Source organism: Endozoicomonas sp. ALB091, from assembly GCF_049310265.1.
GTDB lineage: Bacteria > Pseudomonadota > Gammaproteobacteria > Pseudomonadales > Endozoicomonadaceae > Endozoicomonas.
Genome location: NZ_JBLYNQ010000003.1, coordinates 519,042 through 576,522, shown reverse-complemented (window position 1 = coordinate 576,522; position 57,481 = coordinate 519,042). Strand labels below are relative to the sequence as shown.

At 46.0% G+C, this 57,481-nt stretch carries 53 protein-coding genes, 1 tRNA gene and 1 pseudogene (2 of these 55 only partly in view); 23 read left to right on the top strand and 32 right to left on the bottom strand.

Going from position 1 to position 57,481, the window contains the following annotated elements:
* From prfB to ACO6UX_RS05535, 3 genes are all read left to right on the top strand, one after another.
* Positions 1-894 (top strand): peptide chain release factor 2 gene (prfB, locus tag ACO6UX_RS05545; RefSeq protein ID WP_422445613.1) (it extends 205 nt beyond the left edge of the window). Within the gene, positions 1-894 belong to an annotated coding region that runs on past the window's edge; the region does not span the whole gene.
* Positions 895-909: 15 nt separating this feature from the next.
* Entirely contained in the window at positions 910-2,430 is a 1,521-nt protein-coding gene (gene lysS, locus ACO6UX_RS05540) for a lysine--tRNA ligase (RefSeq protein WP_422445611.1), read from the top strand.
* 452 nt (positions 2,431-2,882) lie between these two features.
* Complete coding sequence (locus tag ACO6UX_RS05535; protein WP_241693334.1) at positions 2,883-3,605, top strand: TetR/AcrR family transcriptional regulator; 723 nt, start codon at positions 2,883-2,885, stop codon at positions 3,603-3,605.
* Between the two features lie 316 nt (positions 3,606-3,921).
* Here ACO6UX_RS05535 and ACO6UX_RS05530 read toward each other — a convergent pair whose 3' ends face one another.
* Positions 3,922-4,920 (bottom strand): Ppx/GppA phosphatase family protein, encoded by a 999-nt coding sequence (locus tag ACO6UX_RS05530; protein ID WP_422445609.1) that lies wholly within the window; start codon positions 4,918-4,920, stop codon positions 3,922-3,924.
* A gap of 144 nt (positions 4,921-5,064) precedes the next feature.
* On the opposite strand from ACO6UX_RS05530, the gene ung reads away from it, so the two are divergent.
* Both ung and ACO6UX_RS05520 read left to right on the top strand, forming a co-directional pair.
* Positions 5,065-5,751 (top strand): uracil-DNA glycosylase, encoded by a 687-nt coding sequence (ung, locus tag ACO6UX_RS05525; RefSeq protein ID WP_422445607.1) that lies wholly within the window; start codon positions 5,065-5,067, stop codon positions 5,749-5,751.
* A gap of 114 nt (positions 5,752-5,865) precedes the next feature.
* Positions 5,866-5,942 (top strand) — tRNA-Arg (locus ACO6UX_RS05520).
* Between the two features lie 91 nt (positions 5,943-6,033).
* On the opposite strand, the gene ACO6UX_RS05515 is transcribed toward ACO6UX_RS05520, so the two are convergent.
* The 9 genes from ACO6UX_RS05515 to ACO6UX_RS05475 form a co-directional block, all read right to left on the bottom strand.
* On the bottom strand, positions 6,034-7,059 hold the full coding sequence (locus ACO6UX_RS05515; protein ID WP_422445605.1) for a hypothetical protein: 1,026 nt from the start codon (positions 7,057-7,059) through the stop codon (positions 6,034-6,036).
* A 308-nt stretch (positions 7,060-7,367) separates the two neighbouring features.
* Positions 7,368-8,177 (bottom strand): hypothetical protein, encoded by an 810-nt coding sequence (locus ACO6UX_RS05510; protein WP_422445603.1) that lies wholly within the window; start codon positions 8,175-8,177, stop codon positions 7,368-7,370.
* Positions 8,178-8,307: 130 nt separating this feature from the next.
* Positions 8,308-8,802 carry a hypothetical protein gene (locus ACO6UX_RS05505; RefSeq protein ID WP_422445601.1) on the bottom strand — a complete coding sequence of 165 codons (495 nt, stop codon included), beginning with the start codon at positions 8,800-8,802 and terminating at the stop codon, positions 8,308-8,310.
* 152 nt (positions 8,803-8,954) lie between these two features.
* Positions 8,955-9,806 carry a hypothetical protein gene (locus ACO6UX_RS05500; RefSeq protein ID WP_422445599.1) on the bottom strand — a complete coding sequence of 284 codons (852 nt, stop codon included), beginning with the start codon at positions 9,804-9,806 and terminating at the stop codon, positions 8,955-8,957.
* A gap of 172 nt (positions 9,807-9,978) precedes the next feature.
* Positions 9,979-10,593: a hypothetical protein gene (locus tag ACO6UX_RS05495; RefSeq protein WP_422445597.1), complete on the bottom strand. Its 615-nt coding sequence runs from the start codon at positions 10,591-10,593 to the stop codon at positions 9,979-9,981.
* Between the two features lie 225 nt (positions 10,594-10,818).
* Entirely contained in the window at positions 10,819-11,844 is a 1,026-nt protein-coding gene (locus ACO6UX_RS05490; RefSeq protein WP_422445595.1) for a hypothetical protein, read from the bottom strand.
* Positions 11,845-11,965: 121 nt separating this feature from the next.
* Positions 11,966-12,475 (bottom strand): C2H2-type zinc finger protein, encoded by a 510-nt coding sequence (locus ACO6UX_RS05485; RefSeq protein WP_422445593.1) that lies wholly within the window; start codon positions 12,473-12,475, stop codon positions 11,966-11,968.
* A 446-nt stretch (positions 12,476-12,921) separates the two neighbouring features.
* Positions 12,922-13,815: a hypothetical protein gene (locus ACO6UX_RS05480; RefSeq protein ID WP_422445591.1), complete on the bottom strand. Its 894-nt coding sequence runs from the start codon at positions 13,813-13,815 to the stop codon at positions 12,922-12,924.
* A gap of 14 nt (positions 13,816-13,829) precedes the next feature.
* Positions 13,830-14,147, bottom strand: coding sequence for a hypothetical protein (locus tag ACO6UX_RS05475; protein WP_422445589.1), 318 nt, complete (start codon positions 14,145-14,147; stop codon positions 13,830-13,832).
* A gap of 124 nt (positions 14,148-14,271) precedes the next feature.
* Here ACO6UX_RS05475 and ACO6UX_RS05470 point away from each other — a divergent pair, with 124 nt between their 5' ends.
* Positions 14,272-14,727 (top strand): hypothetical protein, encoded by a 456-nt coding sequence (locus tag ACO6UX_RS05470; protein WP_422445587.1) that lies wholly within the window; start codon positions 14,272-14,274, stop codon positions 14,725-14,727.
* 419 nt (positions 14,728-15,146) lie between these two features.
* Here the strand turns inward: ACO6UX_RS05470 and ACO6UX_RS05465 are convergent, their stop codons facing one another.
* The gene (locus ACO6UX_RS05465; protein ID WP_422445585.1) at positions 15,147-17,258 is read right to left on the bottom strand and encodes a hypothetical protein; all 2,112 of its coding nucleotides are present in this window, start codon (positions 17,256-17,258) and stop codon (positions 15,147-15,149) included.
* Positions 17,259-17,476: 218 nt separating this feature from the next.
* On the opposite strand from ACO6UX_RS05465, the gene ACO6UX_RS05460 reads away from it, so the two are divergent.
* Positions 17,477-17,734 (top strand): hypothetical protein, encoded by a 258-nt coding sequence (locus ACO6UX_RS05460; RefSeq protein ID WP_422445583.1) that lies wholly within the window; start codon positions 17,477-17,479, stop codon positions 17,732-17,734.
* Here the strand turns inward: ACO6UX_RS05460 and ACO6UX_RS05455 are convergent.
* From ACO6UX_RS05455 to ACO6UX_RS05440, 4 genes are all read right to left on the bottom strand, one after another.
* Complete coding sequence (locus ACO6UX_RS05455; protein ID WP_422445581.1) at positions 17,706-18,098, bottom strand: DUF2237 family protein; 393 nt, start codon at positions 18,096-18,098, stop codon at positions 17,706-17,708. The genes ACO6UX_RS05460 and ACO6UX_RS05455 overlap by 29 nt on opposite strands.
* Before the next feature lie 135 nt (positions 18,099-18,233).
* On the bottom strand, positions 18,234-18,395 hold the full coding sequence (locus tag ACO6UX_RS05450; RefSeq protein WP_422445579.1) for a hypothetical protein: 162 nt from the start codon (positions 18,393-18,395) through the stop codon (positions 18,234-18,236).
* Positions 18,396-18,465: 70 nt separating this feature from the next.
* Entirely contained in the window at positions 18,466-19,116 is a 651-nt protein-coding gene (locus tag ACO6UX_RS05445; protein ID WP_422445577.1) for a hypothetical protein, read from the bottom strand.
* A gap of 1,013 nt (positions 19,117-20,129) precedes the next feature.
* Positions 20,130-21,173, bottom strand: a complete 1,044-nt coding sequence (locus ACO6UX_RS05440; protein WP_422445575.1) for a hypothetical protein — start codon at positions 21,171-21,173, stop codon at positions 20,130-20,132.
* Between the two features lie 325 nt (positions 21,174-21,498).
* Here ACO6UX_RS05440 and ACO6UX_RS05435 point away from each other — a divergent pair, with 325 nt between their 5' ends.
* Complete coding sequence (locus ACO6UX_RS05435; protein ID WP_422445573.1) at positions 21,499-22,029, top strand: hypothetical protein; 531 nt, start codon at positions 21,499-21,501, stop codon at positions 22,027-22,029.
* 237 nt (positions 22,030-22,266) lie between these two features.
* Here ACO6UX_RS05435 and ACO6UX_RS05430 read toward each other — a convergent pair whose 3' ends face one another.
* The gene (locus tag ACO6UX_RS05430) at positions 22,267-22,866 is read right to left on the bottom strand and encodes a hypothetical protein (protein WP_422445571.1); all 600 of its coding nucleotides are present in this window, start codon (positions 22,864-22,866) and stop codon (positions 22,267-22,269) included.
* 331 nt (positions 22,867-23,197) lie between these two features.
* Between ACO6UX_RS05430 and tnpA the strand changes: the two genes are divergently transcribed.
* Genes tnpA through tnpC form a run of 5 tightly spaced genes read left to right on the top strand, consistent with a single transcriptional unit; the run spans position 23,198 to position 27,198 of the window.
* Positions 23,198-23,497: an IS66 family insertion sequence element accessory protein TnpA gene (gene tnpA, locus ACO6UX_RS05425; RefSeq protein ID WP_422444696.1), complete on the top strand. Its 300-nt coding sequence runs from the start codon at positions 23,198-23,200 to the stop codon at positions 23,495-23,497.
* A gap of 2 nt (positions 23,498-23,499) precedes the next feature.
* Positions 23,500-23,871 carry an IS66 family insertion sequence element accessory protein TnpB gene (tnpB, locus tag ACO6UX_RS05420; protein WP_101745387.1) on the top strand — a complete coding sequence of 124 codons (372 nt, stop codon included), beginning with the start codon at positions 23,500-23,502 and terminating at the stop codon, positions 23,869-23,871.
* Between the two features lie 18 nt (positions 23,872-23,889).
* Positions 23,890-24,825: an IS66 family transposase gene (locus tag ACO6UX_RS05415; RefSeq protein WP_422445569.1), complete on the top strand. Its 936-nt coding sequence runs from the start codon at positions 23,890-23,892 to the stop codon at positions 24,823-24,825.
* Positions 24,792-26,426, top strand: coding sequence for an IS1634 family transposase (locus tag ACO6UX_RS05410; RefSeq protein WP_422445567.1), 1,635 nt, complete (start codon positions 24,792-24,794; stop codon positions 26,424-26,426). Before ACO6UX_RS05415 ends, ACO6UX_RS05410 begins: the two co-directional genes overlap by 34 nt.
* Positions 26,401-27,198: an IS66 family transposase gene (gene tnpC, locus ACO6UX_RS05405; protein ID WP_422446151.1), complete on the top strand. Its 798-nt coding sequence runs from the start codon at positions 26,401-26,403 to the stop codon at positions 27,196-27,198. Before ACO6UX_RS05410 ends, tnpC begins: the two co-directional genes overlap by 26 nt.
* Positions 27,199-27,757: 559 nt before the next feature.
* Here the strand turns inward: tnpC and ACO6UX_RS05400 are convergent.
* The 5 genes and pseudogenes from ACO6UX_RS05400 to ACO6UX_RS05380 all read right to left on the bottom strand — a co-directional run bounded on the left by ACO6UX_RS05400 (position 27,758) and on the right by ACO6UX_RS05380 (position 33,001).
* Positions 27,758-28,498, bottom strand: a complete 741-nt coding sequence (locus tag ACO6UX_RS05400) for a hypothetical protein (RefSeq protein ID WP_422445565.1) — start codon at positions 28,496-28,498, stop codon at positions 27,758-27,760.
* 777 nt (positions 28,499-29,275) lie between these two features.
* The gene (locus ACO6UX_RS05395) at positions 29,276-29,986 is read right to left on the bottom strand and encodes a hypothetical protein (RefSeq protein ID WP_422445563.1); all 711 of its coding nucleotides are present in this window, start codon (positions 29,984-29,986) and stop codon (positions 29,276-29,278) included.
* Positions 29,987-30,480: 494 nt separating this feature from the next.
* Entirely contained in the window at positions 30,481-31,692 is a 1,212-nt protein-coding gene (locus ACO6UX_RS05390; RefSeq protein WP_422445561.1) for a hypothetical protein, read from the bottom strand.
* Positions 31,693-31,909: 217 nt separating this feature from the next.
* Positions 31,910-32,316: pseudogene (locus ACO6UX_RS05385) on the bottom strand (hypothetical protein); the annotation flags it as partial.
* 208 nt (positions 32,317-32,524) lie between these two features.
* The gene (locus ACO6UX_RS05380; RefSeq protein WP_422445559.1) at positions 32,525-33,001 is read right to left on the bottom strand and encodes a hypothetical protein; all 477 of its coding nucleotides are present in this window, start codon (positions 32,999-33,001) and stop codon (positions 32,525-32,527) included.
* 589 nt (positions 33,002-33,590) lie between these two features.
* Between ACO6UX_RS05380 and ACO6UX_RS05375 the strand changes: the two genes are divergently transcribed.
* Positions 33,591-33,740, top strand: a complete 150-nt coding sequence (locus tag ACO6UX_RS05375; protein WP_422445557.1) for a hypothetical protein — start codon at positions 33,591-33,593, stop codon at positions 33,738-33,740.
* Positions 33,741-34,311: 571 nt separating this feature from the next.
* Here the strand turns inward: ACO6UX_RS05375 and ACO6UX_RS05370 are convergent.
* Together ACO6UX_RS05370 and ACO6UX_RS05365 are read right to left on the bottom strand one after the other, a co-directional pair.
* Positions 34,312-35,241: a hypothetical protein gene (locus ACO6UX_RS05370; protein WP_422445555.1), complete on the bottom strand. Its 930-nt coding sequence runs from the start codon at positions 35,239-35,241 to the stop codon at positions 34,312-34,314.
* Between the two features lie 155 nt (positions 35,242-35,396).
* Entirely contained in the window at positions 35,397-36,542 is a 1,146-nt protein-coding gene (locus tag ACO6UX_RS05365) for a hypothetical protein (RefSeq protein WP_422445553.1), read from the bottom strand.
* 135 nt (positions 36,543-36,677) lie between these two features.
* Here ACO6UX_RS05365 and ACO6UX_RS05360 point away from each other — a divergent pair, with 135 nt between their 5' ends.
* Positions 36,678-36,863, top strand: coding sequence for a hypothetical protein (locus tag ACO6UX_RS05360; RefSeq protein WP_422445551.1), 186 nt, complete (start codon positions 36,678-36,680; stop codon positions 36,861-36,863).
* 448 nt (positions 36,864-37,311) lie between these two features.
* Complete coding sequence (locus ACO6UX_RS05355) at positions 37,312-37,638, top strand: hypothetical protein (protein WP_422445549.1); 327 nt, start codon at positions 37,312-37,314, stop codon at positions 37,636-37,638.
* On the opposite strand, the gene ACO6UX_RS05350 is transcribed toward ACO6UX_RS05355, so the two are convergent.
* Positions 37,610-38,698 (bottom strand): hypothetical protein, encoded by a 1,089-nt coding sequence (locus ACO6UX_RS05350; RefSeq protein ID WP_422445547.1) that lies wholly within the window; start codon positions 38,696-38,698, stop codon positions 37,610-37,612. The genes ACO6UX_RS05355 and ACO6UX_RS05350 overlap by 29 nt on opposite strands.
* Before the next feature lie 111 nt (positions 38,699-38,809).
* Here ACO6UX_RS05350 and ACO6UX_RS05345 point away from each other — a divergent pair, with 111 nt between their 5' ends.
* The 5 genes from ACO6UX_RS05345 to ACO6UX_RS05325 all read left to right on the top strand — a co-directional run bounded on the left by ACO6UX_RS05345 (position 38,810) and on the right by ACO6UX_RS05325 (position 43,879).
* The gene (locus tag ACO6UX_RS05345) at positions 38,810-42,349 is read left to right on the top strand and encodes a hypothetical protein (RefSeq protein WP_422445545.1); all 3,540 of its coding nucleotides are present in this window, start codon (positions 38,810-38,812) and stop codon (positions 42,347-42,349) included.
* Positions 42,349-42,597, top strand: coding sequence for a hypothetical protein (locus tag ACO6UX_RS05340; RefSeq protein WP_422445543.1), 249 nt, complete (start codon positions 42,349-42,351; stop codon positions 42,595-42,597). The genes ACO6UX_RS05345 and ACO6UX_RS05340 overlap by 1 nt, the downstream gene beginning before the upstream one ends.
* Positions 42,598-42,712: 115 nt before the next feature.
* Positions 42,713-42,955, top strand: a complete 243-nt coding sequence (locus ACO6UX_RS05335; protein WP_422445541.1) for a hypothetical protein — start codon at positions 42,713-42,715, stop codon at positions 42,953-42,955.
* A 245-nt stretch (positions 42,956-43,200) separates the two neighbouring features.
* Positions 43,201-43,773: a hypothetical protein gene (locus ACO6UX_RS05330; protein WP_422445539.1), complete on the top strand. Its 573-nt coding sequence runs from the start codon at positions 43,201-43,203 to the stop codon at positions 43,771-43,773.
* Positions 43,751-43,879, top strand: coding sequence for a hypothetical protein (locus tag ACO6UX_RS05325; protein ID WP_422445537.1), 129 nt, complete (start codon positions 43,751-43,753; stop codon positions 43,877-43,879). Before ACO6UX_RS05330 ends, ACO6UX_RS05325 begins: the two co-directional genes overlap by 23 nt.
* Before the next feature lie 262 nt (positions 43,880-44,141).
* Here ACO6UX_RS05325 and ACO6UX_RS05320 read toward each other — a convergent pair whose 3' ends face one another.
* The 8 genes from ACO6UX_RS05320 to ACO6UX_RS05285 all read right to left on the bottom strand — a co-directional run bounded on the left by ACO6UX_RS05320 (position 44,142) and on the right by ACO6UX_RS05285 (position 55,763).
* Positions 44,142-45,965, bottom strand: a complete 1,824-nt coding sequence (locus tag ACO6UX_RS05320) for a hypothetical protein (RefSeq protein WP_422445535.1) — start codon at positions 45,963-45,965, stop codon at positions 44,142-44,144.
* Positions 45,966-46,063: 98 nt separating this feature from the next.
* Positions 46,064-46,894, bottom strand: a complete 831-nt coding sequence (locus tag ACO6UX_RS05315) for a hypothetical protein (RefSeq protein WP_422445533.1) — start codon at positions 46,892-46,894, stop codon at positions 46,064-46,066.
* A gap of 202 nt (positions 46,895-47,096) precedes the next feature.
* On the bottom strand, positions 47,097-47,810 hold the full coding sequence (locus ACO6UX_RS05310; protein WP_422445531.1) for a M48 family metallopeptidase: 714 nt from the start codon (positions 47,808-47,810) through the stop codon (positions 47,097-47,099).
* Between the two features lie 9 nt (positions 47,811-47,819).
* On the bottom strand, positions 47,820-50,888 hold the full coding sequence (locus ACO6UX_RS05305) for a type I restriction endonuclease subunit R (protein WP_422445529.1): 3,069 nt from the start codon (positions 50,886-50,888) through the stop codon (positions 47,820-47,822).
* Between the two features lie 81 nt (positions 50,889-50,969).
* Positions 50,970-52,214, bottom strand: coding sequence for a restriction endonuclease subunit S (locus ACO6UX_RS05300; protein WP_422445527.1), 1,245 nt, complete (start codon positions 52,212-52,214; stop codon positions 50,970-50,972).
* Complete coding sequence (locus ACO6UX_RS05295; RefSeq protein WP_422445525.1) at positions 52,205-54,913, bottom strand: type I restriction-modification system subunit M; 2,709 nt, start codon at positions 54,911-54,913, stop codon at positions 52,205-52,207. The genes ACO6UX_RS05300 and ACO6UX_RS05295 overlap by 10 nt, the downstream gene beginning before the upstream one ends.
* A 237-nt stretch (positions 54,914-55,150) precedes the next feature.
* Positions 55,151-55,399 (bottom strand): LexA family protein, encoded by a 249-nt coding sequence (locus tag ACO6UX_RS05290; RefSeq protein WP_422445523.1) that lies wholly within the window; start codon positions 55,397-55,399, stop codon positions 55,151-55,153.
* A gap of 16 nt (positions 55,400-55,415) precedes the next feature.
* Positions 55,416-55,763 carry a hypothetical protein gene (locus ACO6UX_RS05285; protein ID WP_422445521.1) on the bottom strand — a complete coding sequence of 116 codons (348 nt, stop codon included), beginning with the start codon at positions 55,761-55,763 and terminating at the stop codon, positions 55,416-55,418.
* 419 nt (positions 55,764-56,182) lie between these two features.
* Between ACO6UX_RS05285 and ACO6UX_RS05280 the strand changes: the two genes are divergently transcribed.
* Together ACO6UX_RS05280 and ACO6UX_RS05275 are read left to right on the top strand one after the other, a co-directional pair.
* Positions 56,183-57,133: a hypothetical protein gene (locus tag ACO6UX_RS05280; protein ID WP_422445519.1), complete on the top strand. Its 951-nt coding sequence runs from the start codon at positions 56,183-56,185 to the stop codon at positions 57,131-57,133.
* Positions 57,134-57,173: 40 nt separating this feature from the next.
* Positions 57,174-57,481 carry the 5' end (the start) of a hypothetical protein gene (locus tag ACO6UX_RS05275; protein WP_422445517.1) on the top strand. The gene runs 1,096 nt beyond the window's last position, so 308 of the gene's 1,404 nt are visible here — the first part of the coding sequence; the start codon lies at positions 57,174-57,176; the stop codon falls past the right edge of the window.

Here is a 57,481-nt window from a genome sequence, read left to right as displayed (position 1 = left end):
ACCATTGAAGAGCTGACCAGTGGCCTGGGGGATTCTGAAGAACTGCTGGAAATGTCGGTAGAAGAAGAAGACGAAGAAGGTGTCCAGGGCGTTGTGGATGAGCTTGATGAGCTGGCCCGGAAACTGGAAGTACTTGAATTTCGTCGTATGTTCTCCGGTGAAATGGATCCTAACAGCGCCTTTCTGGATATTCAGGCCGGTTCCGGCGGTACTGAGGCCCAGGACTGGGCCAATATGCTGCTGAGAATGTACCTGCGCTGGGGTGAGGCCAACGGTTTCAAAACGGACATCATTGAAGTCTCTGCCGGTGAAGTGGCAGGGATCAAATCGGCAACGGTTCAGTTTAACGGGGATTATGCGTTTGGCTGGCTGAGAACGGAAATCGGCGTTCATCGCCTGGTGCGTAAATCCCCGTTTGATTCCGGTAATCGTCGCCATACCTCCTTTGCTTCCGTCTTCGTTTCTCCTGAGATTGATGACAATATTGATATTGAAATCAATCCGGCGGATCTGCGTATTGATACCTACCGTTCCAGTGGTGCCGGTGGACAGCACGTCAACACCACCGATTCCGCCGTGCGTATTACCCACGGGCCAACGGGAATTGTTGTACAGTGTCAGAATCAGCGTTCCCAGCACCAGAATAAAGACAAGGCCATGCAGCAGCTGAAGGCCAAGCTTTATGAGATGGAGATGCAAAAGAGAACGGCGGAGTCTCAGGCGATGGAAGATTCCAAGTCGGACATCGGCTGGGGTAGTCAGATTCGCTCCTATGTACTGGATGACTCCCGTATTAAGGATCTTCGTACCGGGGTAGAAACCCGGAATACCCAGTCTGTGCTGGATGGTGACCTGAACAAGTTCATTGAGGCGAGCCTGAAAAAAGGCCTGTAACTGGAAGAATATTTTATGTCTGAAGAACATTTTTTGTCGCAACAGGCGCAGGCAGAAAAGGCTGCTGAAGCCCATGAAGAGAACCGCCTGGTTACCCTGCGCCGGGAGAAACTGGCGGCCATTCGCGCAAAAGGGGTGGCATTTCCCAATAAATTCCGTCGTGATTCGCTGGCTGGCGATCTTCAGGATCAGTTCAAGGATCATGACAAGGCTGCCCTGGAAGGCCTGAACCACCCTGTTAAAGTGGCTGGCCGTATCATGTTGAACCGTGGCGCGTTCATGGAACTGCAGGATATGTCTGGCCGTATCCAGCTCTATGTGAACCGCAAACAGCTGCCGAAAGAGACCCTGGATGCCATCAAGACCTGGGACCTGGGGGATATTATCGGTGTAGAAGGTGCTGTCCAGCGCTCTGGCAAAGGCGACCTTTACGTTGATATGAGTGCTGTCCAGCTGCTGACCAAGTCTCTGCGCCCACTGCCTGAAAAGCACAAAGGCCTCACCGATACCGAGCAGCGATACCGTCAGCGCTATGTTGACCTGATTACCAGTGAACACTCCCGGGAAACCTTCCGGATCCGTTCCAGAATCATTCAGGGTATCCGTAACTACTTCCTGGGTCAGGACTTCATGGAAGTGGAGACGCCGATGCTACAGGTGATTCCCGGTGGTGCCACGGCCAGACCGTTTGTGACCCATCACAACGCGCTGGATATCGATATGTACCTCCGTATCGCTCCGGAACTGTACCTGAAGCGTGTGGTCGTTGGTGGTTTTGAACGGGTATTTGAGATTAACCGGAACTTCCGCAATGAAGGGCTGTCTACTAGACATAACCCGGAATTTACAATGATCGAGTTCTATCAGGCTTACGCGGATTATACCGACATGATGGATCACACTGAAGCCATGCTGAAACAGCTGGCTCAGGACGTTCTGGGTAAAACTGAGTTCGAGTACCAGGGGCAGATGATCGATTTTGGCAAGCCGTTTGCGCGGATGTCGGTATTTGAATCTATCTTGCATTTCAACCCGGATCTTGATGCCGCTGATATTGACAACCTGGAGTCAGCCACACAGGTTGCCGGTAAACTGGGCATTGATGTGAAGCCGATCTGGGGGCTTGGCAAGGTTCAGATGGAAATCTTTGATGAAACGGTGGAACATCACTTGCTTAACCCTACCTTCATCACGGATTACCCGACCGAAGTGTCGCCTCTGTCCCGTAAAAATGACGACAACCCATTTGTTACTGAGCGCTTTGAGTTCTTTGTGGGGGGTCGGGAAATCGCTAATGGCTTCTCTGAGTTGAATGACTCAGAAGACCAGGCTGAGCGCTTCAGACAACAGGTAGCAGAAAAGGATGCCGGGGACGATGAGGCAATGCATTACGATGCAGACTATATCAATGCTCTTGAATACGGTCTGCCACCCACTGCCGGAGAAGGTATTGGTATTGACCGGCTGGTAATGCTGTTTACGGATGCGCCGTCCATCAGGGATGTGTTGTTGTTCCCTCACATGCGTCCTCAGTAGATATTGACGCGGGAGTAATTGTGCTTAAGTTTGTACTTGTCAAATATGTGAATCGACGATGCAGGTATCATTTGCATTGGTTATATGAACCTGCCGTTTGGTTACCGTATTAGTAATTACCTGCTTAACTCAGTTATTTTCTGAGTCGCTGATAGTTCAGGATTGACGACATGAGCAGGCCAAGCCTGCTCATGTAGTATCCGGGAGCCTGAAGTTGAGTCGATGCGCTTTGCTGGTGAAGCCAGGAGTTTGCCATACGCCCGGTCTGATCGGTCTATAAGGATATGGGGAGTACTCCAGGTATGGCGGTCTGATAACCCTGAATAGTGGCAGGGCCGGTTTTCATACGTATGGTTGATTTCTGTACTAAGATGCTTGTTCAAGCGACGGTACTGGACGAACGCTATAAAACAATCAGGCAACTGTAAGGCAGTCTTAATATGGTCTCAACAATGGATTCCTCATCAGAAGGCATGAAAAGCTCTGGTAAGCACGACAGTGATATGAAACTGAAATACCAGGGGCGAAAAACCAGTCGTGCCAATAGTGAACAGCGTCGTCGTACAATTCTTGAGGCGGCATTAAGAATCGTTGTCAGAGATGGAGTCAGGGGTGTCCGTCATCGTGCTGTTGCCAAGGAAGCCAATGTTCCTCTTTCTGCAACCACCTATTATTTCAAAGACATTACGGATCTGATCACTGACACCTTCACTCTGTTTGTGGAGATGGGGGCCCAGAAGTTCAAGGCGTACTGGGAAGAGTCTGACAGTATGCTGAAAATGGCCATGAAAGAGCTTGTGCCATCGGACCAGGCCAGTCGTCAGGTATTTGCTGACCGGATCAGTGATCTTGCTATTGAGTATGTTCTGATTCAGCTGGCAGAGCATCGTGACTACCTGATCGCAGAGCGTGCTTTCCAGCAGGAATGCCTGCGAAACGAAAACCTGAGGCCCATTGCCTTCAGTCACCAGAAGTTCTTTCTCGACAGTCTCAAAACATTCTTTGCAAAAATCGGCTCTAACCATCCTGATATTGATGCTGAACTATTTGGCAGTATTATCATTCATGTTGAGTACCAGGGATTAATTGCAGGTTTTGAAGACGAAACAACAGTGGACAGGCTCCGGGTAATGCTCAAGCGTCAAATAGAGTTGATGCTGGGTGTATACAGTTAGGAATTGCCTTTTTATAAGTTCCCGATTTCCGTTCACCCTGAGTGCTGAGCTTGTCGAAGTATCGAAGGGTCGTGCCACCGAACTTCGATACTTCGACAAGCTCAGCACTCAGTCCGAACGGAGTCAGGCAATGAAAATAGGGAAGTTATTTCCAGACAACTCCTCTTCTTCCACCGTGGAAAAGCCTGCAGAACCATTTGAACTCTCATGATTCTTCAGGCTTTCACTAATTTTTCAATGCATGGAAGGGAAATGCACAATCGACGAAGAGTAAAAGAAAAAATTTTCTTTTACTATTACTCCATTGAAACATTTATTAATGCCAGAGAATTGGAAATTCGAGCATTCCGACAGTGCTGTTATGATCGGAGATAAACATCTGCGTAATGTCCAGCTCTTCCATGAAACCAAATACCAGAATTGCACTTGAAAGACTGGCTTCATTGGTGCCGATGGATGAGGCCTGATCCAGGATATATCGCTCCAGTTTGCCTTTGTCCAAAGACATTTGGTGCATGGTGATATCTTCTGCGAAGCCTTCCTGAAATACCGGGCCGATACCGGTGATTTTAACCTGATCTTTCTTCAGTTCATTGCGAATAATGACCGGCGTTCTCCGGGCAAGATATCGTGCGAAGGTGATACCTGCTTCGAGTTCTTCAGTTGATATGGGGGATAATGACCCCGGCAAATCAGTTGGTTTGTTCTGGACAACTTCCTTCAGGTATTCCATAAAAGAAACAGAACCAAAATCACCTTTGTGGGCAAATGGGCCAGCTTCAGGATCGGAGATAATCAACTGAAAACTCTCCTTCCCGATATCCCAGACGACGGGTGATTCAGAATGATCAGTCGCCGTTAAAGCAGAGAAAAAATCCATTCGATCTTCTTCTTCAGGGGAGAGAATGCGAATATCGATACCGGTTGTACGCCGTATCTTTTGCACCAGCTCTTCGGCGTTATGAGCCTCCCTGAAAATATCAGTAGCAACGGCTCTTACTTGCACTGCCTTGAAATGTTCCTGCCGGGTTCGCAGTTTTTGAAAGAGTCTCTGAGCCTTTTTTAGCATAAAGTTGCTGAAAAAACCGTTGTCACTGGCTGACAGGTCATCGTAGAAACCCGCTTCCAGAGAGCCGTAATCAAGGTGCCGGTAAACTTTGTCGGTCTTGTTGTTGACGTCGGCGATGGCGAAGTGAATAGAATTGGCATTGATTTCGATGGCCATCCTGCGTTCGAGCATTGCCAGGGACTGGCAGCTAAAAAGAAGGGCTGCAACCGCAGAGATTCTGATCGATGCTTTATTAAAAGTTTGCATTGTATTGAAGGCGATCCGTAACGAAGACTGAGTTGTTATTAGTAAATGTGTTGCTGTGCTAAAGTGCGTTGGCTGGCAAAGAGTGTAGTTGGCTCTTATGCGGTTGGAGGTAATTTATTTGTCAATGTTATTTGAGGTAGGGTGATGCCAGACATCAAATTGGAGCCTTCCTGGAAAGCCATGCTTCAGGATGAATTTACCAAAGAGTATATGCAGACCCTGCGCACCTTTCTGCAACATGAAAAGGCTCAGGGCAAAATGATTTACCCCAGGGGGGCAGAATACTTCCGGGCCCTGGACCTGACACCGTTTGCGCGGGTCAAAGTGGTGATTCTTGGGCAGGACCCTTATCACGGACCGGGTCAGGCTCATGGGTTAAGTTTTTCGGTACGTCCCGACGTCGCCATTCCTCCTTCACTGGTTAATATGTATAAAGAGTTGGAGTCAGATCTGGGCATTCCGCCGGCCAATCATGGATTTCTGGAACACTGGGCCCATCAGGGAGTGTTACTGCTCAACAGTGTGTTGACAGTCGAACATAAGCAGCCTGCTTCTCATCAGGGCAGGGGATGGGAGACATTCACTGACCAGATTGTTGCCGCGTTAAATGAGCAGCGAGAGCATATTGTTTTTATTTTGTGGGGCAGCTACGCACAGAAAAAAGGGCGGTTTATTGATACCGGTAAACACCTGGTTCTGACATCTGTTCACCCATCGCCACTATCAGCTTATCGAGGCTTTTTTGGCAGCCGACCTTTTTCCAGGAGCAATGATTATCTGGTCAGTCATGGAATACAGCCTATAGACTGGCGACTGCCAGCCCTGAATTGACCGGTGATATTTTGTTCCATGAGTACTGTACATAAGGCAATGGTTTATGTATGATCCACGCCACTGAATGCAGACGGTTGTTTCAACACAGTTTGCAATCGTTTCAGTCTATACGCGCTCGTAGCTCAGCTGGATAGAGTACCTGGCTACGAACCAGGCGGTCGGAGGTTCGAATCCTCCCGAGCGCGCCATCAAAAAGAATGATTCACCAGATTTTACAGCTGAATTGGCTTATTGAAGATGCTGTTCTCCTGCTCAAACTCAATCTTTCAAAGCGCTCATTCATACGCCAGGTAAGCATGGTAGATTGCTAATCTCTCTTTGGTGCTTTGCGTGATCGAAAATATTCTCGTTGCGGCGTCTAATGCGCTCCCTTTGCAGCATTCTTTTACGCTCTAAGTAAACGGGATCCTTACTATGCTTCCTTTGGTACTCCCTGCTTTTCTCCCTTTTATACTCTACGTAAGCGGGATCCTTACTACGCTTCCTGTGGTACTCCCTGCTTTTCTCCCTTTTATACTCTACGTAAGCGGGATCTTTGAGACGCTCCCTCTGGTAGTTCCTGCTTTTCTCCCTGTTACGCTCTGCTATAGCAGGATCTCGGAGACGTTTCCTTTGGTTGATCCTGCTTCTCACCCTGTCAAGCTCTGCTTTAGCGGGATCTCTGCGACGCTTCCTTTGGTACTCCCTGTTTCTCTTCCTTAAATATTCTGCATATACGGGATCTTTGCGACGCCTCCTTTGGTACTCCCTGTTTCTCTTTAAATGCTCTGCATAATAAGCGGGATCTTTGTAACGCATCCTTTGGGAGTTCCTGATTCTCTGCCTTTGACATGCATTGTAGGCGGGGTCATTGCGAAACTTCCTTTGACCCTCAACTATTGCAGCGTTACCGTCAGCGAACCCCTCTGATTTGGGTATTTGGCTATAACTTGTCGTTTGATTTAGATTTTGTGGGCTAAAAGGTGCGGTAGAAAGATTGATTATCTGATCATCTGGATGCCAATGGCACGTAGGTATTGGATTTCTGGTTTCTGGCTCACTCACCGATAAGAATGCCTGCTGAATAAAAGGGGCACCTGGCACTGGTGTTAGCCTGGACTTAACAAGTTCATTATCAGAATCCCAGGGTACATAGTAATCAAGGTCTGATTGTTGTATGTCAGGGAGTTCATTGCCGAAAGTCGCGGCTGAATCGGTAAAAATCAGATGATCAATATCATATTCAAGCAGGGAATGAAAAGAACCAGGATTATTTTGGCAAAAATCCGAATGATTATGGTAAGCAGGTAAAGATAATTCCAGCACATGAACAGACATACCATGATATGAAGGCTGCTGATCGTTATCAACAGGTGGAATCAGTTGCTCTATTGAATATAATGAGCAGGAACGAGTATCTGAACAGGAAGGCTCGAATGAGGGTAAGTTATTAAAGAGATTCATTGAATTATAAAATTGTCGAATTAAAGGCTGAGGCAATTATTTTATAAAAAAGTTCCTTCCTGAAAAAAAAACTGGTCAATATTCACCTCACAAAACCGAATTTTTATCCTCAATTTTCTGTCGTCCTCGCTACGGGGGCACCTAGCCAGAGTACGGTGAAAAACACCTGCTTACTTTTCGTTTGTTGATCGTCCACTCAAGATAGGTTGGGTTTGAACCCGATTGTTGATATTTGTTCTTTCATTAAACTGCAGAGGATGGGGTAGCAATGAAGAAAGTTCTGCTTGTTTTGCATTAGCTGCCTCTTTTCCTTTTTCCCTTGCTACTTTTTCACTAAAGCCTTTTCTTATAGCTTTTTTGTAGGCCATTAAATTTGCACTATATATGGCATTTTTCACCTTGCCTTTGACGGATGAATAATATTTGGCTTTGGCCCTGTATGCGACCATCTTGCCCTGGTCGGACGTTCGGTATCTGGCTCTGGTCTCCTTGCCTTTGTCTGATGCCTCGTATCTGGATTTGGTCTTCTTACCTTTATCAGACGCTTCGTATCTGGCTCTGGACTTCTTACCTTTATCAGATACTTCGTATCTGGCTTGGTTCTTCTTGGCTTTATCGTATCGTTTATCATTAACCATGATGCTTTTATACGACATTGATAAGGTGTCTCCGAGAGTGTTGGCTTGAGATAAATGACTCACTACAGGTTGATCTTCGTTTGCAGGGTTGTTAATGATTGCTATTGACCTATTTCCAAGCATTGGATTATCAGATGATTTATGAAAAATCACCGTTAGACACTGAGAGTCATATTTGTTCGTTGTATCAATACGCATCGAACATAGAATATTAGCTGCTTCGATCACTTCACGGGAGAAAGCCTGAACCGATACTCCAGATAAAGAATCAGTATTATCTTTAAAATAAGGGAAGAGCTCAGAAGTAATATTTGATTGAGTAGAGAAATCAGAAATTTTCATTGAATTATTGAATTGTTAAGTTTCATAGTAAGATTGCTCTTTCTTATAAAAGTTCATCTCTGAATTTTAAGCCAGACTGGTTTATTTGCCTTAACTCTCCTGGATTGTTCATAAGCTTTCCTGTATGTCTTCAGATCAGCTTTCCGTTTCTCGGTCTTCGAGTAAGCTCGATGGTAATACTTACGTTTCTCGGACTGTTCAAGAGAACTGCAGGAAGAAATACATTTCTCTGGTTCGTTGTAAGTCTTTCGCTTTTCAGGCCATGGGTAAATCCTATCATGATAGATGGGTAAAGATTGATCGTTGTGATTAGATTATCGTTCTGTGTTTTAATTCCGACAGGTAAGTGAATTGGATGATCATCTTTCATATAGTTGTTTGCGATGCCTATCGACCTGTTGTTAAGCCGGAGATTGGAAAATGGATTATCAAAAAGCACCATTGTCTGAAGGTGACTTTTAGTCGTTTCGTCAGTATGAATAATGCATTGAATATTGTCTACATCAACAACTTCACGGGAGAAGGCCTGACACGACGTGGCAGATTGAGAATAAATCGTAGTTTGGAAATAATTAAAGCGGTCAGAAGCCACATTAAAGTTAGCAGGATAGGCAGGAATATTCATTGAATTATTGAATTTTAACTTAAGACCTCTATTTGCTTATAAAAGTTCCTCCCCAAGGCATACCAATCAATATTTAAGTTAATAACAATGAAAAGCTTTTTATGACTATTTGATCAAGTTATAAAATAAATGGAAAGAAAATAGAGCTCGAATCAAGCTTGGTTTTTCATTACTCGATACGAATCCAGGATAATGGCGGCAGCTTCCTTTCCGGCAATTCTTGCCTTTTCCCGATCACCATCGACTCCGTTTAAAACTGAATTGTAAGCCTTCCGGTAAGCCTTCATGTAAGCCCTTCCTCTCTCGGACTTTGCCCAGTTGTTTTTGGAAGACTTTCGTTTCCTGGAATGAGAGTAAGACTTTTTGGAAGCCTTCCCTTTGTAAGACTCACGGTATGTTTTCTTATAAGCCCTGGTATTTCTGGACTGTGCGTAACCTTTCCAGTGAGCCTTCATTTTCATGGACTGCTTGTGAGCTTCTGCGGGTGTCAGGGGCAGGGGTTCCTCAGAACTGTACGATTCATGTGTCTTACTCTCAACGGTTGCAGTTATAACTTGCTCTTGTGTGTCTTTATGCAACAGATCAGGGGGAGTGTCTGGGCGTGATGACGGATTAGACAAACATGCCAATGGATTTTCCGGAGGTAATTGATGGGCTGTTTGTTCTGCGTTTGTTAATGTTGGATCTGTGCATGGATGGTCACAAGAAAAAATTTCGTCAGGTGGCTTCGGTGAATAAAGATCCGGGCGCATTATTTCTTTTTCAAATAATGGGGAATGAGATATTGAAAAATCATTAAGTGAACATGGAGATGGAAGTGTGACCTGATTGAGCAATCTATCCACTAAAAAAACATTGTGAGATGGATCAAGTTTCCGCACATAATGGCCAGTCATGCTTGGCATCGGACTGGAATCATCAGGTGGTATTACAGTTACGTCTGAAGAATCCTGAACACAGGAAGAGGCAGAAGCGATATGTGAGCCTACGTTAAGTCTTTCCATTGAATTATTGCACTCTTGAATTATAGATTAAGACCGCTATTTTTTTAAAAAGTTCCTGCCTGAAATAAAACTAATTTGTCTCAAGTGATCTGACGTTTTTGGCTGATTTACTGCTTTGGTTCCAATAGTTGAACTTTTTATTATAAAATTTTTGCTTTATGTGATTCTCTTATCAAAGTAGAAGCTTGCTTGCCAGCGATTCTTGTTTGTTCTCTATCACCGGTATTCTTGAAGGCTTTATAGTAAGCTTTTTGGTAAGCCACCGTTTCTCGGTCTGTGCGTAAGCTTTATTGTAAACCTTCTGGTAAGTCTTACCTTGAGAGATGGTCTGAGATTGGCCCAGTTCGGAAGCCGAAGTTGTAATAGCCAACTTATTTCCGGTAGGTGATGTATTTTTTTGAATCTGATCACTGTTTAATCGAGTGTTGATAGTAGAAACTGCCAACTTTGGCCTGAAGAAAGGACCAGCAAGATTTTGACTGTTGGGTAATGGAACAGAGATTTCACAGGGATTGGGGTGAATATCTGTAACTGATAAGTGTTGCCCGGTTGGTTGTGCTGACTTTAAAATGGGCTGGTTTGAAAGCCGTTCATTACCTGGAGTATCTGAAGGAGGGGGGGTATTAATCTGATGCTTTCTTCTGACCGTAAAGTCAGGTGATTGATTTTGTTTAGTATGGCTGGTAATGATCACTATCGACCTTTTTTTCAGCCGGAGAGTATCAATTAAAATATGAACAGGCTCCCTCGGCTGCTGAAGGTGTTTTCTGGTTTTATCAGTATGCATGGCACATAGAATATTCGCTGCCTCTACAACTTCACGGGAGAATACTTGACTTGATAAGCCGAATTCAGAAAAAGCAGCATCGTGATAATTAGAAAAAACATCAGAAGCTGCAATAAATCGAGTAGAAAAAATAGGTCTTTACATTGAATTCTTGGATTATGGAATTACGGCTTATGACAGATATTCTTATAAAAAGTTCCCCCGATGACAACCCACACTTAATCTTTACGTCAATCCAGATGCACAGGATGGCTTGAGACACTCATCTGTTGTATAACCAGGATCATTCTCGCAGCCCGCTGTTTGCTGCGCACATTGACGTTTTAAGTTCGCTTGATTTCTGCGGAGCTGCCTAAGGCGCTCTCTTTCGCGCTCTGCGAAAGCCGGATCTTTGTAACGTTCTCTATAGCGCTCCCTGCGACGCTCCCTTTCCCGCTCGGCATAAACAGGATCTTTGCGACGCTGCCTGGAGCGCTCCCTGTCGCGCTCTGCGAAAGCAGGATCTTTGCGACGCTGCCTAATACGCTCCCTTTCGCGCTCTGCGAAAGCAGGATCTTTGCGACGCTGCCTAATACGCTCCCTTTCGCGCTCGGCGTAAGCAGGATTTTTACGAAGCTCTCTTTGGCGCTCCCTCTTGCGCTGCAAGTAAGCAGGATCTCGGCGATGCTTTCTTTGGCACCTGGCTATTGAAGCGTTACTATTAACAATATCCTCTGACTGTTTCGTGTGGTTATCACCTGTTTTTTTGTTCAGGCTTTGCGGCTTGGAAGATGCGACAGAAAGATTGGTTATCTGATCATCGGGATTCCAATGGCTCGCTGTTGTTGGCTCCCCGATCCCAGGCTCACTCTCTGCTAGGCATAGCACCTGAAGAAAAGGAATATTTGGTATTAATGATAACGTTTCATCTTCAGGTTTATAACTGGAGCTCCGGGGTAAATATTGATTAAGAACTGACTCTGGTATGTCAGGATCATCAGTACGGATAAAGTTTGCTTTATCGTCAGGTGTTATAGGTTTAATGCCATGTTTATTCAATGAATTACAAGAATTATTGTTATTTTTTGGCATGTTTGACTGGTTATGGTAAATGGGAAAAGGAGTTTTCAATGCCTGAACAGGCATACACTGATACGTCAAATGACCTTTGCCTGAACCAGATTTACCTATTCTTCCTAATAAATCTGATGGACTGAAACAAGGGTCAGGAAAAGCAAATTCTATTGGAGCTGGCTTATTTGAGAGACTCATTGAGTTGTTGAACTAATTAATTATAGTCTAAGACCAAGGGTTTATATTAAAGTTTCTCCACGTTTTTGCCGCATTTTTATCCTGATGGATAGCGATCAGTATCTACTGATTCCCAGATTACTCAGAACTTAACCCAGTTATCTTGTTTTACAGGCTGAATATGATGATGTTTTTTTATATGGGTAAATAAGTTGGAAGACTGAGAAAAAGATGTTTTACACTTCAGGCAAAGATAGGGTTTAATTCCTTTGTGAATATAAGTATGTTTTATAAAATCAGATCTGTGAAAGAATCTTTTTTTACAGGTTTGGCACTTAAAATTTTTTTCGTTTAAATGAATCGATCTCTCATGAATCCGGCGCGTACCATCCGTTACAAATTTTTTACCACACCCAGAATAGGAACACATAAATTTCTTGTTGTCAGGTTTTTTTTCAGTTGGGTCACGATCAGAAGATGTTTCTTCAGTAGCGTTAGTTAAAATTTGTACCTCAGGTACAGCTGAAGCAACAGAAAACTGTTGGTATAAGGCTGGGTGTGATTCATTATTGACCTGATTAATATAGGCTGGAGACAGACCAATGAAGGTGAAATAAGGAACTGGGGGCAAATTATTAGTATTAAAAAACATAATGAGACTATTTAATTATTGAATCAATACTCTGACCTCTTCTTATTAAAATAGTTCCGCCTTTAAACAAAAAACAAACAACCCATTCGTTATGACAACAAGGCATAAAATTATGCTGCTGCTATTTAGAATGATGATGTAAAGTTCTTCGAAAGTCAGCGTTATCATGGTTTGAAGGGCGGTGGTTGTCTGGTTAGTGGATGTTCAGCCTGATTGAAATGAGGGCAGGAGATATAGTGGATACTTTGTGAACTTAAACTAACATGCCTGTTTTCAGAGATCACCTCTATGATGGTTTCGAGATAGGCTCCTGAACTGCACAGCGGTGCCGTTTGATTATCACACCGCAGTATTTTTATGCCAGCAGCTGACAGTATAAAATTAATACTTATGTCCAGTTTTTCATCCGGTGAGATTTCAAGCCGGAAGTACAACGGAGGTCAGTGTTATGAATTCTCTAAGGCCATTTTCAGTTTGTCAGCAAGATCCACCCGGCTTATGACATTTGATTTTAAAGGATCAATCAGAACAGATGTCTCATACCCTCTAAGGGCAAGATCATTCAGAAATGTCAGCATTGCTTTTGTGAAATCATTCGGGCATTCAAATTCAACTTTTCTTGTGTATTGAAAATTGAAGGGATCACCAATGGAGAGGGCCAGGCGTTTCCAGAGGGTGGGAACTTCACCGACAATACGTAATGCTACTGGAAAGTTAAAATCACTTAAGTACAATGACTCTCCCGTTGCCGTTATTGGTTCCAGATGATCCAGTAAGTCAGTACAAACATCATCCAGTTGGAACATCTGATTTTCATGGATAATTTCGCAACTTCGTAACAGGTCAAGCTTTTCTAATCCGGCCTTCAAGCCTTCCTGAGAAAAATAGTGGCGGAAAAATTCAATTCTGGTTTTTTCCAGACTGCCTTGATTATTCTCGCACGCCTCAGAATATTGATTGAAGTGGCGGCTGGCAAAGGCAAAAGCGATCAACTGTTTGGGGGATAGAAAGGATAGTTTGTTAACAATCCACTGATCCAGTTTGGGGAACCTGGTAGCAAAGTTATCCTGTTCGGCAAGCACCAGGCGATTGGCCGGAGTTTTTGCCATGTCATTATGTTTTTCAATCACTCGCTTTAATACGGCAGTTTGACTTTCTTGTTCGTAATCCAGATTTTTCAGCCCATCTAGTAACAATTTAGCTGCTTGCTCAATTGATACTTTTGGTTGCTTGGGCTGACCGGGCCAATAAGCCTCAGGAAGCAGGTGAAACGGTGATTCACTGCCCTGCGAATTGCTGTTAGAAGCAGCCGGAATAGTTGGCATTTTGTCCTGAATCATGATGATAACCTCAGTTAATGGTTCATTAATATGGACTGCCAATTACTTAGATAGTTCCACAAGATAAACAGATCCCGATAAATTACTCTGGCTATCTTTAAATCCCTGTTTGATATTGCACCGAGTAATGCCTGCTGTATTTTGCTGACGTGACGCGAAGAATTGAAGTCCTTGTTTTGCGACTGACGGTTATGAACCTGTTTGCTTTTTTTGGGGTAGCCAATCAATCCATGGCGTTGATGCTCGCGGATAACCGGCAGTTCTCCGAAGCTTTTGATCATTTCAATGGCGCTCCCGTAAAGGCGCAGCAGATTTACCGGTTGCTTATCCAAAACAAACACAGTTACAACTTAAGTCTAAAATTATTTACAGTACCTGGTGTGATATAGTTTCAAGCATCGGAATGAGTGAAAGATATACCAATGATAACAAATAGTTAAGATAAGGAACCATCATATGGATAATCGTATCCCGCCGAATTCAAGAAAAGTTACCTTTGCAAATCAAGATGTTAATCAAAATCAGCTGGCTGAGGATTCTGGAGAATTTGATGTAAAAAAGGTTTCTTCGAAAAATCCTATCAAGATACTCATCATTTCACTTAAAAAGCTCAAAAATTTTATCATGAAGTCAATTCGTGACAGACAGATAAAATCTTATAACCAGGCTCTGGTAAAGGCCCGTATAAATAAGCATTATGCCAGGAATTTAAGGAATGCGAGAATTGATAAGTCCTACTACAATTTTTTAAATGAAAGAATGGATAAAGCTGGATTTGACAAGGGTTTACTTAAAGAAAAAAACTCCAAAGAAATTGCTGATATTCTTATAGATCATAAAATCATGACCAAGGTTGATGCCAAATACCTGCATAGAATTAATGTTGACTTAGACGGTTCACCATTTTGGTAGATAAATGAGTTCAATTACTGTCTCATTCAAAAATATTCATATTAGGCATTTTAAATTCGAACATGATTTTTCAATCTCTCCATGTGCCACTGTTTGGTTGATTCTACCAAATATGGCATTTGCTCAGCAAAATGGGTTTGTCCCAAGGATTCTGTACTTTCGACTCCCAAATATTGTCGTGTAAGTAAAGTATAGAGCGGCATATAGCTGAACTTTACAGATGGTTCCATCAGCAAAGTGGATTGAGCAATCATGCTTGCAGGGAGCTGTCATGTAACAGGTTTCACCAACTTTGAATAGCGAAATATCTGTAATAGAAGGGATGTTACCAATAAGACCGGGCATTTAGTTAGTTTCCTGAGGGGCATGCTGTTGATGAACCAGTCAGCTTAGACCAAATACCGGGAATTGGTAACGAATCAATAAATCGAATTGTCGTTTACAGTGGTAAAACGTATCAGACCTCGATAGTTTTCTGGCTGTAACCCTATGCTTTTACAAAAATTATCAAAGAGCATTTCTATTCTATTTGAATCAATATCTTCAACGTCATCCAATTTTAAAAATAATGGAATTTTATTTTTTTGTTTTTGCGATAGCGTATTCATCCATGCCAGTATTATCTCGTTAATTTTTCTTGCTTCCTGACCTGTTCGGGCACCATGCCAGAAACGTAATTCGAGAGTTCCATCTGGTTTACAGACTCTTTTGTCTGAACTATTGCTTGCATGTTGCGGGGCAAGTCTGATTTTAGCAGGACAATATACATGTTTTAATTCCCATAGTTGTTGAAAGGCGTACGCATAAGTATAAAAACCCGTAGGTTGCGTTGTTTTTCCGGCAGCAAGCTCTTTATTGATTAGTTGAATGGTGTGATCCAGGAGCGATTTCCACTGAGGAGCGCCATTACACATAGACAGATATGGAAAATATTCTTCACACTCACTCTCTCGGTCAAGGGCTTTGACTAAAAAGCGTTCATTTTCTACCGAAAGTAAAAATCTGAATAACAATTCCGGATTATTTGAGATAGAATTTCGGATATCTATATGTTTATGCCCAGATATGCCTTTCAATAAAAAAAGTTCTGCAGGGGCAAGAATAAATATATCAAAAAGTTCATAAGCAGTATAAGTAGCTCCATTACAGGTGAAAACTTGCTCTATTGTATAAGGGCTGCAATTCACCTCAAAGACATCATAATCAGGATAAAACTTAGAATTCCAGTCACCAAAAGTGAAATAAAGCTCTTTACCCTGGTTGCCATTCTTAATGGTTATTGAAAATTCTGATTCAGGTATATTCATGGATGAAATTATGGCAGATATATGTTCAGACCACTTTATTATAAGGAGATCTGGTGAATACTTTTTACCTGATGCACTTTTAAAGCTGAATTCAAACTCTTCTCCAAATCTTATAAGGTCGGAGTTAAATTCTGCCGTTTTTAAAAGGGTATTTTTTAATAAAGAATTCTGACTTTTATATGCCGGTTCATCATAACATGAATGTTCATGATCTGAAAATCCATCAAAAAGAATTTTGAATAAATATTGTGGTGCTGCAGAATTGAAGAAGAAAGACCATAACTCACTTTTTTTAGAGATTTCTACTGTTTTTGTTTCCAGTGTATCTTTTGTATATAGTGTACTCCAGTAATAATTATTCAGCATCAGAAAAAGTGGGGATAAATTTAGTTGATTGTTTTTTTCAGAGAAGTAATGGAATAACTCTTTTTTTTCATTGTAAGTTTTTAAATAGTTTTTAATTGTTTTTTTATTTAAAAAGAAGTCTCTTCCCCCACCAGAAGTCATTGAGAGAAAAAAGTCTGCGAGAAAATGGTCCGGAAAGCGAAGTGTAGAGTCAGGTAAGTCTACGTGATTTTCAAGTTCAATTAGCAAAGGAAGTAATCCAAGAAAAAATATAATGTTTTTTTCACAAAACCGGTCTTTGCTATTTCTTAAACAAAAGCCACAGGCTTTTATTATACACTCATTATTTTCAGTCATTGGATATTTTTTTAAAAGTTCAAATGGGTCTTTTTTTTCAAAAGAAGCCATTTCTTCATCAATTGTCAACAAGAATTCAGTTAATCGACTAATTGTATTTGCAGCTTCTGTTTCATTACAAAAGCAATGTACAAACTGACTGTGAGTTTCAAGCAAATACCTCATGATTTCAGGATTGTTCCAGGCCCTGTTGATTATTGGTGCAAAATGGTGGAGTTGAGTGAAATCTGAAGTTTCTGATTCTTGAACTTTTATCTTCTTAAAATCCCGATTGAACTTAAACTTTGCTTCTTCTGAATATGTTCTTGAATCTATACCAAACAAACTTGGCTCAACTTTAGCCTTTTTCACCTGGCGATAATGAGATTGACCAGCTGATTGTAGCTGAGTTATTGAGGCATTAAATACAGCCGTTGAAAGGCTCTGTTGTTCTTCTATTCCTTGTAATCTATCCATATTACACCAATTAAATTCTTTTACATTGTATTTTTCAGGATTCAGATGGCTAAAAATCTCAATCATATGAAACTTGATTGGAGTGATGATAAGGGCTGGGAAATCGGAAGAACAACCTCGTTACCTAATTCATCTCAATGTCTAATAGACAGTGACAATTCGCATAAGTTCATAATAACTCAGTAAGAACACATAACAAAAAAATTCCAGGCACCTGTTCCTGTGGCTAAGCCTGAAAATCAGTGATAGGAGGCCTTCAGGTAAAGAAAAGAATTGGCTGGCAGTTGACAGAAGTACCTTTAACCGTAAAGAGTTGCAAATCATCAATTTCATCATTGAAAGGCCATTATCTGGATAATCAGGTACTGGCTTTGCTGTGTTCAGCCACCGGCCAGGAACAGGGTTTAGACTTTCCGGCCATCCTGCTGCAGCTGGAATCCATTAACGAAGAGCAGCGCCAAGGCCAACAAGGAAAGTACCGGATGACGTTCAAATTGAAGTCGTCCTTTAATATCAATCCAATGCCATTTGCTCCAGCGTAGCCAACTCAACAATTTCAAGCGCTGTCATATTGGTCGCGTTCAGGTAAACCGGTGGGGCAACACCTGCCTTATTGGCCTCTGCCCAACGAGTTGCGCAAAGACACCAGCGGTCACCGGCATTCAGACCGGGAAAACCAAAATCAGGGTTGGGTGTGATGAGGTCATTACCTTTGGACAGGGAAAATTGCAGAAACTCATCGGTCATCCGGGCGCAGACTGTATGACTACCAGCATCCTCCAGACAGGTATGACAAAACCCGTTCCGGAAGAAGCCTGTCATTGGACTTTGGCAACACACCTCTAACTCAGTACCCAGCACATTGGGCTGTTCAAACACCAGTTCTACCATGTGAAACCCTCCCATGATTAACCCATGACCTACAGGATAGATGAAAAGTCATGTCTACAATGGATCGTAGTTTATCGGTGCCGGAAGCATATACATCAAACCCGCTGATGATTCCGCGCCCCTGCTGCCGGTTGGCAACGTCAGCCAGTTTCAATTCAGTTTTGAGGAAGATAAAAAGGAGCTGAAAACTACCTGGGCGGGGGTGATTATGAATTGACTAAATCCGGTATCAAGGTCATTGCCGGTGGCAGCATTAATAACCTGGGTTGCAGATTGATCTGGCGCAGTAACCCACCGTTTGCTTCTTTCCATTCAGCACCTGGCTCCTTAAAAGAGCAGGTTTTTTTACTGGAACTCTGCGTCGTTTCAGCTCAATTAGAAGTCAGTGGTTAATCACCTGAGTTTTAGCTGACTTGACTGACTGACGACACTGCTTTTTGCGCTCCCTTTGGCGCTGGGCGTAAGCGGGGTCTTTGCGAAGCTCCCTTTGGCGCTCCCTTTGGCGCTGGGCGTACGCGGGGTCTTTGCGATGCTCCCTTTGGCGCTCCCTTTCGCGCTGGGCGTAAGCGGGGTCTTTGCGAAGCTCCCTTTGGCGCTCCCTTTGGCGCTGGGCGTACGCGGGGTCTTTGCGATGCTCCCTTTGGCGCTCCCTTTCGCGCTGGGCGTAAACGGGATCTTTACGAAGCTCCCTTTGGCGCTCCCTTTTGCGCTGGGCGTAAGCGGGATCTGTCTGGTAACGCTCCCTTTGGCGCTCCCTTTGGCGCTGGACGTAAGAGGGATCTTTGCGAAGCTCCCTTAGGCGCTCCCTTTGGCGCTGGGCATAAGCGGAATCTTTCTGGTAACGCTTCCTTTGGTGCTCCCTTATGCGCTGGGCGTAAGCGGGATCTGTCTGGTAACGCTCCCTTTTGCGATGGGCGTAAGCGGAATTTTTGCGAAGCTTCCTTTGGCATTCAATATGTGAAGAATTTTCATCAATAGATTCTTCGGCTTGAATCGCAGGAGATGTATATTGTTGAAGATGTTCACTTGTCAATTGTGGGGTAATAATCGCAATTGGCGCTGTAGATTTAGAGAAATTACTAATGGCGTCTTGATTAGGAATTTGAATAGGTGAATTAAGTTTGGTATCAACATCTGTCGAGTTTTGCGAGGTTGATTGAACACCCTTTGTTAAGGAGTATATCGAAAAAGTATTATTTTCAGGGTCATATTCTGCAACCTGATAATTTTTCAGTGGTATAGCTACTGGAATTGCAGGAGAATCTTTATAGCTAGTTTGATTTTGTACAGCGAAATCTTTCAACCATTTTATTTTAGGATTTAAATATCCTTGATTATCTGAACTTGTAGTTTGGCCAGTCATGTCATGCTTAGTTACAGGTTGTCCAACTTCAGTAACCACTCGGGAAAAAGCCTGACCTGCTGCACCAGATTCAGCTAAAGACATGCCTTGAATATTAGAAAGGCCATTAGGGGCTGGACTTAATTGAGAAGAGGTTGGTCTATTCATTGAATTATTGAATTATCGAATTGCAGATTAAGACCACGCTTTCTTATATAAAGTTCCTCCCTTTCGCCATACATTCATCATATATTTATGTCAACCAAGCATAAAGAATTGCTATGGCTATTACCTGTGTACGGGACAAAAAATCTGGAGGCCAGAGCTGGCAAGAGTTTAGAGGGGATTAGCTGACTCTCCATGTAAGGTAATCTATGCGGTCTCTAACCTCCGGACAGATATTTGAATGGAACACGGTAGAGCAAACCACCGAGTGCAGCCTGACCGGGGCTTTAATGGTGCAGGAAGGCCAGTTAGTTCGGCCATTCTACTGTTCTTTCTGGTAATGGCGAGGCCGGTTGGGTTTCCCGGCTAACGGTCAAGAACCTGTTTGCTCTCTCCAAAGCGCCAAATAAAACTATGACGTTGACGCTCCCGGATAACCGGCAGTTTTCCGTTATCTATGATCGTTCCAATGGAGCTCCCGTTGAGGCACAACAGCTTGTGCCGTTTGCCTGCCCGGACGAATAGCGACCATTACCTTCTTACCCTTCGATTGCTGACCGTTCTCTAAGGCTGAAAGGGGTCAATCGGGACTGTAAATATTCCTTCAGCTTGACGACTGAAAATCGGGGGGCAGCACCTTCTAAATTTTTATTGGAACTATGGGTCGCTTCAGCTGAATTAGAAGTCAGTGGTAAATCACCTGACTTTTTAGCTGAATTGACTGACTGACGATACTGCTTGCGGCGCTCCCTTTGGCGCTCCCTTTGGCGCTCTTTTTCGCGCTGGGCGTAAGCGGGATCTTTGCGAAGCTCCCTCAGGCGCTCCCTTTGGCGCTCGGCATAAGCGTGATCTGTCTGGTAACGCTTCCTTTGGCGCTCCCTTTGGCGCTGGGCGTAAGCGGGATCTGTCTGGTAACGCTTCCTTTGGCGCTCCCTTCTGCTCTCCCTTTGGCGCTCCCTTTTGCGCTGGGCGTAAGCGGGATCTTTGTGAAGCTCCCTTTGGCATTCAATATGTGAAGAATTTTCATCAATAGCTTCTTCGGCTTGAATCGAAGGAGATGTATATTGTTGAAGATTTTCACTTTTCAATCGTGGGGTAATAATCGCAATCGACGCTGTAGATTTAAAGAAATTACCAATGCCGTCTTGATTAGGAATTTGAATAGGTGGATTAAGTTTGGTATCAACATCTGTCGAGTTTTGCGAGGTTGATTGAACCCCCTTTGTTAAGGAGTATATCGAAAAAGTATTATTTTCAGGGTCATATTCTGCAGTCTGATAATTTTTCAGGGGGTCAATTAGATTTATGGGGGTAGCTACTGGAATTGCAGGAGAATCTTTATAGCTGGTTTGATTTTGTACAGCAAAATATTTCAACCATTTTTTTTTATGATTTAAATACCCTTGATTATCTGAACTTGTAGATTGGTCAGTCATGTTATGGTTAGTTACAGGTTGTTCAACTTCAGTAACCATTCGGAAGAAAGTCTGACCTGTTGCACCAGGTTCAGCTAAAGGCATGCCTTGAATATTAGAAAGGCCTTTAGTGGCTGGATTTAGTTGAGACGAAGTTAGTCTATACATTGAATAATTGAATAATTGAATTACAGCTTAAGACCACGCTTTCATATAAAAGTTCCTACCTTTCGCCACTCATTTACCAGCAATTCCCGCTAAATTGATTATGGTCAATAATACCAAAGCTTGTAGACAGATCCGGCAGTTCTGAAATCGCAGACTATCAGGTATAATATCCTGCATTACATGACTACTATTGTTTACTGTGCCTCCATCTAATCGAAAGACAGTTGCCGAAAAACTGATCAGCATCGTTTCTAAAGAAGCTGCGAAAATACCGGATATCCGACCAAGGAAGAGTCAGGATGCAATCCCGCTTCATGATGCGATCATGAGCGGCCTTGCCGTCATGCATTTGAAGTATCCGTCATTACTGCAGTTTGACCGGGATTGCGTCAAAAATAAAGAGACGCTGGTCAACTATCCCGAATACGTCGAAATTGATCCGAAGGGTAACAAGAAGTACGTCAACACCTGGATTACCGATATCAAACTCACCAGGGAGAACGTGGCGAAAGTCATGCGAGGAGGACGCGCCAGATGGAAAATTGAGAACGAAACGTTTAACACACTGAAAACACAGGGCTACCATCTCGAACACAATTACGGGCACGGAGAGCAGCACCTGGCCACCAACCTGGCCTGCCTGACTTTCACCGCCTTTCTCATTAACCAGATAGAGCAACTGGCTTGCAAGTTCTTCCAGCAAGCTCTTGAAGCAAAGAAGTCCAAAAAAGCGCTATGGCTTGGGATACGAGGCTTATTTGACTGGTTTGTCATCGATAACTGGGAGGATGTGTACACAGCGATTATTGGTGGCAGGAGTGTCAGCTTAAAACACCTGGTTGTTGACACCACATGAGATAACGCCGGTAGCCCTGTGTATCCTGTGTTCTGAACTTGCTGATATGTTGGCTGATAAAGTAGCCATGGTTCGTTCAACCATGAAAAACAGTCACTTGGATAATCTATTTATGCGGCTACAGAGATATGGTCAGCGGGAATTGCTGGCTCCCATTGAGGTACAGCAGGTTCTACCGTTCGCTTATCCAGATGATAATGTTCAGTACCTTCTGACCCTTCGATTGCTGACCGTTCACTAAGGCTGAGAGGGGTCGATCGGGACTGTAAATATTCCTTCAGCTTGACGACTGAAAAGCAGGGGGGCAGCACCTTCTAAATTTTTACTGGAACTCTGGGTCGCTTTAGCTAAATTAGAAGTCAGTGGTAAATCACCTGAGTTTTTAGCTGAATTGACTGACTGAAGATACCGCTCTCTTGCGATCACTGCCTGCTCTTTAGCTTCTTCCTTGTTGGAGGTTTGTATTTTGATTCTTTTGTAGGTCTTTATATAGATCTTTTGTCCCTCGGCGTAAGCGGGATCTGCCTGGTACCGCTCCTTTTTGCGCTTGGCGTAAGCGGGATCTTTGCGAAGCTCCCTTTGGCGCTCCCTTTTGCGCTCGGCGTAAGCGGGATCTGTCTGGTAGCGCTCCCGTTGGCGCTCCCTTTGGCGCTCCCTTAGGCGCTCCCTTAGGCGCTCCCTTTTGCGCTCCCTTAGGCGCTCGGCGTAAGCGGGATCTTTGCGAAGCTCCCTTAGGAGCTCCCTTTCGCGCTCCCTTTTGCGCTCGGCAAGTGAAGAACTGCCATCAACATTAACTTCTGCCTGGGTTTTTTGGTTATCACTTGTAGCTTGGTGCATGCATAACGGATTAATGACAGCAACTGTCCGTAAATCTTTTGAACTATGAATTCCGGCAGGAAGATTAGTTAACTGTAAACCTGAGCTTGTATGATTCGCTGTTGTTTGCTCCCTAATTTCAAGCTCGTCCCACGATATTAGCTCCTGAAAGGGAGTGCTTGGTGCTAGTAATAATGGATTATTAACGGGTTCATAATCATGCTGGTAAGGAACATATTCATCAAGAATGGATTGTGGTATCTCTTGAATAGTAAGCGCTTATTTAAGGACGTCTTCAAAACCCATCATCTGTCTGCCACGCTAACCCCTGTTTTAAAAACAGGAGCGAGCCGTGAATCAAAAACAACCAAACCGCCGCACTTCTGAACAGTGGCAAGGCCTCATCGATCAACAGCGGGAAAGCGGCATCAGCCAGAAAGCCTTTTGCCTTTCGCGCAATATCTGCCTGTCAACCTTCACATTGTGGAAGCGCAAACTAAGGCAGGCAACCGAAAGGCCTGATCAACCAGCACAACCAGACCCTGACTGGTTCGAATTTAAAACTGATTTTCACAACACACCATCAGACCTGCCTCCATGGGAAATTGAACTCGAATTACCCGGTGGTGTAACCCTGCGTATGCGGCGTTGATCATGTTTTTTCCTGAATCACAGGTGCGGGTCTGGCTTTATAACCGCCCCACCGATATGAGGAAGTCATACAACGGCCTGGTTGCTCTGGTGAAAAATACCCTTGAGGAAGACCCGTTGAGTGGGCAGTTGTTCGTCTTTATCAATCGTCGCCGAAACCAGTGCAAGGTGCTGTACTTTGAACGTAGCGGTTACTGCATCTGGAGTAAACGACTGGAGCAGGGTCAGTTTCACTCCCACGCCGGTCAGGCGGTTAAACAACTGCTGGCATTGACCGACCTGAAGCTGATCATTGACGGTATTGATACCCGTTCTATCCGCTATCACAAACGTTATGTAAAACCTGATACATCGAACAGCACAACCTCTGAATAGCAGCTACATTCAAGGGCTATGAATCTTCCTGTTCCTGCCAATCAACCCTCTCACCTGCAGCTGCTCAAGCAGTTGCAGGTGCTGTTGCAGGAACACAAATCTGCGAACGAACACCTGAAGCAGGAAAACGAGTCCCTCAAACATCAGCTGGCCTGGTTTAAACAACAGCTGTTTGGTGAAAAATCGGAAAAGAGACTGATAGAAAACCCGGACCAGCTGGCTCTCGGGGAGATCCTCAAGAACATTGAGTCTCCAGAAGTTCCGGAAACAGAAACCATCACCTATGAGCGCAGAAAGAAGCACAGGCCGGATGACTGTGTTACCGATCAGGGATTGCGCTTCACGGAAGGTGTACCTGTTGAGCTGATTCATATTCCGGCTCCTGAAATGCAGGGTGAAGACGCCGACCAGTATGAAATCATTGATCATAAATATACCCATCGTCTGGCGCAGCGACCGGGCAGTTACGTTATTCTGAAATACCAGAGGGACGTCGTTCGCCATAAGGCAGACCAAACCCTGAGCACGGCGGCAGCCCCCTCCGGCCTGTTTGACCGCAGCTTTGCCGATGTGAGCTTTATAGCTGGCCTGCTGGTTGAGAAATACCGCTACCACCTGCCGCTTTACCGTCAACATCAGAGACTGGAAGCCAGCGGTATCACCGTCAGTCGTGGCACGCTGACCAATCTGGAGCAGCGTGCTGGCCAGTTGTTACAACCTGTCGCCCATGAAGTACTGAACAGCTGCCTTGAAAGTCACACCCTGGCACTGGATGAAACACCCTCAAAAGCTGGGCTGAAATGTAAGGGTAAAATGAAAAAAGGCTACTTCTGGTGCTTTTATCTGCCTTTCACCACCCCGATTGATATTTTCCTGAAATCTGTTGTCAAAGGATTGATCAGATATTCAGGAACGTCGACATGTTGCCAGTTCAATACCAGTTTAAGAACCTGAACCACCTTGGCTTGGTTGCCGCTATGTGTCGGGAGCTAAGGATAGCCGAATACATCGATGCGCGTATAACTAATGACTCCGATGTGCGTCATGTCACTATAGGACAAGCGGTGGTCGCAATGATCATCAATGGGTTGGGGTTTACAGGGCAAACTCTGTATATGTTCCCTGAGTTTTTTGAGGACAAGCCGATTGATCGCCTCATCGGGGAAGGCATACAGCCCGAACACTTGAACGACAAGGTACTTGGTCGGGCCCTTGATAGCCTGTACGACGCTGGCGTCAGTGACTTGTACCTGAACCTTGCCGTTAAGGTTGTCAATCATCTGAAGCTGCCCTGCAAGGCATTGAATCTGGATGGCACCAGCTTTCATGTGGATGGAATCTATAACAGTCATGAAAATCCTGATGACTTGAATTGTATCCATATCTGCCGCGGTTACAGCCGTGACCACCGACCTGACCTGAATCAGGTGGTCTTGCAGTTAATGACCGAAAATGAGGCAGGTATTCCAGTGTTTATGGCACCTGCGAGCGGTAATGTAAACGACAAAACTTGTTTTCAGGAAATTATCAAAAATCATCTGTCGTGTTTCAAGGAGACTTTGAATAGCCGCTATCTGGTCGCTGATGCCGCCATGTACGTTGCTGAAACCCTTCAGTTGCTTGACGAGCAAAAGCAGCTGTTTATCTCCCGTGTGCCCCTGAATATCAAGGGTGCAAAGGAGCTGGTCGGCAAAGCGCCAGCCATGTCATTGGAGCCGGTTGAAGGCTATGAAGATTATTACTCTGCTGAAGTGCCTTCCTGCTATGGAGATGTTAAACAACGATGGTTCTTGTTTCTCAACAAAAAGCGCAGGCTGGTTGAACAGAAAACACTGACCCGAAAGATGCAGAAGCAGTCACTGAAAGAAGCCCGTGATCTGGAAAAGCTGGGAAAAAAGGCCTTTCTGTGTCGGGACGATGCATTGAAGGCTTTTGCCTTATGGCAGAAACAATCGAAACTCTGCCAGAGTGCAACGGAGCCTGAGGTTACCGGTAAACCCTGTTATTCGGGCAGGGGACGGCCATCGCCGGATAGCAAGCCTGATCACTTCGAGTACTTTGTGCAGGCTGAATGCTTTGTTCCCTGTCAGAAAAGGGAGAATGCACAGGCCTCACTGGGTTGCTTTATCCTGGGCACCAATGAATTGGATCAGAATTGCATGAGTGCGACGGAGCTATTGTCTACCTACAAGTCACAACAACAGGTTGAGGGCGGCTTTCGATTCCTGAAAAGCCCGGACTTTCTGGTCTCTTCACTCTATCTGAAGAAAGCTGAGCGCATTGAAGCTCTGTTAATGGTGATGACACTGTGCCTGATGGTCTATGCTGCTATCCAGCACAAAATAAGGCACGAGCTGAAGAAACAGAGCCGAGTATTTCCAAACCAGAAAAAGAAGCCCTGCCAGAACCCAACGGCGAGATGGGTGTTTTTCTGTTTCCAGGGAATAAATGTCTTAACGGTCAATAATCAGGAGGAACATGTGATCGGTTTGAAGGAAAGACAATGGACGATCATGCAGATTTTGGGCAATTTTTACGAGTCGGTGTATTCCTGATAGGGGTGGTGAAAGGCAGTTTTATGGCGACCACGAAGAAATAGCCTTTATCTACTCCGACAGCCGCTCCTGTGATGTGGTTGAGCCTTACCTGAAAGAATTTGAAGGGGTATTACTCACAGATGGCTACCCCGGCTACGCTAGCCTTTGCTCGAAATACCCAAAGATCACTCATGCCGAGTGCTGGACACACAGCCGACGTTATTTCGTCAAGTCAGAAAAAGCGGAACCCGAAGCGACCAAAGAAGCCCTGAAACAGATCGGCGCACTGTACAAGGTTGAAGATGACATCCGTCGTCAGGGGTTGGAAGGCGACGTACTGCGTGATTATCGCCAACAAAAAGCCAAACCCCTGGTTGACCAGTTCTTTGAATGGAACCGGGAGCAGCTGAGACGGCTTGACCTGGTTCCCAGCAACCCTCTGAGCAAGGCACTGGGCTATGTTCACAAGCGGGAAAAAGAGCTTCAGGTTTACCTGAACGATCCAACGGTAGCGATAGACACCAATCATCTTGAACGTGGCCTTCGTTGCATCCCGATGGGAAGAAAGAACTGGATGTTCTGCTGGACGGAAGAAGGCGCAGACAATGTTGCCGTGTTCCAGACGCTGATCACCAGCTGCCAGCTGGCGGGCATCGATCCCTACAAATACCTGGTTGATGTTCTCCAACGCATCAGCCTCCACCCGGCCCGTGATATCAGGGAACTGATACCGCGACTCTGGAAAGAGAAATTCGGGGCCAATCCATTAAAAGCCGATCTCGACAAGTAGGGGGAGTCTGCTCCCTGCTTGGACGCTTACCTTGAATACCTGTTCCAGAAGCGTTTTCTGAATCGAGACTTGTTAGGGATGTAATATTATATTGATTCAATGAATAAGAACGATCAGCTTCATTCTGATATGTATCTGGTCCGCTATTGTAAATAGGAATAGGGTTCAGCACTTGAACTGGTATGCCTTGATAAACAGGCTGCTGTTCGGTGGTAGCAAATTGTTGTTCTTGATCTACTAAACCTAATGCGCTGGAACAAAGATAATAAAAATAAGCATCAAATGAAGGAAATTGATTGGTTTGATACATTGAATTATCGAATTGTTGAATTACAGCTTAAGACCATGCCTTCTTATAAAAGTTCTTCTCTTTCACAACTCATTCTTTATTTATGTCAACCAAGCATAGGGATTTGCTATGGCTATTACTAAATAGTGACGTAAAACTCTTCGAAAGTCAGCGCCTCACAGATGAGGATGACGTTGGCGGGCGGGTTACAGGCAGCGAGGTCATTGATGGAAACATCAATAATCTCTTTCTTTGATTGCTGACCGATCACTAAGGCTGAGAGGGGGCGATTGGGACTGTAAATATTCCTTCAGCTTGACGACTGAAAAGCAGGGGGGCAGCACCTTCTAAATTTTTACTGGAACTCTGGGTCGCTTTAGCTAAATTAGAAGTCAGTGGTAAATCACCTGAGTTTTTAGCTGAATTAACTGACTGAAGATACCGCTCTCTTGCGATCACAGCTTGCTCTTTAGCTTCTTCCTTATTGGAGGTTTGTATTTTGATTCTTTTGTAGGTCTTTATATAGATCTTTTGTCCCTCGGCGTAAACGGGATCTTTGCGAAGCTCCCTTTGGCGCTCCCTTTGGCGCTCGGCGTAAGCGGGATCTTTGCGAAGCTCCCTTTTGCCCTCCCTTTTGCCCTCCCTTTGGCGCTCCCTTTCGCACTCGGCGTAAGCGGGATCTGTCTGGTAGCACTCCCTTTGGCGCTTCCTTTGGCGCTCGGCGTAAGCGGGATCTGTCTGGTAGCGCTCCCTTTTGCGCTCCCTTTTGCGCTCCCTTTGGCGCTTCCTTTGGCGCTCGGCGTAAGCGGGATCTGTCTGGTAGCGCTCCCTTTTGCGCTCCCTTTTGCGCTCCCTTTCGCGCTCGGCGTAAGCGGGATCTTTGCGAAGCTCCCTTTTGCGCTCCCTTTGGCGCTCCCTTCGGCGCTCCCTTTTGCGCTCGGCAAGTGAAGAACTGCCATCAACATTAACTTCTGCCTGGTTTTGTTGGTTATCACTTGTTGCTTGGTGCATGCATAACGGATTAATGACAGCAACTGGCCGTAAATCTTGTGAACTATTAATTCCGGCAGGAAGATTAGTTAACTGTAAACCTGAGCTTGTATGATTCGCTGTTGTTTGCTCCCTAATTTCAAGCTCGTCCCACGATATTATCTCCTGAAAAGGAGTACTTGGTGTTAGTAATAATGGATTATTAACGGGTTCATAATCATGCTGGTAAGGAACATATTCATCAAGAATGGATTGTGGTATCTCTTGAATACCTGTTCCAGAAGCGTTTTCTGAATCGAGACTTGTTAGGGATGTAATATTATATTGATTCAATGAATAAGAACGATCAGCTTCATTCTGATATGTATCTGGTCCGCTATTGTAAATAGGAATAGGGTTCAGCACTTGAACTGGTATGCCTTGATAAACAGGCTGCTGTTCGGTGGTGCCAAATTGTTGTTCTTGATCTACTAAACCTAATGCGCTGGAACAAAGATAATAAAAATAAGCATCAAATGAAGGAAATTGATTGGTTTGATCCATTGAATTATCGAATTGTTGAATTACAGCTTAAGACCACGCCTTCTTATAAAAGTTCTTCTCTTTCACAACTCATTCTTTATTTATGTCAACCAAGCATAAGAATTTGCCAGCAATTCCCGCTGACCATATCTCTGTAGCCGCATAAATAGATTATCCAAGTGACTGTTTTTCATGGTTGAACGAACCATGGCTACTTTATCAGCCAACATATCAGCAAGTTCAGAACACAGGATACACAGGGCTACCGGCGTTATCTCATGTGGTGTCAACAACCAGGTGTTTTAAGCTGACACTCCTGCCACCAATAATCGCTGTGTACACATCCTCCCAGTTATCGATGACAAACCAGTCAAATAAGCCTCGTATCCCAAGCCATAGCGCTTTTTTGGACTTCTTTGCTTCAAGAGCTTGCTGGAAGAACTTGCAAGCCAGTTGCTCTATCTGGTTAATGAGAAAGGCGGTAAAAGTCAGGCAGGCCAGGTTGGTGGCCAGGTGCTGCTCTCCGTGCCCGTAATTGTGTTCGAGATGGTAGCCCTGTGTTTTCAGTGTGTTAAACGTTTCGTTCTCAATTTTCCATCTGGCGCGTCCTCCTCGCATGACTTTCGCCACGTTCTCCCTGGTGAGTTTGATATCGGTAATCCAGGTGTTGACGTACTTCTTGTTACCCTTTGGATCAATTTCGACGTATTCGAGATAGTTGACCAGCGTCTCTTTATGGGACTTGTTAACAGGGACATCGTTCACGAACCGGAACCAGTGTCGGTATCCCTCCTCATCGGTATACTGATAGCGCACCACTTGATCCGCCTTATCCAGTTCATCGACTGATTCATAAAGCGAGGGGTGAGAAGTGATGGGTTCTGGCATCAGAGGCAGTACTTCCTTCTTATCCGGTTTTTTGACGCAATCCCGGTCAAACTGCAGCAATGACGGATACTTCAAATGCATGACGGCAAGGCCGCTCATGATCGCATCATGAAGCGGGATTGCATCCTGACTCTTCCTTGGTCGGAAATCCGGTATTTTTGCAGCTTCTTTAGAAACGATGCTGATCAGTTTTTCGGCAACTGTCTTTCGATTAGATGGAGGCACAGTAAACAACAGTAGTCATGTAATGCAGGATATTTTACCTGATATTCTGCGATTTCAGAACTGCCGGATCTGTCTAAAAGCTTTGGTATTATTGACCATAATCAATTTAGCGGGAATTGCTGGCCAATCATTCTCTCTGGCAATGGTGAGGCTGGTTGGGTTTCCCGGCTGACGGTTAAGAACCTGTTTACTCTCTCTAAAGCGGCCAATAATACGATGACTCTAACGCTCCCAGATAGTCGGCAGTTCTCTGTTATCTTTTTGAACGGTCTAACGGTGTTCCTTTAGAGGCACAGCAAGTTTTACTGTTTGCCTATCCAGAGGACAGAGACCAATACCTTATGACCCTTCGATTACTGACCGTTCACTCAGGGTGAGATAGGTTCGATCGGGACTGAAAATATTCCTTCAGTTTGACAACTGAAAAGCGGGGAGGCAGAACCTTCTGAATTTTTACTGGAACTCTGGGTCGTTTCAGTTAAATTAGAAGTCAGTGGTAAATTACCTGAGTTTTTAGCTGAATTGACTGACTGAAGATACCGCTCTCTTGCGATCACAGCTTGCTCTTTTGCTTCTTTCTTGTTGGAGGTTTGTATTTTGATTCTTTTGTAGGTATTTATATAGATCTTTTGTCCCTCAGCGTAAGCGGGATCTTTGCGAAGTTCCCTTTGGCGCTCCCTTTCGCGCTCGGCGAAAGCGGGATCTGTCTGGTAGCGCTCCCTTTTGCTCTTCCTTTGGCGCTCGGCGAAAGCGGGATCTGTCTGGTAGCGCTCCCTTTTGCTCTTCCTTTGGCGCTCGGCGAAAGCGGGATCTGTCTGGTAGCGCTCCCTTTGGCGCTCCCTTTCGCGTTGGGCGTAAGCGGGATCTTTGCGAAGCTCCCTTAGGTGCTCCCTTAGGCGCTCCCTTTTGCTCTCCCTTAGGCGCTCCCTTAGGCGCTCCCTTAGGCGCTCCCTTAGGCGCTCCCTTAGGCGCTCCCTTTTGCGCTCGGCAAGTGAAGAACTGCCATCAATATTAACTTTTGCCTGGGTGGTTCGGTTATCACGTGTAGCTTGGTGCATGCATAACGGATTAACGACAGCAACTGGCCGTAAATCTTGTGAATTATGAATTACGACAGGAAGATTAGTTAACTGTAAACCTGAGCTTGTATGATTCGCTGTTGTTTGCTCTCTAATTTCAAACTTGTCCCACGATATTAGCTGCTGAAAGGGAGTACTCGGTGTTGGTAATAATGGATTTTTAACGGATTCATAATCATGCTGGTAAGGAACATATTCATTAAGAATGGGTTGTTGTATCTCTTGAATACCTGTTCCAGAAGCGCTTTCTGAATCGAAGTTTGTTAGAGATTCAATATTATATTGATTCAATGAATAAGAACGATCAGCTTCATTCTGATATGTGTCTGGTCCGCTATTATAAATAGGAATAGGGTTCAGCACTTGAACTGGTATGCCTTGATAAATAGGCTGCTGTTCGGTGGCACCGAATTTCTGTTCTTGATTTAATAAACCTGATGCGCTGGAACAAAGATAATAAAAATAAGCATCGTATGAAGGAAATTGATTGGTTTGATTCATTGAATTATCGAATTACTGAATTACTGAATTACATCTTAAGACCACGCCTTCTTATAAAAGTTCCTCTCTTTCACAAATTATCCTTTATTTATGTCAACCAGACATAAGGATTTGCTATGTCTATCAGAATGTTTCTGTCTTGTTATTCAATACCGATAGCCAAGCCGACGAACGCCTCGATGCCAGAGATCGGATCGGGTGTTCAGCCTGATTGATGTTAGCTCTGAAGATTATGAGCAATTGGGAAGCCGTATTGATTCATTCTCTTCCAGAAACACTCCCAGTGACCGGATGAACAGACCAATGCTCTGAGGGTAAGCAGCATGGAAGCTCCTTCTTCCTTCCAACGCATTCCTGACCGACACATTCGCTGCTTCACCAATATTTTACAAGCTGCTTCAGTGACGCCTGAACCAATTCAGGGACATGGTAAAAATCCAGCACCTGCTACGAGACAAAAGGCTCAAGGAACGTCAAGTTATCCGGGGCTCCATCAGCTACTCCAACGTATGTCGCATTAGGGTACTGTTTTTTGATTTTCTCGATTTCTCCGGTATAGCGACGGATAAATGTTTGTTTATCCTTTCCAGACAAGACTTCTGGCAAGGCCTGGGCAAAGAAAGTTGAGGCTGAAATGCTGCGACAGGCTGAGCAGGTGTATTTGCTCTATAAAGACTTTTTGCAAATGTACAATAAACACCAGTCTGTGTCAGTGGTAACTCACCTGAGTTTTAGCTGAATTGACTGACTGATGATAAGGTTTTTTGCGCTCCCTTTGGCACTGGGTGTAGCGGGATCTTTGCGAAGCTCCCTTTGTCACTCCCTTTGGCGCTCAGCGTAAGCGGGATCTGTCTGGTAGCGCTTCCTGGCGATCCCTTTGGCGCTCGGCGTAAGCGGGATCTGTCTTGTAGCGCTCCCTTTGGCGCTCCCTTTCGCGCTCGGCGTAAGCAGGATCTGTCTGGTAGCGCTCCTTTTTGCGCTCCCTTTCGCGCTCGGCGTAAGCGGGATCTTTGCGAAGCTTCCTTTGGCGCTCCCTGTTGCGCTCCCTTTGGCGCTCGGCATAAGCGGGATCTGTCTGGTAGCGCTCCCTTTGGCGCTCCCTGTTGCGCTCTCTTTGGCGCTCGGCATAAGCGGGATCTGTCTGGTAGCGCTCCCTTTGGCGCTCCCTGTTGCGCTCCCTTTGGCGCTCGGGGTAAGCGGGATCTTTGCGAAGCTCCCTTTGGCATTCAATATGTGAAGAATTTTCATCAACAGCTTCTTCGTCTTGAATCGCAGGAGATATATATTGTTGAAGATGTTCACTTTTCAATCGTCGGGTAATAATCGCAATCGGCGCTGTAGATTTAGAGAAATTACCAATGCCGTCTTGTTTAGGAATTTGGATGGGTGAATTAAGTTTGGTATCAACATCTGTTGAGTTTTGCGAGATTGATTGAACACCCTTTGTTATGGAGTATATCGAAAAAGTTTTATTTTCAGGGTCATATTCTGCAACCTGATAATTTTCCAGTAGTATAGCTACTGGAATTGCAGGAGAATCGTTATAGCCAGTTTGATTTTGTACAGCGAAATCTTTCAACCATTTTTTTTTATGATTTAAATATCCTTGATTATCTGAACTTGTAGATTGGTCAGTCATGTCATGGTTAGTTACAGGTAGTCCAACTTCAGTAACCATTCGGGAGAAAACCTGACCTGTTGCACCAGATTCAGCTAAAGATATGCTTGGAATATTAGAAAGGCCATTAGGGGCTGGACTTAATTGAGAAGAAGTTGGTCTATCCATTGAATTATTGAGTTATTGAATTACAGTTTAAGACCACGCTTTCTTATAAAAGTTCCTCCCTTTCGCCACTCATTAACCTTATATCCATGTCAATCAAGCATAAGGAATTGCTATGGCTATTACTAATAGCGACGTAAAACTCTTCGCAAGTCAGCGCCTCACAGATGTGGAAGACGGTGGGGGGCGCGTTACTGGCAGCGAGGTCATTGATGGAAACATCAATAATCTCTTTCTTCGATTGCTGACCTTTACTAAGGAATAGTCCCGAAATAATTTCCCGGTTTCCCCTGAGGCTATAAAACTGAGATAATGGCCTCAGCGCCACGAAGTACAGGAAGCTACCTTGAGCCATTACTCCCCGCAAGTCGCCATCCAGATGATCAAGTTCTACAAGACTCTCAACGAACGTGACCATTCAGTTAGATAAAATTCTCCCAAAATGGAACTATAGAGCTATCCCTGAAACTGGGCGAAATGAGGAAGTTATTTCGGGACTATTCCTTAAAGGCACAGCAAGTTTTACCGTTTGCCTATCCAGAGGACAGAGACCAATACCTTATGACCCTCCGATTATTGACCGTTCACTCAGGGTGAGATAGGTTCGATCGGGACTGAAAATATTCCTTCAGTTTGACAACTGAAAAGCGGGGAGGCAGTACCTTCTGAATTTTTACTGGAACTCTGGGTCGTTTCAGTTAAATTAGAAGTCAGTGGTAAATCACCTGAGTTTTTAGCTGAATTGACTGACTGAAGATACCGCTCTCTTGCGATCACAGCTTGCTCTTTTGCTTCTTTCTTGTTGGAGGTTTGTATTTTGATTCTTTGGTAGGTCTTTATATAGATCTTTTGTCCCTCGGCGTAAGCGGGATCTTTGCGAAGCTCCTTTGGACCTCCCTTTTGTGCTCCCTTTCTCGCTGGACGTAAGCGGGATCTTTGCGAAGCTCACTTTGGCGCGCCCTTTGACGCCTGGCGTAAGCGGGATCTGTCTGGTAGCGCTCCCTTTTGCGCACCCTTTCTCGCTCGGCGTAAGCGGGATCTGTCTGATAGCGCTCCCTTTTGCGCTCTCTTTCGCGCTGGACGTAAGCGGGATCTTTGCGAAGCTCCCTTTGGCGCTCGACGTGAGTGAGATCTTTCTGGTAGCGCTCCCTTTGGTGCTCTTTTTTGCGCTCGGCAAGTGAAGAACTGACATCAACATTGACTTCTACCCGGATTGTTTGGTTATCACTTGTAGCTTGATGCATGTATAACGGATTAACGACAGCAACTGGCCGTAAATCTTGTGAACTATGAATGTCGGCAGGAAAATTAGTTAACTGTAAACCTGAGCTTGTATGATTCGCTGTTGTTTGCTCTCTAATTTCAAGCTCGTCCCACGATATTAGCTCCTGAAAGGGAGTGCCTGGTGTTAGTAATAATGGATTTTTAATGGGTTCATAATCACGCTGGTAAGGAACATATTCATCAAGAATTGATTGTGGTATCTCTGGAATATCTATTCCAGAAGCGTTTTCTGAATCGAAGTTTGTTAGGGATGTAATAATATATTTATTCAATGAATAAGAATGATCAGCTTCATTTTGATATGTATCTGGTCCGCAATTGTAAATAGGAAGAGGGTTCAGAACTTGAACTGGTATGCCTTGATAAACAGGCTGCTGTTCGATGGTACCAAATTGCTGTTCTTGATCTACTAAACCTAATGCAGTGGAACAAAGATAAGAAAAAGAAGCATCGAATGAAGGAGGTTGATTGGTTTGATCCATTGAATTATTGAACTATCAAATTACAGATTAAGACCACGCTTTCTTATAAAAGTTCCTCCCTTTCGCCACTCGTTCACCATTTATTTATATCAACCAAGCATAAGGAGAAGACGGTGGCGGTCGGCTTACTGGCAGCGAGGTCATTGATGGAAACATCAATAATCTCTTTCTTCGATTGCTGACCGTTCACTAAGGCCGAGAGGGATCGATCGGGACTGTAAATATTCCTTCAGCTTGACGACTGAAAAGCGGGGGGCAGCACCTTCTAAATTTTTACTGGAACTCTGGGTCGCTTTAGCTAAATTAGAAGTCAGTGGTAAATCACCTGAGTTTTTAGCTGAATTGACTGACTGAAGATACCGCTCTCTTGCGATCACAGCTTGCTCTTTAGCTTCTTTCTTGTTGGAGGTTTGTATTTTGATTCTTTGGTAGGTCTTTATATAGATCTTTTGTCCCTCGGCGTAAGCGGGATCTGCCTGGTAGCGCTCCCTTTGGCGTTCCCTTTCGCGCTCGACGTAAGCGGGGTCTGTCTGGTAGCGCTCCCTTTGGCGCTTGGCGTAAGCGGAATCTGTCTGGTAGCGCTCCCTTTTGCGCTCCCTTTCGCGTTCCCTTTCGCGCGCGGCGTAAGCGGGATCTTTGCGAAGCTCCCTTTTGCGCTCCCTTTGGCGCTCCCTTTTGCGCTCTCTTTTGCGCTCTCTTTTGCGCTCGGCAAGTGAAGAACCGCCCTCAACATTAACTTCTGCCCGGGTTGTTTGATTATCACTTGTAGTTTGGTGTATGCATAACGGATTAACGACAGCAACTGGCCGTAAATCTTGTGAGCTATGAATTCCGGCAGGAAGATTAGTTAACTGTAAACCTGAGCTTGTATGATTCGCTGTTGTTTGCTCTCTAATTTCAAGCTCGTCCCACGATATTTGCTCCTGAAAGGGAGTGCCTGGTGTTAGTAATAATGTATTCTTGACGGATTCATCATTAGGCTGGTAAGAGACATATTCATTAAGAATAGATTGTGCTATCTCTGGAATATCTGTTCCAGAAGCGTTTTCTGAATCGAAGTTTGTTAGAGATTCAATATTATATTGAATCAATGAATTAGAATGATTGGCTTCATTTTGATATATATCTGGTCCGCAATTGTAAATAGGAATAGGGTTCTGCACTTGAACTGGTATGCCTTGATAGATAGGCTGCTGTTCGGTGGTACTAAATTGCTGTTCTTGATCTACTAAACCTAATGAGCTGGAAAATAGATAAGAAAAAGAAGCATCGAATGAAGGATGTTGATTGATTTGATCCATTGAATTATTGAACTATTGAATTACAGATTAAGACCACGCTTTCTTATAAAAGTTCCTACCTTTCGCCACTCATTCACCATTTATTTATGTCAACCAAGCATAAGGAATTGCTATGGCTATCAGAATGTTTCTGTCTTGTCATTCAATACTGACAGCCAAACCGATGAGCGCCTCGATGCCAGAGACCGGATCGAGAGTTATTTGGTTCCGGGCATTAAGGCATCATGGGAGCTGGTGGGCGATCAGCTGGAAGGGCAGGGTGCCGTTGTCGGCTATCAGCGGGAGGAATGGGCGGTGTCTGAAATTGGCGAGGTCTATTAGCTGACAACGCTATATGAGACAGTCAGTCAGTTCATCCGTATTACAGCCGTTGATTATTCCACTGAGATTTTTACCTATTTCGCTGGAGCGTAGTATATCGATTTTACCCGGCGAAAGTTGGAAATGCAGATTAGCGCACCTTTGGTGACGAAATTTATTGGGGCATCTCCCGTTCCCGGTGAGCCGGAGGAGGCAAGCTAATAATGAGAGAACGCAAGCTCTTAAAGACTGCCAGGGGAGCGCAGACTTATCTACCCCACGCACCGTTTACAAACCCCGCAGCGTATTATCCGGCTCGAATATCCGGGGGGCGATGTGAATGTTGGGGTAACACCGGGGGATGAAACCAAACTGCTGGATGCCCTGAAAAATGCAGGTATGAGGACGGTCTGATGCAACTGGATACCATTACTCTTCCAGATGATCTGCTCTGGATCAATGAATTTGAATGGAACCCGGTAGAGCAAACCACCGACGCAGCCTGGCCGGGGCTTTATTGGTACAGGAAGGCCAGTTAGTTCATGGCCGTTCTATTGTTCTTTCTGGTAATGGCGAGGCCGGTTGGGTTTCCCGGCTGACGGTCAAGAGCCTCTTTGCTCTCTCCAAGGCGGTTAGTAAAACAATGACGTTGAGGCTCCCAGATAACAGGGAGTTTTCCGTTATCTTTGATCGGTCAAACGGGGCTCCCATTGAGGCACAACAGCTTATGCCGTTTGCCTACCCGGACGATAGCGACCAATACCTTCTTACCCTTCGATTGCTAACCGTTCACTAAGGCTGAGTGGGGGCGATCGGGACTGTAAATATTCCTTCAGCTTGACGACTGAAAAGTGGGGGGCAGTACCTTCTGAATTTTTACTGGAACTCTGGGTCGTTTCAGTTAAATTAGAAGTCAGTGGTAAATCACCGGAGTTTTTAGCTGAATTGACTGACTGACGATGCTGCTTTTTACGCTCCCTTTCGCGCTCGGCGTAAGCGGGATCTGTCTGGTAGCGCTCCCTTTTGCGCTCCCTTTCGCGCTCTAAGTAAGCAGGATCTTTGCGAAGCTCCCTTTTGCGCTCCCTTTTGCGCTGCCTTTCGCGCTCGGCGTAAGTGGGATCTGTCTGGTAGCGCTTCCTTTTGCGCTCCCTTTCGCGCTCGGCGTAAGCGGGATCTTTGCGAAGCTCCCTTTTGAGTTCCCTTTGGCGCTTGAGGTAAGCGGGATCTTTGCGAGGCTCCCTTTGGCGCTCTCTTTTGCGCTCGGCAAGTGAAGAACTGCTATCAACATTAACTTCTGCCTGGGTTGTTTGGTTATCACTTGTCGCTTGGTGCATGCATAACGGATTAACGACAGCAACTGGCCGTAAATCTTGTGAACTATGAATTCCGGCAGGAAGATTAGTTAACTGTAAACCTGAGCTTGTATGACTCGCTGTTGTTTGCTCTCTAATTTCAAGCTCGTCCCACGATATTATCTGCTGAAAGGGAGTACCTGGTGTTAGTAATAATGGATTTTTAACGTGTTCATAATCATTCTGGTAAGGAACATATTTATCAAGAATAGATTGTGGTATCTCTTGAATACCTGTTTCAGAAGCGTTTTCTGAATCGAAGTTTGTTAGAGATTCAATGTGGTATTTAATCAATGAGTTAGAATGATTAGCTTCATTTTGATATGTATCTGGTCCGCTATTGTAGATAGAAATGGGGGTCAGCGCTTGAACTGGTATGCCCTGATAAATAGGCTGCTGTTCGGTTGTACCAAATTGCTGTTCTTGATCTACCAAGCCTAATGCACTGGAACAAAGATAAGAAAAAGAAGCATCGAATGAAGGAAGTTGATTGATTAGATTCATTGAATTATTGAACTATCGAATTACAGATTAAGACCACGCTTTCTTATAAAAGTTCCTCCCTTTCGCCACTCATTCACATTTATTTATGTCAACCAAGCATAAGGATTTGCTATGGCGATTACTAATAGTGACGTAAAACTCTTCGAAAGTCAGCGCCTCACCGATGAAGAAGACGGTGGCGGTCGAGTGACCGGTAACGAGGTCATTGATGGCAACGTTAATAATCTCTTTCAGGACATTTCCCGGATTGACCGAACCATTGGTGATGTGGCTTTGCGTAAGGCGTTTATCGGGATCAGCACCGACAACAATGACATTTACCTTGGAGGCCATTTGATCCTGACTGAGCCTCCCAAGGATCAGAATGTTTCTGTCTTGTTATTCAATACCGACAGCCAAACTGACGAGCGCCTCGATGCCAGAGACCGGATCGAGAGTTATGTGGTTCCGGGCCTTAAGGCATCGTGGGAGCTGGTGGGCGATCAGCTGGAAGGGCAGCGATCCGTTGTCGGCTATCAGCGAGAGGAATCGGCGGTTCCTGAAATTGGCGAGGTCTATAAGCTGACAACGCCAGATGAGACAGTCAGCCAGTTCATCCGTATTACTGCCGTTGATTATTCCGTTGAGTCTTTTACCTATAACAACGGGCAGGAGTATATAGATTTTACCCGGCGGAAAGTGGAAATGGAGATCAGCGCTCCTTTGGTGACGACCTTTGTCGGAGCGCCACCAGTGCCGGGGGAGCCAGAGGAAGAAACCAGCCGCATTCAGGAAACGCAGATAGCCGATACCAGCCGTTACTATGGCATCCAGTCTATGAGTGCCAATATTACCGCAGGTGACCTTAAGGTAAAGGCTGAGAGTGTTTATGCGCCTTTGGTGCCGAGTGCCAAGGTCGAAAGCCCATTACTGGATCAATATGGCGGCTATACCGGCAAGACCGTGGTGGCGACTTCGGCCAGTAACCGATCAGTCAGTTGTCGCTTTGTTCATATCACTGGCACCCAGAGCCGCACCTATCTGCAGCGGGGATTTTTGCCCGGAACCCTGACCCTTTCGGTGGATGGCGGCACCTTTGAAGATAACGGCACAGGCAATCTGATCCATAAAAGCGGCACCAACAATTACACCAAGATGACCGTGGATTATGACCTTGGGGAAGTAAACGTCTGGCGAGTAAGCGGAGTTCTTTCGGCCTCCGGTAATGCGACTTATCAGCCAGCGGTGGGAATGACGGGCTCAGCGATCAGTGGTGCTATCCCAATCACAAACCAGAACCGGGGCTTCAACTACACCCTGAATATGGCCGAGGCCAAGCCAAGGCCGGGGACGCTGGTGGTCAGCTATATCGCCCTCGGCAAATGGCAGGATATCCGGGATTCCGGTAATGGACAGATGACTGGTTCTGGAACTGGCACCATCCTCTTTGCAACCGGCTCGGCGGCAATTACCCTCGATGCTTTGCCCGATCCAGACAGTGCCATTGTTCTCAGCTATGTGGCTCAGAATGATGATGAGGTGACGATCAGAACCGGCTCGGTGCCGGTGGATGATATGACCTTCCGGCATACTGTTCAGAAGCCCGGTATCAAGCCCGGTTCCATGACTGTGACGTATATTTCATCCGGGGGGAACAAAACCCTGACCGATCAGGGCAATGGCCTGCTGACGGGCGATGGCAGCGGCGCTATTCATTACGCTCCCGGCGAGCTGAGTTTTAAACTGGACAACCTGCCTGACAGCGGAACCGAAATACAGCTGACTTATGAAGAAGGCACCAGTGCTGGTGGCGAGGTCATTGTTACGGTGGATGATCTGGGCGTAATGAGCGGCACCATACCCGGAGCGCCTTTATTGCCCGGTTCTATCCAGCTGCAATTTCTGGTTAAGCAGCTGTCCAACGTACCCAACGGCGCAAGATTTGAAGATGATTGGACAACCTACCAGTCCACCAGAAACGTTGCCAAACAGATCAGCGATGATACATCGGGTGGCTGGCGGGGAGTAACCGGCAGCATTGATTACCAGACCGGGGCGTTCACTATTCTGGCATTGGAGAATTACAACTATCCAGAATGGCGGGTAAGAACTCATGGTGGCAATGGTCGTATCAGGGAGGTCGAGGTCACCAATGTACCCAAAGTTCAGACCTTTACTGGCAATACCATTACGGCCATTGCACAGGCCAGCGGCTTAAGTCATGCGCCTTATAACGAGAATATTACCTCGCCAGAGTTGACCATTGATCTGCTGCCCTTGATGGACAATACCGTTTTGCTCCCCGGCAGCGTGGTTTTTCAATGGAATGGTGAAACCTACTTTGACCGGGATGGCTCTCTCTATAAAAACCTGAGCACAGAAACCAATGCCGGTGTTCAGGTTGGCAGGGTCGATTACAGCGGCGGGCTGGCGACACTGGCCAGCTACCCATCTGGCACCGTCAATACGGCCACCATTCAGGCAGCGGCCACCATCGGGGTCGGCTTTGGCATAAATGCCGTGGCTTTCCGTACTCCCGGTGCTCCTGTTCGACAGGGCAGCTTGCAGCTAACGGCAGTGCGGGTGGATACCGGGGATGTCATTACTGCGACAGCTGACTTTAATGGCGACTTCAAAACTTCAGAGGTGGCAGGAAACATCGACGTTACGACTGGCTGGTGCGAGATTGAGTTTACTGATGGAAACTCTCCTGAAAAGAAGCCAATCTACGTCATCCCGCAAAGCGTTCGTTACAACTGCGTGGTGGAAACCAGCCTGCCGCTCGATGCTGAACTGATCGGCCTTGACCCGGTACGTTTGCCTCCCGATGGCAAGGTTCCCATCTATCGAGCCGGGGATATTGTGGTTATAAGTCATTCGGCAACCACCGATATTGGTACACCAACGGCAGGCCAAGTGGTAAACCTTACCCGAGATCATCAGGCAGACATTACCATTATTGATGCTAATGGTAAGTATTTGTCTCCTGACCAGTATACCAGTGACCGGGAGGCAGGAACCGTGACCTTTGCCGAGCCGTTGAGCCTGATTGATGCTGACAGTAGCCCGCTATCGGCACCCTATAGCATCAAGGATCGGGTGGAGCACATGAGCGTATTGAGCGATGTGAAGATCAACGGTGACCTGTCCATTATCTCCCCGGTGCCATGGGATTTGCCCGCAGGCGAAACCTCGGTCAGCAGTGCGGTGGTCTATGGCGATCTTCAGGCCAGAGTGAAAAACTTTTTCAGCCAGAAGGTATGGGATAGCGGCGATCCAAACTGGACGGATGACCGGGTTAGAGACCAGACAACTGCCCAATACAACACCATCAACTACCCGGTAGAAGCGACCAACAAGGGGGCTATTTATGGCAAGTGGGCGATTATCTTCACCAGCACGACTTCCTTCCAGATTGTTGAGGAAAAGCTCGGGATCATATCAACCGGCAGCACAACAACGGATACCGCACCCATTAACCCGGAGGCGGGAGTGCCTTATTTCACGATGAAAGCCGATGGTTGGGGCAGCGGCTGGTCAACAGGCAACGCTATCCGTTTTAATACCGATGGGTGCCTTGCGCCAGTTTGGATTTGCCGGACGGTGCTTTCCGGTCAGGGCACCGAAACAAACGACGACTTTACGCTACAGATCCGGGGGGATGCTGACTGATGGCAGTGAAAAACTTTAAGCAATATGTCTTGGATCATACTCATCCCACGAGCCTGTATACTTTTGAGCCTCCTGAGCAAAGTGTATTAGATTTAGATTCTCTTATTTCTGAGCAGGATTTTTCAGGCAATGAGCATCATTTATATGCAACTAATTCTTATAATCCTGAAATAGCCCGTTTCTCAAGTGGGAATTCAGGAAGCGATTCTCTTTGTCTGAAGACAAAAATTATTTTGAAGTATTTTTAAATAATGTATTAATCAGAACTAAAGTGTAGGCACTGCAAAGTTCAAGGCAAAGCCATTCAGTCGACCACTAGCCCATGGGCCGGTTAATCCTACTATTATCCCAAATCAATAATTTATGGCTTATGTAATTACAGCTCCGGTTGATTTCGCTTTCGGTCTTGATGCATATAAGCCGGGTGCTGACTTTGGCTTTTATCCGATAGCAAGATATGCCTTTGTTCCGCCACCTTCAGTTATCCGGTTTTATCAGGGTAACTGGAAAAAAGCCGTTGGCCGACAGCAGCAAAGAGCGGCGGTTTATTCCACCGGCCTATCAGCTCTTCCCGGTCACAAAGTAGTCGGCAGGCAAGGTCTGTAGAAGCCTCACCTTTTGGGCTGTTTTGGGGGGCAGTGGCTAAAAAGGAAGTTCAGGTCAGTTTTAGTCATAGCGACAGCCTGGAAAAATAGGCGACAGCTGACGGGCGTTGGCAGCAGGCTGTTAACATAGATGGTCATAAGTCACAGCGATGGGATCATTCCATTCAGGCAAAGGATGAGAAAGATCGTATTCTCTGGAACCGAACTTTAGTAAGAGACAGCAACCAGATCAGCAGTTTCCGGCGAGTGGATGAGTTCAGTCCTGCTCATCAGATAGAGAAGCTTGGCTACCTGATACCGAGCCTCCTTAACTTCCGCTTTGCTGGCATTCCCTATCCGCCCGAAACCACACCTGCTGTTTATTTCCGAATGGGACGATCAGTTGATGCCAAGGTTATTCAGCCAAGGGATAGCAAGCGGCGCTTTGCCTTCCAGAAAAACAGAGCCGAGGATCAGCCGGTTATCCTGCCGTGGGGCTTCGGCCAGAAAGCCAAGGATGAGAGCGTTACCGGCAACTATGGCGGCGAGACAGACCCGGTTATTGTGGAAAAGCCGGAGCCGGAACAGCCAGAGATCAGGGAGAGTTATCTGCTAATGAACATAATTACCACTGTCGTTTTGCCTGCCCGGACACCGATAGAATTACCCTCAATGGAAATTAGCCTGGATATTGATAGCTTCTCATGGAGCTTTACCGGCTTGATCATTATTGATTGGCAAGGGTTTTGGAGAATCTGTCAACTACATAAATATCCTGCAGCAGTTCAAGGCATTGATACTTGGAGGAGTGGAAGTTTTGGCTGGCATCACCGCCAATAACGGTAATGGCACCAGTCAGGCAGATCCTCAGGATGGTTCGATTATTACCGTGAAAGGGGAGTCAGTGGGAGTTAGTCTAAAGGCTTTTGTTCAGGGAGGGAAATAAAAGGAGCTGCGCCAAATTTGGCGCAGTACGAAGCGAAAGTGTAAGACGATCAGATCAAGAATCAAGACCCGACCCCGGTTCGCGACCCGGGTTTTCGGGATGGTTCGGTGATTAGTAGTTAAGGTGGAGTTTGTGAACGTTGGTGTGAAGGCGTTTATTCAGGATGGAGAGATAATGGGGACTGCGCCAGACTTGGCGCAGCAGGTAGTAGAGATTTGATAGAGCACTACAGCATAGAAGGGTGTTGACTATCCCTGATTCTTCATGGATCAACCGGAATTTTGCCCAGAGAGTCCTTCAGCATAGCCTGAACTTTGGGCCGACCACCTTTAGACATGGTGAATCCCAACCCTTGTCGATAAGACTCTGGCAGATAGTAACGATGGGGTTCAGTAATTTTTTTATCTTCATAGACAATTCCATACTCGATCAATTTCTCAAGCTGTTCCATGCTGGCGTCAATAGCTTTCGCCGAAAATGGAATTGTTTTCTTATCAGGCTCAATATTAGCCAATTTTTTAATCCAATCACCTAAAACCGCCAGTTCCTTTTTCGCTTCCTCAACTTTTTCCAAACTGCATTCATTCATAGCATTGCGCATAGCCTGAGGCATTAAAACGCGATCCGTCAATTGGCTTACGCTGCTTGAATCACGAGTTTTTTTACTGGCATATTTTAAAAAGCGGACAACGTCCCTTGCCTGTAAACGTCCCTTCAGATCACACAACGCTGCATAAACCCAGCGCACAGAGTAAGCCTCCCGGGATGAAGGGCTACCTAGTTTCAAACCCCACAATACATGGAGTTTTACCGATATTTCACGGGTTGTCAGATTGGCAACGGGGTCTTGTGCAAACGTTAAACCAGCCTGCCCGCAAGTCCAGTAAACCAGTCGTAGAAACGCATCCGCATCCCATTGCAGCTGGTAAGGTTCATAACGTTCGACAAATTGGCCAAGATTCTGTGCCGTGACCGCTTCCACATAATCTTCACGAATAAAGATGACAATACCGATAGCGCAATTGCGTATTTCACGTAACCGGTTGGGCAGTTCAAGCAGATTTTTTACAGCCAGTGCTTCTTGTTCAGAGTCTCCGACCTCCGGGAATAGATCTTCGATACCATCAATAACGACAATGGTCTGGAGTTCCTGTTTTTTCATCTCCTCGTTCAAGGCTTCAAAATCAGTGATCTGACCTCCCAGGTTATGAAGGTCGATAATATTTTTTTCCCAAAATGCCAGCCAGTCTGTTGTCGGGTTTCGCAAGGCAGCATCTTTAATGCGTATGAACTTGCTCTGTTTAAATGAGTCTTGTGCACCTGCTTTTTTGTAGAAAGAAAGTCGAGCTTGACTTATTGCATCTTCAGCATCATCGACCGTATTTTTTGAATGAGTAAAGGGCAGAATAAACGTGCTTGTTAACCGAGAGGACTGATTTCGATCAACATTGATTTCTGCTTCTTCCAGAAATTTCTTCCAGTTTCCACGCCGACATAGCTGAATGTAGTTAAATGTTTTACCGGAACCTTTGGCACCAATCGAAACAATCTGCGGCAAGCTGCTGGCGTGTCGCTGTGCAAGGTTGCGCAGAGGTGTCGTTAACAGCAATTTATCCGTTTTACCCTGCTCGGCATAAACCAGCTGGGCGCTTAATTCGTAAAGTTTGTTTGCCGGACTATCTTCTCCCCCACAAGCGTAGGCATCAGTTTTTTGAGTTGGTTTCTGGTTCTCAGAATTAAAGAAGTCTCTGGCCCAGTTAAGCCCTTCATTGAGCAAAGGGCTGGCATTTTCTATGACCGAAAGTGCACTGTCCAGTGTTCCCAGATTTAAGAGTTGAGAGCTGAACTCACCTTCAATAATCTCAAGGCCGTCGATGGCATTAGTGTTATCTTCAGCGTATTTATCAGGCATATAAGCGGCGTTCAACCGCTCAAGACCAACTTTGTATTGATCCGTTTTTTTGAACTCTTTATTGATAAAGGTTGTGATGACGCGAGGGTCTAAGGTCTTTTCACCAAACTGTTTTTGCCACTCTTGATTATTCGCCAGGGAAGTCAGGCGATTCAAAATAAATTCCGTACCCATAATCGCTTGCTCAGCCAGCGTAGTCACCACGAAACGTTCAACTCTTGGGTCAAACAGCAGCGGGCTGGAAAGTTCACTGAGTCCGGCTCTCAGGTCAATCAGGATGATATCTGCCTGGAGTTACCCAGCTTTTGCAGCATATCGGTACAACGCCAGGGTTGTTCATAAGATCGGGCCAGGTGTTCTGGTCGTACAGAAATGTTCATTAGTTGAGCCATGCCCGATTCACTGGTGCTCGAAAACGCAGGAAGCAAGCAGTACTCAAACCCGGCTTCGCTTTTCGTGTAGCGATCAAGCTCTTTAGCGAAGGAGGCTACCATTTCTGACTCATCAACCGCCGGATAGTGACTGGCTTCCAAAAATTGAATCCATGAAACATCCGGCTTATCGCTGTCCTTGAACAAATACGTCAGCCCCGGTGCCTCAAGATCAGCATCGACAAGCAATACTTTTAATCTCTTATGCTTGCTGTCACGGTGGAAATTCACCTGAAGCGCCTTGAACCATGTCAACAAGGAAGTGGTACGGCCCACGCCGCCTTTAAAGGAGTGAAAGGCTGCGACTTTGCACTGACCCTCGAAAGGTTCAGGGGTTTTGGGCAGTACTTGTGTTGCGGCCTCATAACCAAGATCTTTCCAAAGCGGTCTTGGGTGACGTTCGCCCTGTTCTTCACACTGCGTGATGATTTCAACATCCATCGAGCTTTGTGGGCCATAAGCCAGCTCTATCTTATGTTCATCAGCCTGCCAGTTATTGCCAAATACGTTTTTTATAAAATCAAGGGCAATGGTTTGATTATCACCGACAAGGTCTATTTCAATCGCTTCACTGTAAGCGCGGATATCCGCGATACCCTCTGGGAAATAGGTAAAATTCTGAGTATTGGATGCCAGCAGTCGTTCGGCATCCAGCCAGCTATAGAGATTCATTAACGCTGCACCTTTATCCAGTTACAGATATTTTCAAGGGTTTTAATAATACGAGTATGATCTTCCGTTTTTTTAACATCAGCGCCATATCTCCAAACCTGCTTTAATTTACTTTGGAAGGTATCGCGCGGGGCACCGGATTTTCAATTTTCGACATAATAAACAAGACTTCTACCGGCCATGACATAACAGGCCAGAGACATCAATACCCCCAATCCTCATACCGCACCGGCAAACTATTCAACTCATCCCGACAACCCCGCCAGTTCGGCATATATTGCTCCATCAACGATTTAAACCGCTTGTTGTGGGAAGGCTCCAGCAAATGCACCATCTCATGCACCACAATATATTCCAGACACGATGCCGGTTTTTTCGCCAATTCCAGATTCACCCAAATCCGGCCCGCAGCAGGGTTACAGGTACCCCATTTGGTTTTCATCTGCTTAACCCCAAACTCGGCAACCTTCACACCCATCAGTTTTTCGTAGTGTTCAATAATCGGCGGCAGCCGCTCCTTCAGCTTTGCCCGGTACCATTCCCGCAAAATCGCCAGTCGCTTATCCGGGTCTGTGCCGGGGCGCACAGACAGCGTGATCGTATGGTGGCCTAAATCCACCCCCGGCGGCGAATCGCGTTCGACAATCTCTAATAGATAACGTTGCCCGTTAAAATAATGGCTTTCACCACCCACCATATCCCGTGGCGTTTCCCGCACCTGGGCTTGCAGTTTCTGCTGCTGCTTTCTGATCCAGGGCAGTTTGGTGATGATATAGGCCCGCAAGGTCGCCTGATCGATATGCAGCGGTGCAGAAACCCGAACCTGACCTTCCGGTGGCAGAACGCTCAGGTGAACATTCTTGATATTCTTTTGCACCACCTCAATATCAATACCCCCTAACGTCATTTCGGGCATTCAGGCTCCTCATAAATACTCTGGCTGATTAGAGATAAGATTGAAAACACGAAACGTTTCATCCTCATCTTGCAGAATCTCATAGAGCGCATTGAGTATATAGCTCTCCTTGGCCTCATCCCCACGCCAGTCATCCATCAGATTAGCTCTAACGGCGGCATCGACCTGTAACACCAGCGCCTCATCTTCACCCAGGTTATTGTAGAGCATACGCTTGGCCGGAGTGTCCAGCGCCGCAGGCATATCATCCTTTTGCCCGGTCACGACTTTGTTCGCCAGCTCGGCAATTTCCTGCAGATACTTTTCGTATTCAATGGCATTCTGCTTGCGCTGGCGAATCAGCTCATCAAGCAGTGTAGACATCTTGTCAAAATAGGCCGGGTCATTCAGCTGGCTCTCGATAATGCGGCTGCGAACATTATTCTCAATAGCTTCCGACACCGCCCGCTGATTGCCCTTCATCCGCCCCAGTTCTGTCCGGATCGCCTCGGCCATGCCACTTCGCACAATCACGTCAATCAGCGGCGTATCCTTGAACGGGGAAATCTCCACCGAATCATCCGCCTGAATATAAGTATCAATCAGGTGACGCATATCCGCTTCATAGGCTTTAAGGTCAATCACCTCATTGCTGGAACGGCGAATCAGCTCCCGCAGCTTCACATAAAAATCCAGCCGCTCTTTAATATGCTCAATCCGCTCAGCGGTATAACCCGCAGCCACCAGTTCATCGGCAATATTGGCATAAGCCCGGATCAGCGCCACCGTCGATTTATAGAGCGCAGCCCGCAAAGGTTCTTTTGCCTTGAGGTCTGCCGCCATCTCGCTATTACCACAGAAGTAATGGATAAACTCCAGATCCCCCCTGGGCGGCGGCACCGGCTCACACAGCATCTCGATGGCTTCCAGGGCATTGTCCAGCCGCTCCCGACCTTCTTCCAGCCGCTGCTTGAGCAGAATCTCACAATCCTCTTCCTTAAAGTCGTCGTAATCCAGCTCACTGGTATAAACGGCAACCGCCTTGCCCACCTTATTAAACAGGTCTTTGTAGTCAATGATATAGCCGTTGATCTTATCTTCCGTATCCAGTCGGTTCACCCGGCAGATCGCCTGAAACAGCCCGTGATCCTGCATGGATTTATCAATATAAAGATACGTACAGCTGGGCGCATCAAAACCGGTCAGCAGCTTATCCACCACAATCAGCAGCTTCATATTGGCCGGTTCTTTGGTGAACAGCGCCTTTACCCTGGATTCGTAGGTTTCGGTCCTGGTCTTGCCCGCATCCGGTTTTATATCCTTAAGCAGCTGCTCATACACCCGGAAGACAAACTCTTTATCCGTCTCGGTATTATTGCCGGTGCCTTCTGTGGCTATATCTTTGGTTTGCGGGTTATAGGAGGTAACTACCGCACACTTACCTCTTAAATCATGCTCCTGAAACAGCTGATAATACTTACACGCCTCATAAATACTGGATGCCACCAGAATCGCATTACCGGCTTGTGAGCTGAGTCGTTGCTTGGTACTAAAATCCAGCAGAATATCATTCACCACGATGCGCATTCGATTTTTCGCGCTGTATACATTCTGCATCGTACCCCATTTCTTTTTCAGCTCGGCTTTCTGGAAATCATTCAGACCCCGGGTTTTAGCATCAAACCAGGCATCAACCTTGTCCTGAGATTGAATCCGCTGGTCAATATCCCGGGCCTCATAGACCAAATCCAGCACCACGCCATCTTCCACAGCCTCGTTGAACTTATAGGTGTGAATGTATTTGCCAAACACCTCAAGGCTGGTGGCTTTATCCTTTTTCAGCAACGGCGTGCCGGTAAAGCCGATAAACAGCGCACCGGGCAGAATCGCCTTCATCAGCCGGTGCAAACTGCCACTCTGGGTGCGATGGCACTCATCCACAAACACGTAGATATCCCCCACCGCATGACGCTCTTGCTTGCCCAGTTCTTTGATATAGGCATCCAGGTCATCCACCTCCCGGCGACCGAACTTATGCACCAGCGAGCAGATCAGCCGGGGCCTGGCCTGGCCAAGCTGGGCCATCAGATCACGGCCACTACTGGTGGTGGCGATGGTTTCACCGGCATCGGTAAACACCCGCTCAATCTGGTCGTTCAGCTCCACCCGGTCGGTAATCACCAGCACCCGGGCATCGGGCTTGTTCTCCAGAATCCACTTGGCCAGCAACACCATGGTGATACTTTTGCCACTGCCCTGGGTGTGCCAGATAATCCCGCCTTCCCGCCGACGGATATGTTCCTGTGCCGCTTTCACCCCAAAGTATTGATGCACCCGTGGCAGCTTTTTGATGCCACCATCAAACAGCACAAAGTCGTACAGCAGCTCAATAAGCCGCTGTTTTTCACACAGTTTGCCCAGGTATTTATCCAGCTTGTAACCGCTGTTGTCCGCCTCGTCCTCTTTCCAGGTCAGGAAGAATTTTTCCGGCGTCAGGATGGTGCCGTATTTCAAACCCTCCGAATCGTTACCGGCAAAGACAAACTGGACGGTATTGAAAAAGGAGCGGATAAAATCGTCCCGCTGATTGGTATTGCTCTGTCGTATGGCTTTGCCCACGGATTCACGGCTGTTTTTCAGCTCCAGCACCGCCACGGCAATCCCGTTGACGTAGAGCACCACATCCGGGCGTTTTTCCCGTTCACCAAAGACGGTGACCTCTTCGGCAATGGCAAAGTCGTTGTCTTCGGGGTTGTGCCAGTCAATCACCTGGACGGTTTCGGTAAGATTGCCTGCGTCCGTTTTTACCTTGACGCCGAAACGGAGCAGCTCATAAAAAGCCTTATTGCTTTGGTAGAGGCTTTTGCTCTGTTCGCTGGCGGCGGCTTGCAGTTGGGTGACCGCCCGGCTGATGGCTGCGCTGGTGTAGCCTTTGCCCGCCAGAAAGCCTGTTAACCGGGTTTCTTCCACATTGCTGTTATTGGGGCGGTCTTCCCAGTCGTCCAGATAGTGATAACCCAGTTGATCCTGAAACAGGGTTTTCACCACCCGGTTTTGGGTGGCCCGTTCGGGTTTGGTCACAGTACCGGAGCCAGCCATGGCGTTCTCCTTGAAAATAGGGGGAAGTACCGGCAGGGTGTGGATAGTGTGCTGCCGGTGGTTGAAGGGGGTAAGGGTTGGTTAAACGAGGCGGACGGTGCCGGTGAGCAGGTTTTGCATCATGCCTTGTTTGAGTTTTTGGTGCTTCACAAGTTTTGTTTGTAGGTCTGCGATTTCTGTGGACATAGCATTAAAAACTCGGCCTATTTCAGCCTGTTCTTCCTGTGTATCAGGGATTGTGACTTCTATAGCAGACAGTGCATTAGCACTGATATGGACAACAGCATCACCTTGGCCTTTAGAAGATTTCTGCCTTCTGACAGGCTCAGTGTTCAGAAAGTATCCGAGAAAAGTGGGATCTTGACCGATATTAGGTCTCATTATGACAATATCGCCACCTGCATAAGCATCAAGGTTCATAACAAATGCGGCACATTTACCAATATCCTCTTTTGTTTCGCCAGAACCAGCGAATAGGATATCACCTTGTTTCAGTTTGACAGCAGAGTCTGAAACACTCGCCGAGATATAAGACTGAAATGAAGTGATAACATTATTATGTCTCGTGTATAACTCACCATATCGAACACATGGTATGTTACCTGAAAGGGCTTGCTCTTTAGTAACACCGCTCCCTTTGGAAAAGATACCTATACGACCAAGCGTTGTTTTTATCCACCCTGATTTTAGTTTTCCGCTCTTATCGTAAGGGTTTAAAAGCGACTGCATAGCCCCTTGCTTAATCTGCTGCTTTTTGATGATCTGCTGCTCCAGCGACTGGATTAGGGTATCCATATCGCTAAGGGCTTTGGCAATGGCTTCTTGCTCGGCTTTGGTTGGTGGCAGCGGGATTTTTGTGGAGTTTATTAATCCCGTATTCAGGTTCATCTGGGAGCCAGTTTGACCATGCTTTGACCAATCTTTCTCGAGGTCTGTTAACACATAATATAGGAAGTCCATATCGGTTTTTAAGTTGCCAAAAACCACAAACCCATCGTGGATACAAACATCTTTAAGAGTAATGATTGGTCGACCAACCGTGGCACAGATACTCATTACCAAGCTTCTGGAAGGAACAAAACGGCTATTAGCGATTCCCTTATCGGAAAGACTTTGTACAGTGTTTTTTAAATACTTGTTAGACTTTGATACATCAGAAATTCTCAACCAACCAGTTTTGGAGTTTTCATCAAACCAAACTGGGCTATCGATAGGGCGAGGAGAAGCTCCGCGCTGAATTTGTGCAAGATTACCAAGTGATATTGCTGACCAGTCCTCTGGAATCACTCCAACCTCAGTCTGCTTATACCCCGCCTTCAGTTCCATACAAACCCCATCTTCACCAGATGTTTACCCACCGCCTGTTCCAGCCGCACCACTCGCTGGTTAAATTGCGGCAACGAAGTTTCATAGCGATCCGCCAGCTCTTTAATCCGCTGGGTCAGCCGCTGGCTGATGCGATCCATCTCGGTATGCACATCCCGGTCAATGGTCATTAGCCATTTGTCGTCCACCACCAGCTGTTTGATCTCGTCTTCTGTCAGCGCCGGGTAGTGCTCATACAGGGCTTTATCCAGTTCCAGCTCTTCATGTTTGATCGCCCTTTTTTCTGTGGCGATATCGTCCAGCAATTCCAGATAGCGGTTCAGCACCACAATCTCTTTCAGATTGTCCCGGTCTTCGTTGTTGGGACGTGTCGTTCGGTCAATCAGCGTCAGGGCATCCGACCAGAGCAACCGACAGGTTTTGCGCCATTCTTTGATAGTGGCTTCGGTGGTCAGGAACTCATTGAGAATATCTGTCTCCTCACGATCCTCCGTGCGCTTCAGGCGATCCTTCACCGCTTTGGCGGTGATGGTGCCTTTGCTGTTTTTCAGGGCATCCAGAAAGCTGTCGTTTTTCAGCTCATTAAAATCGTCAATGGTGGTTTCCAGCCGCTTTTGCAGCACGGTGTATTCCTGGTGTGTAGCGGCATCCAGCGCTGCCCACGCCAACTCCTGATACTCCATCAGTACCGCAGTAGCCTCGGCTTTACTGCCAACGTCGTTTAATGCCCCATCTTCGCCGCTGTGCTCTTCCTGCAAGGTTTCCAGTTGGCTTTCCAGCTGCTCTTTATGGGCAATCAGCTGATCAATGGCAGCTTGCTCTTCAGCAAAGTAACGGTTAATCACCAGGTATTTGGGAATCAGGTCGCAGGTCCAGCCTTTAATCACTTCTTTGCCTTTTTTAACCTCGATGATTTGATAGATTTTCGCTTCCCAACCATCGGCAGAGATCAGGTAGCAATCGTCCTGCATGGTATCTGCCCAATAGTTCATCAGGTGCTGGTAAACATCGTACTTGTCCAGCAGCGGTTTGCCGGTGTAGGCGCTCAGCAGTGATTCGCTGATCTCCTCAATCATCGCCTTGGGTTTGCAACCGTCATCCTGCTGCTTCAGGTAGGTTTGGGTGGCGGTTTTCCAACCACTGAATACCTGGTTCATCGCTTTGATATAAGCGACAAATTCCGTATGTTGGTAGATGATTGGCTTCAGCGCTTCGGTACTGACCTGGAGCGAGTAGTAATCTGCCGAGCGGGCAGCAGTGGCAAACAGCGTGGTTTTCAGGGTCGGGAATACCTGCCAGTAGTGGTGCAGGGCATCAATATCTACCTTGGGAATATCGCCGTGGAGATGAGCATCGATATCCTGAATATCTTCCGCCACGGAGCTATCTATGTATCGGGGGATATTGAGGTTGAATTCGTTTTTGCGGATTTCATCGTAGCTCACCATACGACTGTAACCGTCTATGGCGATCTGCCTGTTGAACACATCGACAATTTTATGGATATCCATCTCCCGCAGACGGTTCTTATTGCCATCTTTGATAAAGCCTTTACCGGCATCCACCATAAAGATGCCTTTGCGTGCCGATGCGCCTTCTTTATCAATGACAATCACACAGGCCGGAATGCCGGTGCCATAAAACAGGTTGGCAGGCAGCCCGATAATGCCTTTGATATAACCCCGTTCCACCAGGGACTGACGAATCGTTGCCTCGGCATTACCCCGGAACAACACACCATGAGGCAGAATACAGGCACCTTTACCATGGCTTTTCAGGCTGCGGATAATATGCAGCAGGTAAGCGTAATCGCCGTTCTTGGCCGGTGGCACGCCGTAGCTCTGGAAACGGTAGTGCGGGTCCTCTTCCGCATCCACACCACTGCCCCAGCGTTTATCGCTGAACGGCGGATTGGCCACCACGAAGTCGAAGGTTTTCAGGCTGTCACCATCGGTAAACAGCGGGTTGGCCAGGGTGTTGCCCTGGCGAATTTGTGCGGTGGGGTTGTTGTGCAGAATCATGTTCATCCGCGCCAGGCCGCTGGTGGTGGCATCTTTCTCCTGGCCGTAGAGGGAAACGTGTTCACCGGCTTCGTCCGCCACTTTCAGGAGTAATGAGCCGGAACCACAGGTCGGGTCGTACACGGAATAGCCACGGCTATCGATTTTCTCAATATCGATCACTTTGGCGAGTATGCGGCTCACTTCCGCCGGCGTATAAAACTGCCCTTTGCTCTTGCCACTTTCGGAGGCAAAGTGACGCATCAGGTATTCATAGGCATCGCCAAGAATATCGTCGCCATCGGCCCGGTTCTTACTGAAGTCCAGGTCTTTGCTTTCAAAAATAGCGATCAGGTTGGTGAGTTTTTCCACCATCTCTTTGCCGCTGCCGAGTTTGTCCGGATCGTTAAAGTCCGGCATCCCGGTGAGTTTGTTGGCATCACGCAAGGGAATGATGATTTTCTTATTGATGTCGTCGCCTATGGTAGGCTTGCCTTTCAGGGCAACCATATCCGCAAAGGTGGCACCTTTCGGGATTTTCACCGGCGGGCTGAACTGACCGACAAATTTATCGCTGATATATTTCACAAAGAGCATCACCAGCACATAGTCTTTGTACTGGCTGGCATCCATCCCGCCCCGCAGCTCGTCGCAGCTGGCCCAGAGAGATGAGTACAGTTCAGATTTTTTAATCGCCATAGGGAGCTTTACAGAAGATGATATGAATCGACGCTACCGCCCGTGGATTTTACCGCCGTCTTTTATTGACTTTGGGAAGCATGGGACCAGATAGCTCAGAGGTGGAGTTTTGGGTAATCAGTCATTGTACGCAGGTAAGGTGTTTGGTGGTAGTCGTGCATTTGCGAAGGGAAAGGGAAAAGCTGTCCACTTTGGGTATGAACAGGTTCTGAGCTAATTTCGCAACCAACGGATTATTTAAACAAGAAAGGGCAACTCTTCAACAGGTAGCTCCACCTTCATTGTCCGGGCTTGTCCAGGTACCCGACTAATCAGGCCAAGCTGGTGCAGTTTCACCACCATTTGATGCACGGTGGGTGGGGTAACCTGAAAATACCGCTGCAAATCCTTTTCTGCTGGTGGCATGCCGTTGATCTTCGTGTAGTAGTAAATAAACGACAGGTAGTGGCCTTGCAGTGGCGTATAGGGTGGTTTCTTTGAACTCATAGTTAGTGTTTGAATTTCACAACATGGTGAATGGTTGCGTTTGAGAAACAAGTGACTGCACCCGATTCATTTTCTTACTGATATGGGCTAACAGCAGGGCAGCAAGAATCGCTGCTTCCCTTTCGCCGTATTCAGTATCGCTATCCACCAGATCCACTATGGCTTTATAGGTGCGCAGTTTGACCGGTTCGTCACTCTGGCTGAACATGGCGGCGTGGGTGGCGTGCATAATCGCTTTTTCAAATTCTATGCCCAGAATTTTGGTGTAGTTCCTGGCGTGTTTCTCGCATTCCTTGCCTTTCATGGTGCTGATGGCCTGGGCCAGTTTGAGGTCAGGCAGTTTGAGCAGGTCGCGGGTTTTCATGGTTTGAAAGCACTTCTTATGCAGTGGTTGAGGTGGGAGTTTATTCGATGGTTGTGGGAAAACCAAGCTGTACCAAAAAGATACAAAAAAACGGCACCATTTTCCCGTATAACATTCACCACAAATTGCAGCAAAGGTACGGTTTGGTACCGTTTTTGAGGCTCAGGTTACAATCAAATTGTAACCTAAAAAATTTTCAATCAGTCTTACTCATTGATTTCATTGTCAAAATTGTCCGAATGAAATTCGTACCACATATCATGAGTCAGTAGTTGTATATTATGTAACTTATTGATTCTTGTCGTCTTTAAATATCCCTTTTATAACGATTAAGTATCATTTAGTATCATATAAAGACGTTATTTGTAACCTAAATTGCAACCTGAAAATAATAATTTGATACATAGGGATATTGTTGTATGACTATTTCCTGCCAAAAAAGGAAGCGGAAAAGCGGTAATGTTTATCGTTATGTGGTGACTGTTCGCAAGAAACACTTTTCCGCTACGGAGAGCCTGACTTTCCCAGATAAAGCATCAGGCAGAGCCTGGGCAAAAGCCGTTGAAGAAGAAATGCAGGAACAGTCGTTAAATGCCGAGCAGGACAGCCTTCGATATGAGTCTGCTAAATCCAGGTCAGGCGATATTACTTTGAATCAGTATCTGGAAGCGTATTGCCGGAAAATGGAATCGCCTCCGAAAAAGAGCCGAATCAGTTATCGGGATATGCAGGCCATCAAATTCTGGCAAAAATGCTGGTTAACTGAGAAACGCTCAAAAGAAATTACTGGAGATATGTTGATTGATCTTCTGGATGAGCGATTAGAAAAAGTAACGCCTGCCACCAACCATCTTTATGTATCTGTGTTGCGTCGTGCTTTGGATTTTCAAAAACGGGTTGGCCTGTATTTCAGACGGTTTATTACCGATGATCTGATGAAAGAGCTTTGGAAGCTGAAGCTGGCGGGCAAGTCGAAAGAAGACGATACGCGCCCAACAGAGCATCAGCTGTATCTGCTTTATAAAGAGTTTCTGGAGGGGTACAACAACCCAAGGGCAAAAGTACCTTACCACCATCTGATGTTATTCAGCATATACAGTGCATTTAGGGAAGGGGAGATTTGCAATATTCGCTACAGCGACCTGGATGTGGAAAACGGCGAGGTCATTATCCGGGACAGGAAAGACCCCAAGAAGAAATACGGCAATCACCAGAAAGTGCCACTGTGCCCGGTCTGTCTAGAGATCATTGCCATGCAGCCCAGGATTAAAGGTGAAGACCGGATTTTTCCAGTAATTCCCGCAATAACTAAAATCCCTTTGCTACCAAGGGTTGGAAGCTTGCGGGACAATTTCAGCTACGCAGTCTAGAATAGAGGATATTTTTGGCAAAATACCAACACAGTGTCATATGCCTTCCTCTCATAATCATTCGGTTACCTCTGACCTCATTGATATTGTTTTTGAAAAAGTTCAAGAGATTCCTGACCCTCGCTCACAAAAAGGGCGTTCATCAAATATTTCCATTGCCGATTTTTTTATGTATGGCCTTGGTGTTTTTCATAATAAAAATGCATCATTACTGACCTGCGATGACAAACGAGACCAGCCAACAATTAAAGAAAATGCCAAGAGTTTGTATCACGTTGAACACATACCTTGTGATACCTACCTGAGATCAACTATTGACCTCGTTCAGACAAAACATATTCGTCCACT

What these genes read in the sequence shown, in the direction of transcription:
- lysS (WP_422445611.1), top strand. Translation starts at nt 910, where the DNA reads ATGTCTGAAGAACATTTTTTGTCGCAACAGGCGCAGGCAGAAAAGGCT.
- ACO6UX_RS05535 (WP_241693334.1), top strand. Translation starts at nt 2,883, where the DNA reads ATGGATTCCTCATCAGAAGGCATGAAAAGCTCTGGTAAGCACGACAGT.
- ACO6UX_RS05530 (WP_422445609.1), bottom strand. Translation starts at nt 4,920, where the DNA reads ATGCAAACTTTTAATAAAGCATCGATCAGAATCTCTGCGGTTGCAGCC.
- ung (WP_422445607.1), top strand. Translation starts at nt 5,065, where the DNA reads ATGCCAGACATCAAATTGGAGCCTTCCTGGAAAGCCATGCTTCAGGAT.
- ACO6UX_RS05510 (WP_422445603.1), bottom strand. Translation starts at nt 8,177, where the DNA reads ATGAAAATTTCTGATTTCTCTACTCAATCAAATATTACTTCTGAGCTC.
- ACO6UX_RS05505 (WP_422445601.1), bottom strand. Translation starts at nt 8,802, where the DNA reads ATGAATATTCCTGCCTATCCTGCTAACTTTAATGTGGCTTCTGACCGC.
- ACO6UX_RS05500 (WP_422445599.1), bottom strand. Translation starts at nt 9,806, where the DNA reads ATGGAAAGACTTAACGTAGGCTCACATATCGCTTCTGCCTCTTCCTGT.
- ACO6UX_RS05495 (WP_422445597.1), bottom strand. Translation starts at nt 10,593, where the DNA reads ATGCATACTGATAAAACCAGAAAACACCTTCAGCAGCCGAGGGAGCCT.
- ACO6UX_RS05490 (WP_422445595.1), bottom strand. Translation starts at nt 11,844, where the DNA reads ATGAGTCTCTCAAATAAGCCAGCTCCAATAGAATTTGCTTTTCCTGAC.
- ACO6UX_RS05485 (WP_422445593.1), bottom strand. Translation starts at nt 12,475, where the DNA reads ATGTTTTTTAATACTAATAATTTGCCCCCAGTTCCTTATTTCACCTTC.
- ACO6UX_RS05480 (WP_422445591.1), bottom strand. Translation starts at nt 13,815, where the DNA reads ATGATTCAGGACAAAATGCCAACTATTCCGGCTGCTTCTAACAGCAAT.
- ACO6UX_RS05470 (WP_422445587.1), top strand. Translation starts at nt 14,272, where the DNA reads ATGGATAATCGTATCCCGCCGAATTCAAGAAAAGTTACCTTTGCAAAT.
- ACO6UX_RS05465 (WP_422445585.1), bottom strand. Translation starts at nt 17,258, where the DNA reads ATGATTGAGATTTTTAGCCATCTGAATCCTGAAAAATACAATGTAAAA.
- ACO6UX_RS05455 (WP_422445581.1), bottom strand. Translation starts at nt 18,098, where the DNA reads ATGGGAGGGTTTCACATGGTAGAACTGGTGTTTGAACAGCCCAATGTG.
- ACO6UX_RS05450 (WP_422445579.1), bottom strand. Translation starts at nt 18,395, where the DNA reads ATGGAAAGAAGCAAACGGTGGGTTACTGCGCCAGATCAATCTGCAACC.
- ACO6UX_RS05440 (WP_422445575.1), bottom strand. Translation starts at nt 21,173, where the DNA reads ATGTATAGACTAACTTCGTCTCAACTAAATCCAGCCACTAAAGGCCTT.
- ACO6UX_RS05435 (WP_422445573.1), top strand. Translation starts at nt 21,499, where the DNA reads ATGAGCGGCCTTGCCGTCATGCATTTGAAGTATCCGTCATTACTGCAG.
- ACO6UX_RS05430 (WP_422445571.1), bottom strand. Translation starts at nt 22,866, where the DNA reads ATGCACCAAGCTACAAGTGATAACCAAAAAACCCAGGCAGAAGTTAAT.
- tnpB (WP_101745387.1), top strand. Translation starts at nt 23,500, where the DNA reads ATGTTTTTTCCTGAATCACAGGTGCGGGTCTGGCTTTATAACCGCCCC.
- ACO6UX_RS05415 (WP_422445569.1), top strand. Translation starts at nt 23,890, where the DNA reads ATGAATCTTCCTGTTCCTGCCAATCAACCCTCTCACCTGCAGCTGCTC.
- ACO6UX_RS05410 (WP_422445567.1), top strand. Translation starts at nt 24,792, where the DNA reads ATGTTGCCAGTTCAATACCAGTTTAAGAACCTGAACCACCTTGGCTTG.
- ACO6UX_RS05400 (WP_422445565.1), bottom strand. Translation starts at nt 28,498, where the DNA reads ATGCACCAAGCAACAAGTGATAACCAACAAAACCAGGCAGAAGTTAAT.
- ACO6UX_RS05395 (WP_422445563.1), bottom strand. Translation starts at nt 29,986, where the DNA reads ATGAGCGGCCTTGCCGTCATGCATTTGAAGTATCCGTCATTGCTGCAG.
- ACO6UX_RS05390 (WP_422445561.1), bottom strand. Translation starts at nt 31,692, where the DNA reads ATGAATCAAACCAATCAATTTCCTTCATACGATGCTTATTTTTATTAT.
- ACO6UX_RS05375 (WP_422445557.1), top strand. Translation starts at nt 33,591, where the DNA reads ATGGCTATTACTAATAGCGACGTAAAACTCTTCGCAAGTCAGCGCCTC.
- ACO6UX_RS05370 (WP_422445555.1), bottom strand. Translation starts at nt 35,241, where the DNA reads ATGGATCAAACCAATCAACCTCCTTCATTCGATGCTTCTTTTTCTTAT.
- ACO6UX_RS05365 (WP_422445553.1), bottom strand. Translation starts at nt 36,542, where the DNA reads ATGGATCAAATCAATCAACATCCTTCATTCGATGCTTCTTTTTCTTAT.
- ACO6UX_RS05355 (WP_422445549.1), top strand. Translation starts at nt 37,312, where the DNA reads ATGGAACCCGGTAGAGCAAACCACCGACGCAGCCTGGCCGGGGCTTTA.
- ACO6UX_RS05350 (WP_422445547.1), bottom strand. Translation starts at nt 38,698, where the DNA reads ATGAATCTAATCAATCAACTTCCTTCATTCGATGCTTCTTTTTCTTAT.
- ACO6UX_RS05345 (WP_422445545.1), top strand. Translation starts at nt 38,810, where the DNA reads ATGGCGATTACTAATAGTGACGTAAAACTCTTCGAAAGTCAGCGCCTC.
- ACO6UX_RS05340 (WP_422445543.1), top strand. Translation starts at nt 42,349, where the DNA reads ATGGCAGTGAAAAACTTTAAGCAATATGTCTTGGATCATACTCATCCC.
- ACO6UX_RS05335 (WP_422445541.1), top strand. Translation starts at nt 42,713, where the DNA reads ATGGCTTATGTAATTACAGCTCCGGTTGATTTCGCTTTCGGTCTTGAT.
- ACO6UX_RS05320 (WP_422445535.1), bottom strand. Translation starts at nt 45,965, where the DNA reads ATGGGTACGGAATTTATTTTGAATCGCCTGACTTCCCTGGCGAATAAT.
- ACO6UX_RS05315 (WP_422445533.1), bottom strand. Translation starts at nt 46,894, where the DNA reads ATGAATCTCTATAGCTGGCTGGATGCCGAACGACTGCTGGCATCCAAT.
- ACO6UX_RS05310 (WP_422445531.1), bottom strand. Translation starts at nt 47,810, where the DNA reads ATGCCCGAAATGACGTTAGGGGGTATTGATATTGAGGTGGTGCAAAAG.
- ACO6UX_RS05305 (WP_422445529.1), bottom strand. Translation starts at nt 50,888, where the DNA reads ATGGCTGGCTCCGGTACTGTGACCAAACCCGAACGGGCCACCCAAAAC.
- ACO6UX_RS05300 (WP_422445527.1), bottom strand. Translation starts at nt 52,214, where the DNA reads ATGGAACTGAAGGCGGGGTATAAGCAGACTGAGGTTGGAGTGATTCCA.
- ACO6UX_RS05295 (WP_422445525.1), bottom strand. Translation starts at nt 54,913, where the DNA reads ATGGCGATTAAAAAATCTGAACTGTACTCATCTCTCTGGGCCAGCTGC.
- ACO6UX_RS05290 (WP_422445523.1), bottom strand. Translation starts at nt 55,399, where the DNA reads ATGAGTTCAAAGAAACCACCCTATACGCCACTGCAAGGCCACTACCTG.
- ACO6UX_RS05285 (WP_422445521.1), bottom strand. Translation starts at nt 55,763, where the DNA reads ATGAAAACCCGCGACCTGCTCAAACTGCCTGACCTCAAACTGGCCCAG.
- ACO6UX_RS05280 (WP_422445519.1), top strand. Translation starts at nt 56,183, where the DNA reads ATGACTATTTCCTGCCAAAAAAGGAAGCGGAAAAGCGGTAATGTTTAT.